The following is a 57,671-nucleotide window of genomic DNA, read 5'->3' on the forward strand; positions in this document are numbered from 1 at the left end:
ATACAAGAAAAGTTTTAGGGGGAGGGGGTGTGGGGGAGGATATCCTTTTACAAAAGGGCCCCTCCCCCACAAAGCTCTTCCAACCTCATAGTGCGCTTATTTCACAGCAAGGCGACCTAACTTTCTATCCTGAAAAAGCGCAGCCGCAGGGCGTTGGTCACCACAGACACGGAGGAGAGGGCCATGGCCGTGCCCGCTATCATGGGCGAAAGCATGGGGCCGCCGAAAACGTGCAGCAAGCCCGCCGCCACTGGCAGCCCAAGGACGTTGTAGCCAAAGGCCCAGAACAGATTTTGCCGGATATTGCGCATGGTGGCGCGCGAAAGCGCCAGGGCCGTCAAAACGGCTTCCATGCCGCCGCGCATGAGCACGATATCCCCGGCTTCGGCGCTGACGTCCACTCCCGTGCCCACGGCCATGCCCACATTGGCCAGGGCGAGGGCGGGCGCGTCGTTGATGCCGTCTCCCACCATACCGACCACATGCCCCTGTTCCTGCAGGCGGCGCACGTAATCGGCCTTTTCTGCGGGCAGAAGCCCGGCGGCCACTTCGTCCACGCCGACCTTGGCCGCGACGGCTCTGGCGGTGCGTTCATTGTCGCCCGTGAGCATGACCACGCGCACGCCCATCTGTTGCAGACGGGCCACCACAGAGGGCGATTCGGGGCGGATGGCGTCCGCCAGGGCCAGAATGCCCGCCAGACGGGCCTCCTCGCCACGGCCAAGGGCCAGCAGCAGGGGCGTCTGACCAGCCTCGGCCAGCACGGCCAGTTTGCCGGAGATATCGTCGGAAACCGCGAGGCCGTATTCCTTCATGAAGGCGCGGTTGCCCACGGCCACGTGACGGAGCACGTCAGCGCAAAAAACGTCGCCCGCTATGCCCATGCCGGGCGCGACAATCACTTCCTCAACGCGGCAGGCGGGCAGCTTGCGGTCGTGCCCGGCCTTGATCAGGGCCTGGGCCAGAGGATGTTCAGAACGGGCCTCAAGAGCGGCCGCAAGGGACAGCAGGCCGTTTTCATCCAGCCCCTGCGCGCCTTCCAGCAGGGTTACGCCCGTGAGCACGGGCTTGCCCGTGGTCAGGGTGCCGGTTTTGTCCACGGCAAGGACATTGATGTGTCCGGCCTGCTCAAGAGCCGCGCCGTTCTTGATAAGCACGCCAAGCTGCGCCCCGCGCCCCGTGCCCACCATGATGGACATGGGCGTCGCCAGCCCCATGGCGCAGGGGCAGGCCATGACCAGTACGGCCACAAAGACGGTGAGCGGCGTGGTGATTGGCTCGGAACTGAACACCAGCCAGGCCAGGGCGGCCAGCACGGCATAGAGCATGACGGCGGGCACGAAGTAGTAGCTGACGCGGTCCGCCAGGCGGGCGATGGGGGCCTTGCTGCCCTGCGCCTCGCGCACCAGACGGATGATGCGGGCAAGCCGCGTGTTGCGGCCCACGGCGTCGGCCCGCAGGGTGAGCGAACCTTCGCCATTGACGCTGCCCGCCACCAGCTTGTCGCCGGGGACGACGGCGACGGGAATGGATTCGCCCGTGAGCAGGGAAAGGTCCACGGCGCTTTTGCCCGTGAGCACTTCGCCGTCCACAGGCACACGCCCGCCGGGCCTGAGCAGCAGATGATCGCCAGCTTTCAGGGCCGACACCGCCACTTCCTGGGGCGGCAGGGCCTCGTTGTCCGGATCGAGCCGCAGGGCCGTTTCCGGCGTGAGGCTCATGAGCGCGCCCATGGCGTCGCCAGCCTTGCGCTTGGCCGTGGCTTCAAGAAACTGGCCCAGCTCTATCATGGTCAGCAGCACTGCCGCCGACTCATAATACAGGTTCATGGCCCGCGTCACAGGGTCAACGCCCATGAGGCCAAGAACGGTGTTCACCAGGCTGTAGATAAAGGCAGCGCCCGTGCCCACGGCCACAAGACTGTCCATGGCCGGAGCCTTGCGCAATAGCGCGCGGATGCCGTCCACATAAAAATGCCGTCCAAGCCAGACAATGGGCAGGCTCAGAAAAAGCTGTATGAGCATGAAGGTGCGCGGCGCGGCGTGCGGGTCCATCCAGTGCGGCAGGGTGAGGCCCATCATGTGCCCCATGGACACCACAAGCAGGGGCGCCGCAAAGCAGACCATGGGCACAAGACGGCCCAGGCGCTGGCGTGCATCCTTGAGCGCTTTGGCCTTGTTTTCGGCAAACTCGGCGGAGGCGTCGTCATCAACGGCAGGGGTGGCGCTGAAGCCCAGCGTGGCCACGCGATCCATGACCTCATGCTGCACAGCATCTTCATGGCCGGGGCTGGCCCACACCTCGGCCTTGGCGGTGGCAAGGTTGACGCTGATTTTCTCCACACCTTCCATACGGCCGACCACACGCTCGATGCGGGACGAGCAGGCCGCGCAGTGCATTCCCCCTATGTCGAATTTCAGGGGGCATGCCTCGTTGGCGGCGTCGTTTTGCGCATTGGCCTCGCTCATGTTTTTCCTCCGGCTTGTCATTTACCAGGGTGGCGCGTAAACTCGCGCTACGGTGAAATTGAAAATGGATTCCCAAGGAGGATACGATGAAAAGCCTGAAAGTCAATGGCATGCGTTGCGGGCACTGCAAGAGCGCGGTGGAAGAAGCCGCCGGCAAGATTCCCGGCGTGAAAAATCCGCTGGTGGATCTGGACGAAAAGGTTCTGCGCTACGAAGAAGACGGCCCGGTGGATATGGACGCCCTGCGCACGGCCATAAGCAACATCGGCTTCGATCCCGAATAGGCAGGCCTGCTCCGCGAGTATCCCGGCCCAGAACATCAGGGCCAACGCCTGGCGATCCAGAGAGAGCCATCGGCGCTGGCCCTTTCTTTATGGAGCCTGCAATGCCCCGGTATCTTGCCGTTTGGGCCCGAATGCCGTAGTGATAGAAGCCAATGTTTCATCTGGCCCGCAGACAACCCCACAGCACTATGCAGGCATATACAACGCTTTTTCTGAACCGCCTCCGGCGCAGGGGCAGACTCCTGGCAGACACGGGCCTTATGGGCCTGTTCCTGGGCTGCGTCCTTTTGTGTCTTGCGGGCACGGCCCTGGCGCAGGAGGGCTTTCCCCTGGATTTTACCGTGATCCGCCTGGGCGAAGGCCCGCGCACCGTGCTGGTGGTGGGGGGCATTCAGGGCGATGAACCGGGGGGCTTTTCCGCCGCCACACTGCTGACCACCCATTACCGCATGGAAAACGGCAGTGTGTGGGTGGTGCCCAATCTGAATTTTCCTAGTATTATCAAACGGTCGCGTGGCCTGCATGGGGATATGAACCGCAAGTTCGCCCGTCTTGACGCAACAGACCCCGAATTTGCCACAGTGCGCCGCATTCAGGATCTCATAGACCACCCCCAGGTGGGCCTTGTGCTCAATCTGCATGACGGCAGCGGCTACTATCGCCACACGTACGAGGACAAACTGCGCAATCCCGCCCGCTGGGGGCAGTCGGTCATCATTGACCAGACGGAACTGCCGGGAGTTTTCATGGGCGCGCTGGAAGCCGAGGCCGACAAAGCCGCGAACGCCGCCAACAAGGCGCTCATGCAGGCGGGGCACCGTCTGCACGTCCATAACACCAATACCGCCGCTGGCGACCACGAGATGGAAAAGAGCCTTTCCTACTACGCCGTGCGCCGGGGCAAGGCCGCCTTCGGCCTTGAGGCCAGCAAGGAATTTCCCGTCGAACTGCGCGCCTATTATCATTTATTGATGATAGAATCCTTTCTGCGGCAGGCGGGCGTGGACTTCAACCGCGCCTTTGCCCTTACGCCAGAAGGGGTACGCGGAGCGCTGCAGGACAACCTTGCCGTCTCTTTTGCCGACAACCGCGTCTTTCTTCCGCTTGAAGACGCCCGCCCGGCCATCAACTATCTGCCCCTGCCCAGAAGCGGCCCGGCCCAGGCCGTGCCCACCAAGCCGATTATGGCGGTGCTGCCCTGCGCCCAGGGCGGCGAAGGACAGCTGTGCGTGCATTACGGCAACCGCATGCTGACGCTCATCCGGCCCGAATGGCGTGAAGTGGACAACAGCCTTGACGCTGTGTCCGTAAAAGCGGACGGCCAGGACAAGACAGTTTCCTTCGGGCAGGTGCTGTATGTTGCCGACTCCTTCAAGGTTCACCCTCTGGACGGCTACAGGGTCAATGCCATTGGCTTTGACAACGGCCAGCCCGACGAGGCTGGCGTGGAACTGCGCCTCAAGGACTTCATGCCGCGCTTTTCTGTGGACAGGCAGGGCAGGCTGTTCCGGGTCGAGGTTTACCGCAAGCAACTTTTCAGCGGCATGTTTCTGGTGTATTTTGATAATGGCAGGCAAAACAGCCCCAACAGGCCACGTATGACCCGTAACGCTGACGCCCTGCCCGACCGGCCCGGCCCGGAATCGTCCATGGGCTTCTGAGAACGAGAATGTCTGAAAAAATTTCCATATGCGTGGCCGGCGGCGGCAGCTGGGGCACGGCCCTGGGGCATCTTCTGGCCCGTGGCGGGCATCATGTCTGCCTCTGGATGCGGAACGCGTCCGTGGCCACGGCCATCAACGAAAGGCACGAAAACCCCCGTTACCTGACGGGCCTGCCCCTTGACGAGCGGCTTGTGGCCACCACAGATCCGGCTGCCCTGGATCGCCCTCTGGTCGTGCTGGCCGTGCCCTGCCAGCAGTTGCGCGGCTGGCTCACGGAGCATGCCCGCCACTTTCAGCCCAGGGCCATACTGGTCAACGCGGCCAAGGGCATTGAAACCGGTTCGCTGGCCACCTGCGCGGAAATGACCGCACAGACCCTCGGCCACCTGAACCCCCGCTACGCGGTGCTGTCCGGCCCCTCCTTTGCGGCGGACGTATTGCGCGACCTGCCCACGGCCGTTGTCATGGCCGCTTACGATGAGGCCCTTGGCTGTTATCTGCGCGACATTTTTTCCGGCCCGGTCTTTCGCTGCTACTCCAGCACGGACGTCATGGGCGTGGAAATGGGCGGCGCGCTCAAAAACGTCATGGCCATTGCCGCAGGCACCTGCGACGGTCTGGGGCTGGGGGCCAACAGCCGCGCAGCCCTCATCACCAGGGGACTGGCTGAAATGAGCCGCCTTGGCGTGGCCCGTGGCGCGCAGGCCCACACCTTCATGGGTCTTTCGGGCCTGGGCGACCTCACCCTTACCTGCACCGACGATCTTTCCCGCAACCGCCAGGTGGGGCTGCGCCTTGGCCGTGGGGAAAAACTCGACCATATTACGCAAAGCCTCGGCATGGTGGCGGAAGGCGTCAAGACCACGGCCGCCATTTATGACATGGCGCAAAAACTTGACGTGGACGCGCCCCTGACAAACGCGGTACACAGCATATTGTATGAAGGGCAAAGCCCGCACGCCGCGTTGCGCGATCTTATGGCCAGAACGCTGCGCGAGGAATAGGCCACGCGCGGCGCCTCCAACGCCGGCATTTTCCTGCTGACGGACGCTCCAGACCGTACTGTGAAAGGGCGTTGGCTGGCTGACCTGCCGGGGGGGCTATACCGGGCCAGCACTGCCCCCTCGCTGTTGCCCCGTGAGACAGTTTGGCAGACTGTTTCGAGCCTGACTGCCCCTGTCAGCTTTCCCGCAGTCCTATAACCGGACTAGCCCAGAGTCCGATAGCCGGACTATCTCGGAGTCCGATAACCGGACTTTCCCAGAGTCCGATAACCGGACTAGCCCGCAGTCCGATAGCCGGACTAGCCCAGAGTCCGATAGCCGGACTAGCCCGGCCACGGTTCAAGGCTCAAACCCACGACTCCCAAGCACAACACCCAGGCCAGGCTCCCAAGTTCAAATCTCCGGCTCCCAGCCCGGTCTCAGGATTTTCCACAACGCCCTATGTGACTCGGCTTTTTCCTCTTGGCACCATGAGCGTCTTTCTGCCTCCTTTCCGCTTCCGCCCCCTCCATACGACGCGGTACAACACCCTGTCCCCGGGCACTGATAGTCCTCTGTTTTTCCAGTGATTAAATAAATCACATGCGCTTGCGGCACAAAAACGTGCAAATTGCCAAAAAAAATTTTAGTAGCACGAATTTTTTTATCAAGCGTGGGTTCTTTGAGTCGCGAAAAATTGCGGGATAGCGGCAAAACTTTTTTGCATTGCCAGATTTTATTGCAGTGTATGGGCTAGACTAATTTTGTTTGATTAAACAGTTAATTACACTGTACAGCAGATTGATTGAACACCCAGCACACAAATTACAGTACTTTAAACTATTGCCGGACCGCTGTGAATTATTACACATATTGCAAGTAGACGCGCAAAATCAGCGCCAAATCTGCGCAAGCTGGCATAACCCTCCAACTTTTTGTGAAATAATCGCCACTTGCACAGAGTGGCGAAGTGGGATAAGGCTGTTAACACTCCTTTTACTATTTTTTTCACGATCTGGTATGGATGTGATACCATATAGAGAAGAGGCGTAAACGGGGCCAAGCACGGTGCTGGCCTGAAAGACCCGCAAACTACGGGGCGAATTATGACGGAATCCTTGTTCTCGGCTGGCGGCCGGCTTGTGCCGCTTCTGGTGGGTATGGCCCTCATGCTGTATGCTGCGGCTCAAGCCGTGCGCCAGCGTAAGGACCCTCGCCGCCTGATCCTCTGGGGCGCCCTGCACGACGCGGGCATTGTCTGCCTGGGGCTCGGCGCGGCTACCGCCATCGGCGCCACCGGCCTGTGGCTCTTCATACTTTTTCAGGTCGCGGCACGCGGCCTGGCATGGACGGCCCTGGGGCGTCTTACCTCGGCATGCCGCACGGGAGCCGCGTGTAGTCAGGGACCCGTCCAGGCATCGCGCCTGAGCGGTTCCGGCCAGCGCCATCCCTGGACGGCTGCCCTGTTCGCTCTGGGCCTTCTGGCATCGGTGGGCGGATCGCCCTTCCTGCTGCCCGAAGCCCGCCTTTTTATCAATGCAGCTGTCCTTGAGGCCATACCAGGCGGGTTCACGGGTCTGCTGGTCATGGCCCTGGCCACCACGGTCTTCATCTGGCTGTACGTCAACACCGTACGCCAGGTGGTGCTGGAAGACGCGCCGGAAGATTCCCCCACTATCCTTGGCCCCATGCGCGGCAAAGCCGGTCTGATGATCGCCCTGGCAGTGGCCGTGGGCGCGATGGGCGTCCTGCGTGGGCCGCTGACCGACCTCATCGGCGGCCAGTACGGCTTTGTGGCCCCGCATCCCCCTGTGCACCCGGCCTACTGGTGCTACTACCTTGGCGCTTTTGCCGTGGGCGGAGCTTTTCTGCTCCGCATGCGTGTCGCCCCCCTTGTGGGAACGGCCTTTGCGGCCCTGGCGCTCGTCACGGTGATCGTGGCGGACGCTCCGGTCACGGCCAGACTGTTCCTGACCATGATCAGCCTGGTGGCGCTTGTGGTCTGCGTTTACTCGCAGGGCTACATCCACGGGCGGCATCAGGGGCGCTACTGGTTCTTCCTGCTGCTCACCTTCGGCTCACTGGCGGGCATAGTTTCCAGTACGGACGCGTCCGGCCTTTATGGCTACTGGGAACTCATGACCTTCGCCTCCTACTTTCTGGTGGTGCATGAAGGGCGGCGCAGCGCTTTTGACGCTGGCCTGAAATACTACGTCATGTGCGCGGGCGGCGCGCTTTTCATGCTGCCCGGCCTGCTTATGCTGGGCGAGGGCTTTGTGCCCGCCCCCGTGGTTCAGGCGGCCTTTGTGCTTTGCCTCATGGGCTTCGGCGTCAAGGCCGGTCTTGTGCCCCTGCACTCCTGGCTGCCTGACGCCCACCCGGCCGCGCCGTCCTCCGTGTCGGCCCCCCTTTCGGGCATCATCACCAAGATGGGCATATTCGGCATTGTGGTCGTGCTGCTCATGCGGCCCATGGTCAGCACCCTGCCCGGCCTGTTCGGCTTTTCGTGGCTCGGCACGGGGCTGGTCTTCACGGGCGCGGCCACCCTGGTTCTTGGTGAAGTCATGGCCCTGCGCCAGGACGACATCAAACGCATGCTGGCCTACTCCACCCTGGGACAGATCGGTGAAATCACGCTTGTGCTCGGCATCGGCACGTGGCTTTCCACCACGGGCGCGCTGTGGCACATGTTCAACCACGCCATCATGAAGGACCTGCTCTTCCTTGGCGCGGGCGCGCTCATCATGCGCAGCGGCAGCCGCAAGCTCAGCGATCTGCGCGGCCTCGGCCGCCAGATGCCCTTTACTGTGGCCTGCATGGGCGTGGGACTCGTGAGCATTATGGGTCTGCCGCCCTTTGGCGCTTTTTACAGCAAATTCCTGATGATACAGGCTGCCACCGAAGCCGGGCAAATCTGGCTGGCCGCGCTCATTCTCGGCGGTTCCCTGGTGGGTCTTGTCTACTATACCCGCATACTCAAAACCCTGATTTTTGAAGAACGTCCCGACTATCTGCCCACGGTCACGGAGGCTCCCGTCACCATGCGCGTGGGCATGGGCGTGCTGGCGGCCCTCTGCGTTCTGCTTGGCCTTGCGCCGCAGCTCGCCATGCAGCTTGTGGCCCCTGTAGCTTCGCTGGCCTTTGCGCCCAACCCGCAGGACGCGGGCGTGATGCTGGCCATGCACGTGAACTGGCCCATATATGTGGTCGTGCCCGTGTTCGGCGCACTGCTGCCCGCCCTCTTCCACAAGAACCGCGTCATGGCGGGCAAGGTCAGCGTGGGCGTGCTGCTCGCAACGGCCCTGCTGGTCGTCCTGTTCGGGCGCGGCCTCGACACGCTTTCTTTCTGCTTTGCCCTCATCGTCCCCCTGCTGGGCGCGGTGAACATGAGCTACGCTCTGGGCTATATGGAACACAGCCACACGCAGTGGCGTTTCTACTGCGCCTTTACCGCCATGTGCGGCGGCCTTGTGGGCATGGCGTCCAGCCAGTACCTGCTGAGCTTCTTCCTGTTCTGGGAAATCATGAGTTCGTGGACGCTCTACCTGGCCATCGCGCACGAAGGCGACAAGGCTTCGCTGCGTGAAGCCTTCAAGTACTTTATCTTCAACGTCTTTGGCGCGGGCTTCATCTTTGTGGGCCTGTGCGTCATCGGACCCTTCACGCCCTTTACCTCGCTGCTGCTGGCCGGCATGGTGCCCAACCTGTCCGCCGGGGCCGCCTGGTTCGGCATGGCCCTGCTGGCCGCAGGCTTTGTGATGAAGGCCGCGCAGCTGCCCTTCCGCATTGACTGGCAGATGCACCCGGCCCTGGCCCCCACGCCCGTGTCCGGCTACATCTCCTCCGTACTGCTGAAGAGCGCCATTCTCGGCCTTATCAAGCTCTTTATGCTGCTGGGCGGCGGCTTTGCCGTGGCGGGCATACTGGGCGGGTTTGAACAAAGCTCCATCAGCGTGACGGTCATGTGGATCGGCGGCGTCACCATCATCATGGCCGCCATTCAGGCCCTGCGCAGCAACGGCCTCAAGCTTATCTTCATCTACTCGACGGTGAGCCAGCTCGGCTACATGGTGCTGGCAGTGGCGGCGGGCGGCGCGCTCGGATACGCGGGCGGCATGCTGCACGTCATCAACCACGTCTTCTTCAAGGACCTGCTCTTCCTCGTGTGCGGCGCTATCATGTTCGCCAGCCACAGGGAGAGCCTCAACGACCTTGGCGGCATCGGGCGCAAGATGCCCTTCACCCTGGCCATGTTCGCCATTGCCGGGCTTTCGGTCATTGGCGTGCCGCCCACCAGCGGCTTTTCGTCCAAGTGGCTCATCTACCATGCCCTCATGGAAGCCGGGCAGCCCTTCCTGGCTCTGCTCTCGCTCATTGGCAGCGTGCTGACCATGGCCTATATCGCCAAGTTCCTGCACGCGGCCTTTTTGGGCCAGCCTGCGCAGGATCTTGACGATATCAAGGAAGTGCCCCGCATCATGCGCGTTCCCATGGCCATTCTGGCAGCAGGCTGCGTGCTGACGGGCATCTTCCCCGGTCTTGCGCTGGGGCCCATCAATTCTGTGCTGCTCGAATACGGCCTCATGCCGCTGCATGTGGGTCTTTCGGGCGTGCTTTCGGGCACTGGAGCCTGGAACGCCACGGGCATGTTCGTGATGATGGCCCTGGCCTTCACCGGCGGCTACTGGTTTGTGAAGCGCTTTACCCGCCTGCGGGAAATTGATGTGCACACCTGCGGCCTGCCGCCTGAAACGGCCACCAGCCGCATGACGCCTTCCAGCATTTACGGCGGTCTCTCGCGCCTGCTCGGCGGCGACGACACGCCCAAGGAGAACCGCTCATGAGCGATACCCTGCTTGCCATACTGCACATGTGCGTCTTCCCCGGCGGGGCCTTTGCCCTGATGGTGGCCATGTTCTTCAAAGGACTGGACCGACGTGTGGAAGCCCGCCTGCAACGCCGCGTGGGGCCGCCGCTGGTGCAGCCCTGGCTGGACATTGCCAAGCTCCTGACCAAGGAGACCCTGATCCCAAGGACAGCCTGCCGCCCGGCCTTTCTGCTGGCTCCTGTCTTCGGCTTTACGGGCATGGCCGTGTGCGCGGCCTTCATCCCCATCTCCGGGGTGTACAACGGACTGTTCAACATGGGCGACCTGCTGGTGATCTTTTACCTTCTGCCCATCCCGGCCATGGCCATCATGCTGGGCGGGTCGGCCTCCAGTTCGCCTTACGGCGCTGTGGGCTTCTCGCGCGAAATGGTACTCATGTTCGCCTACGAAATGCCCCTGCTCATGATTCTGCTGGCCGTGGCCATGCTCACGGGCAAAACCCTGGCTGGCGGCGCATGGGGAGCGGAATTCTCGCTCTTCAAGATCGTGGCCCTGCAGCAGCAGACAGGCTCCTTTGGTTTCAACCCGTCGATGATCCCGGCCTTTCTGGCCTACCTCATCTTCCTGCCCGGCACCATGGGCGTTGTGCCCTTTGATATTCCCGAGGCGGAAACCGAAATCGTCGAAGGCCCGCTGCTTGAATACGGCGGCCCGCTGCTGGCGCTTTTTCAGATCACGTCGGCCCTCAAGACCTTCGTTGTTCTGGGGCTGGGGGTTGCGCTTTTCTTCCCCGGCACCATATCTGAATGGTGGCCGGTCAATCTGGTGTGGTTCTTGTGCAAGTGCCTCGCGCTCATGCTGGTTTCGCTTACCCTGGTCAAGTCGGCCACAGGGCGTTTCCGTATTGACCAGGCGTTTCGCTTTTATGTGACTGTGCCCGCCGCGCTTGCGCTGTGCAGTCTGATCCTGGTCTGGGTGATGTAAGGAGGCCGCCGTGTCGCTGGACAATATGCTCAAAAAACTTTCCGTGCGTTCGCCGTGGCTGTTCCGCATCAACGCCGGTTCCTGCAATGGCTGCGACGTGGAACTGGCCACCACGGCCTGTATTCCGCGTTACGACGTTGAACGCCTGGGGTGTCGCTACTGCGGCAGCCCCCGGCACGCCGATATCGTGCTGATCACCGGCCCGCTTACCACCAGGGTGCGCGACCGCGTGCTGCGGGTGTGGGACGAGATTCCCGAACCCAAGGTGACGGTGGCCGTGGGCATCTGCCCCATATCAGGCGGGGTCTTTCGCGAGGGATATTCCATTGAAGGCCCCATCGATCGCTATTTGCCCGTGGACGTGAACGTGCCCGGCTGCCCGCCCCGGCCCCAGGCCATTCTTGAAGGCGTTGTGCTGGCCCGGTCCATCTGGCTGAAAAAACTGGGCGTGGAGGAATAGTATGGCGGGCTTTCTTAAAGTCTTATTCCGCAACCTGCTTGAAGGCCCCAGCACCGACCCCTTCCCCCTGGGTGAAACCTTTACGCCCGAGCGCCTGCGCGGCAGGGCCGTGGTGGACCCGGAACTGTGCATGGGCTGCGGCATCTGCCGCCACTCCTGCGCGGCGGGGGCCATCCACATCGGGCAGCAGCCCGACGGGTCGGGCTTTACCATCACCATCTGGCAAAATTCGTGCTGTCTGTGCGCCTCATGCCGCCACTACTGCCCCACCGGGGCCATGAGCATCAGCACCGACTGGCATACGGCCCATGTACAGGCCGAAAAATACAACAGGCTTGAGCAGCACACCATCAAGTATGAACCCTGCGTTGCCTGCGGCGCGCTTATGCGGCCCATCCCCAAGGTCCTGGCTGACAAGCTCTATGCCTGGAATACCGAAATTGATCCTGAGCTGACCCGCAAGCTGTGCCCCAAGTGTCGGCAGATTGAAGACGCCAAGCGCAACGCCTGCATACTGCCCACGGCCGCTGACGAGGCCCCGGCGGCAACCGTCACCTCGGCAGTGCCTACCAAAGACTAGCGGCCTTGCCGCGGAGAACATATGCAAGAGACCATTCACGGCAACGCCGCCGTCATTGAGGGCCTTACCGCTCTTTGTGCCGCTGAGGACGATGCCATACATCACAGCACCGACAGCTTCGGCAACGCCTATCACTGGTTCCGTCTGGGAACGCCGCGCATGCTCACGCAGGGCGCGGAAATCCTCCGTCAGGCCGACGCCCGTCTGGCCATGGTCACGGCCTATAACCGTCGCCAGCTCAGCGAACCCATGCAGGAAGTCTGTTATCACTTTGAAATTAAAGGTGTTATTTACAACATGACTGTCACCCTCAACGGAGAGTGGCCCACAGTGCCCTCCATCACGCCGCTGTTCGCCAACGCGGACTGGCATGAAAGGGAAATGATGGAGCTTTACGGCATCCAGGTCATGGGGCATCCCAACCCGCGCCGCCTCTTCCTTGACGAGGAACTGGACGCGGGCATTCTCAACGAAGCCGTGCCTCTTTCCATCATGATGAACGGGGCCTGCACCACCGACCTGTGGGAACGCATCCTCGGGGACAAGGAGAAGCGGTCATGACCAAAACCTTTACCATGCCCCTCGGCCCCGTGCATGTGGCCCTTGAGGAACCGGTATACTTCAATCTGACTGTGGACGGCGAAATAGTGCGGCATGTGGATCTGACCTCGGGCCATGTGCATCGTGGCATGGAGGCCATGGCCACCCAGCGCAACCTGATCAAGAACGTCACGCTCACGGAACGCGTGTGCTCATTGTGCTCCAACAGCCATTCCTTCACCTACAGTATGGCTGTGGAAAACGTGCTGGGCATCACCATTCCCGACCGCGCGCGCTACCTGCGCGTGCTGGCGGAAGAAATCAAGCGCGTTGCCTCGCATTTGTTCAACACCGCCATCCAGGCCCACATCATCGGCTTCAAGTCGCTGTTCATGCACGTCATGGAAGTGCGCGAAATGATGCAGGACCTGAAGGAAACGGTCTACGGCAACCGCATGAACCTGGCCGCCAACTGCATCGGCGGCGTCAAGTACAATGTGAACGCCGAACTCTTGGACTACATGCGCAACATGCTGGACAAGGTCGAACCGCAGGTGGACGAAATCCGCGAGATTTACGACTCCAACAGCATGGTTCTGGCCCGTACCCGCGGCCTTGGCCTGCTGCCCAAGGAAGACGCCATCCGCCTCGGCGTGGTTGGCCCGGTGGCGCGCGGTTCGGGGCTGCACCTTGATGTGCGCAAGGACTCGCCCTATGCGGCCTATCCTGATGTGGACTTCAAAACCATTGTGGAACAGGGATGCTGCATCCACGCCCGCACCATGGTGCGCCTGCACGAGATCTTCGAATCCTTCGGCATTATCCGCCAGTGCATCGCGCGCGTGCCCGATGGCGAGGTGACGGCCCCCATGCGGCAGATCCGCACGGCCGAGGCCTGCGCCCGCTCCGAAGCGCCGCGCGGCGAGGTGTTTTACTACATCCGCACCAACGGAACGGATATGCCCGCACGGCTCAAGTGGCGCGTGCCTTCCTACATGAACTGGGAGGCCCTGGGCGTGATGATGCGTGACTGCAACGTGTCCGACGTTGCCCTGATCACCAACAGCATTGACCCCTGCGTATCCTGCACGGAACGCTAGAGTTTTGTTGCGTGTCAGGGTTTCAGGGTTGAAGCGGCAAAGGGTGTGACGCATGCATGAAGCGAGTCTGGTTCAGGGGCTGCTGGACATTTGTCTGAAAGCTCTGGACGAGCATAATGCGGCCCACCCGGAAAACCGGGTGGAGCGCATAAGCAAGGTGGAATGCCAGCTTGGACTCATCGCCTGTGTGGAAGCGCAAACCCTTGTGGCCTGCTTTGAACTCTTTGCGGAAGGCACCCCGGCCGAGGGAGCGCAACTGCTGTTGCAGACAGCGCCCCTGCCTTGTCGCTGTACCGAGTGCAGCCATGAATTCAGCCTGACGCAACGGCATTTCGTCTGCCCCAGTTGCGGCGGCGAAAACATCCACTTCAACGGGGGCCACGGACTTACCCTGATGGCCCTGCACGTTGCACCCGAGGAAACGGACCATGACTGAACATATCCAGGTCGTACCCGACAAATGCCGCGCCTGTCGCCGCTGTGAAGTGGCATGTATCGCTGCTCACCACGGCATGAGCTTCAAGGAAGCCATGAAGCACCGCGACGAACTGGTGTCGCGCGTGCAGGTGGTAAAGGCCGACGGCTTCAAGACAACGGTGCGCTGCCACCAGTGCCCGCACGCGCCCTGCGTGAACGTATGCCCCACAGGGGCGCTCCAGCAGGACGAAAAAGGGCGCATCATCATGCGCGTCCAGTATTGCGTGGCCTGCAAGATGTGTATGGCCGCCTGCCCCTACGGCACCATAACGATGGAAACCATCGGCATGCCGTCGGTGGACAGTGAGGACGGCGAAACCCTGGCCCAGCGGGCGCGCCGTGAAGTGGCCGTGCGTTGCGATATGTGCCGCGCCTGGCGTATGGAAAACGGCAAGCGCATCACCGCCTGCATGGAAGCCTGCCCGGCCCACGCCCTTTCGCTGGTGCTGGCCGACGGCACTGTAGTGGAAGTGCCCAAGCCGGAAAAGAAGGCTGTGGAGTCTGCCTCCGGCGGCGAGGCTGGCGCTGATGCGCCCAAGGCTGAAGTTGCTGCGGCTGTGGTTGAAACGGCTGCGCCTGAAATAGCTGCTCCTGAAGCGCCCAAGGTTGAAGCGGCCCCGGCGGTTGCACCCGAAGCGCCGAAGGTTGAAGCTGCTGCGGCAATGGTCGCCCCTGAAACGCCAAAGGTCGAAGTGGCTCCTGAAGCACCCAAGGCTGAAACGGCTCCTGAAGCACCCAAGGCTGAAACGGCTGCGCCAGAAACGACTGTGCCAGAAGAGCCCAAGGTTGAGGCTGTTGCGGCTGTGGTTGCTCCTGAAACACCCAAGGCTGACGTTGTAGCCGAAGCTGTGGAACCCGCTGCAAAAGCCGCTTCTGATACCCAGGCCACACAACCTGCCGTTTCTGAAGCCAAGGCCGAAGCCAAGGACGTTTCAAAGGATGAGGCCCAGGAATCAGCCCCTGCCGAAAGCGCATCCAAGGCCGAAGCCCCTGCGGCCAATAAGCCTGCGGCTCCCGCTGACAAAAAGCCTGCGGCCAAGAAATCTGCTCCCAAGGCTGGCAAAAAAACCAGCAAAAAGGGCGGCAAGAAATAAGACGCCGAGTTGCATAATTATAGATCAGGCCCGTCCGTACGTAAGTATGGGCGGGCCTGTTTTTTTCATGATCCCCACTCCAAATGTCTCGTTGAAATGCGCTGTGCCCTGCGGGGCGCGCGGCTGGGGGCTTTGCTGCTGCTTTAGAAAGAATAAAGCAGGGCCTGTCCTTTGAGAGGCGGCTTTTGCGCCCTGCGGGCATGGCGGCTTTTCTTTTTATGTTGTTTGGGCCGCCTGCGCGGCGGGCGGCAGATGGGGGCCTGTTAGGGGCTGCCGCCCCTCCGAGGCCCCCTCTGCACTCCCCCCGGACGACCCCGCTGGAGCTTTCCCGTTTCCATGAATTCACGAGGGCTGCGCGGCTGTTGCTTCGGGAGCTTCCTCGCTGCGCTCGGCGATCTCCCTCCGCGCCGCGCAATGCCAGCACACGGTTTCGCCCTGGATGAGAAATCAGGGGACATCTGATTGACTGTAAACGGTTTCGCCTGAATGCGAAATCGGGAAGTGTCTGATTGACTATAAGAAGTATCAGAGATGGCGTCTGGTTGTTGGGAAAAGCACGAAATGGCGAAGAATTGCGCCGTGCGGCTAAATGCGACGGAAGGTTTGGCACGGTTCAATTTTTAAATTGCTGTTGCACTGGCTGTGCACTCAAGCCTGTGTGGTCTCTCAGGCAAGGCGCAGACTGTCGCCGGGGGCGGCGTCATAAAGAACCGAAGCCGACACGTCGGCGAGGTTCGTGCATAGCCGCCCCCGAAAAAGAAAATTGTTGGTCAGGGTAGAACAGCGGGGTGCTTCGGGGGGGATGCAAGGGGGGCCGAGAAGGGGGCGCAGCCCCATAACCGGCCCCGCCTTGCCGCCCGCCGCGCAGGCGGCCAAAGCAAAAAAAGGAAAAGCCCCCGTGCCCGCAGGGCACACATACTTCAATCAAGTGACAGGCCAAAACAAAAGAGCAGCCAGAGCCGTCGCCCGCCGCGCAGGCTCTCCCGCGCAGGCACCCCGGACAGACAGCCCAGATAAGGACAAGCCCTGCTTTACTCTTTTTGAAGCTCCCACTACGCAAGTACCGCCGATATTACGAGCCTTTTTCCAACAGTGATACGCAGTTTCTGAGGCTGCCCCACAGTCAAAGAGACGCCTCCCCGACTTTCATTCAGGGCGAAACCCTACGCTGGCATTGCGCGGCGCGGAGGGAGATCACCGAGCGAAGCGAGGAAGCTCCCGCAGCAATAGCCGCGCAGCCTTCGTGGAGTGACGGAAACGGGAAAGCTCTTAGGGGTTAACCCGTGGGAACGGAGATATACGACAAGCCCAGCGGGGTAGTCCGGGGGGAGTGCAGAGGGGGCCTCGGAGGGGCGGCAGCCCCTAACAGGCCCCCATCTGCCGCCCGCCGCGCAGGCGGCCCAAACAACACAAAAAGAAAAGCCGCCGTGCCCGCAGGGCACAAAAACCACCTCTCAAAGGACAAGCCCTGTTTTTTTATCTTGAAACGCCGTCTGCGAAGACTTCCCGCCCGCCGCGCAGGCACCCCGGACAGACAGTCCAGATAAAGAAAAAGAGACCTTCCCCCCACACGCAAGGAGGCCCGCATTTTCCAATGCGGACCTCCCTCATTCAAACAGACAACCTAAAACTGCATTGCCGCTTTTTTATTGAGGCTTTTTCTCTTTTTTCACTGGTTTGCTCGGCGCCGGAGCCTTACGCACAGGCTGGGGCTTATTATTCTGCGCACGCACAACAGCCTTGGCGTCAGGATCGCCATTCTTGGCGGCCAGATTATACCAACGGTTCGCCTCACTCAGATTGCGCGGCACGCCCGTGCCCTGATCATACATGAGGCCAAGACTGTACTGGGCGGCGGGCTCGTTCTGTTCGGCAGCCTTGCGGTACCAGTCCACGGCCTTGGTATAGTCCTGCGGCACGCCCCGGCCCTGCTCGTACATGAAGCCAAGGTTATACTGCGCTTCAGCGTAGCCCTGTTCAGCCGAACGGGTATACCATTGCAGGGCCTTTTCCGGGTCCTGCGCATAGCCCCGCCCCTCGGCGTACATATAGGCAAGATTGTTTTGCGCCTTGGCGTGATCCTGTTCGGCGGCCTTTTCAAACCAGTGCGCGGCCTTGGTGTCGCTCTGGTTTTCACCGCTGCCGTTCAGATACGTCCAGCCAAGGGAATACTGGGCAGAAGCCAGGCCCTGATTGGCGGCGCGGCTGTACCAGTCGATGGCGGCGCTTTCGTCCTTATTGACGCCACGCCCGTAGGCGTAGAGATAGCCGAGATTGTACTGGGCCATGGCAAGGCCCTGATCGGCCGCCTTGCGGAACCAGCGGGCAGCCTCTCGATAGTTGCGCGGCACGCCGTCACCGGAGGCAAGGGCCGTGGCCCATGAATTCATGGCGCTCACGTCGCCCTTTTCCGCCGCCAGACGAAAGAACTCCGCCGCACGGGTGCGGTTTTTCTTCACGCCCTTGCCGTCCAGGATGAGGCGGCCCATGACGTAGAGGGCTTCGGCATTGCCGCTGTCCACAAGGGGTTTAAGCAGCTTTACTGCCTCGTCAAAATCGCTCTTATTCAAGGCGGCCTGCACCTGGCGCAGGCTTTCACCGTCATCGGCGCAAGCCGCGCCCTGCGGCAACAACAGAAACGAAAAACTCAGGGCCACCAGTAAAACCAGGGCAGATACACGAATTTGCATGTGTTATAGACTCTTCAGCGTTTGGATCCAGTAATGGTTCTCGTTGCCCTTGACCGTCAAGGCCTGAAGGGCGCAAAAAGCGCGGCGGGCGTCCTGCACGGCTGTGCGGCTCCACCATGCGCGCGGGTCTTCCCAAACTTCCGCAACCTTGGCGGCGGCTTCTTCCGGCGTGGCAAACAGTATGCCTGCGCGGGTCAGCACGTCCAGCAGGGCGTCACTTTGCGGAGTCACAGGCCAGACGTCCCGCCTCCAGTACAGAATGGTGGGCACATTGGCCACCAGGGCCTCAAGGGTGGTTGTACAGTTGTGGTCAACCACCAGCAGGCGGCAGGAAAGCAGTTGGGGCTGCAAAGGCCCGGTGGACAACCGCACCTGGGGGATGCGCTCCAGCAGCCAGTCCGCGTCGCGCAGGGAACCCGGCAGCGCGAAATAGGGCCGGTACTGCGAACAGTTTTGCAATGTCCGCCCCAAGGCCTCAAAGAAACGCAGCTTGTCGCGCCGGTATTCCACCAGTTGCATGGGGGTCGGGTGGGCATCAAGCCTGTAGCCGTAGCCCGGCATTTCCGTGCCCACCAGCAAGAGCGTATGCCCGTCCTGCCCGTGCCAGCGCTTCTTGAGGCGCGCCAGTTGCGGATAGGGCACGGGAATGAAATTTCCCCGGCTGCTGCCGTGCTCGCTCCAGCCCCAGGTGGCAAAGGCATGCTGCGCGTATTCCACCATGGCCGTATCGCAGGCGCAGCGCACCTGACCGTAATTGCCGCCGTGCTGCACATACATGAGCCTGTGCCCGCGCCCGCGCCAGACGGCCAGCTTTTGCCGGTATTCGGCATCTTCATACGCCAGCACGCTGGGCACGCGCAACCGGGGCCCAAGCGGACTGACGCTCAGACTTTCGGGATGACGCAGCGCACGCAGCGACTCGGGCATACCCGCCCGATACAGGGCCATAAGATCGAGGCATTCCGGCAGGCCCGCGTCCATGCCCGTGGCGGCTTTGCCATACGAGGACAAGGGCTGGGACTGATCCTGCCCCCGGCTCTTGTGCAGCAGCGACAGAGAAAAGCGCAGGCTTTGCTCCCAGCTCAGTCCTTTGAGCCTGGGGAAAGGCAGGCACAGCATGGCCTTGCGGGCCATATTGAGCAAGCGGGCCTTGCCGCTGGGGAGTTGTTCCGCTCCGTACTCACGCCGCACGGGCGGCAGATATTCCCATGTCCATTTTTCGGGCCAGCCGTCGTGAAAGTACGCTTCAAAAAGACGCGAAAACAACCAGTGATTGAAGGAGTGCCCAAGAGCGCCGTGCAGCGTGAAGTCCGGCTCCGTCCAGAAGACGAAATGGCTGTCCTGCGGCAGCAGGGGAACGTGCATGGCTTCCCCGCCCCAGGCTTCGGCCATGGCCTTGACGCGGCCCCAGCGCTCGACGATCTGCGAGGCCATGTTAATGGCCCAGGGAGCCAGCAGGGTTTCCCAGTAGGCGGCGGGCAGGTCTTCACTGTGGGAGCAGAGCTCCGCAGCCAGCGGAACGATGCTGTCCGCGCACAGGGCCTGAGCGCACTTGCAGGCGTGTTCCACGGCATGCACATCCGTCAGCGGCTCCGGCGGAAAGGCGAAACGCTTGTCCCAGGCGGGAAAAAACTCCTCCTGCTCCACAAAACACCACACCCCGGCGGGCCGGTGCGTCTCCGGTTCCGCGCCACGGGGCATGCGCCCGAGAACAAGTATGCTGCTTTCCTGACTCATGAACAGGCCCTGTCGCCGCTGTCCAGATCAGACCAGTGCAGCACAGTGTCTTCGTCCAGATCATGACGCGCGCGCATGCCGATGACCTCGTCATAGTTGCGTGGCGAAATGCCGTGGGCAGGGCGCTTCCAGGTAAGGTCGGCAGCGCTGATGACCGTGCCGGCGGGCACGGCGCGGGCCGTGACCAGAGAGCGGCGGGCGTGGAGACGGGCGGGTTCTTCTTCCGGCAGGGCACGCAGGGTCATTTCGCCCACGCTGGCGAGGGTGCCCGCAAGGCGCTCAAAAAAGTGCCGCAGGTCGTGCTTGTCCATGGCATGGTAGTGGTCGTTGCCGGGCAGGGTCTTGTCATGGGTAAAATGCTTTTCCAGCACGCGCGCGCCGAGCAGGGTGGCGGTTTCAAGAGTATGCATGTCCTTGGGCAGCGTGTGGTCGGAATACCCTATGGCGTGCTGCGGAAAATGCCGCTTGAGGGCCGGAATCATGCCCAGGGCCGCGTTTTCGTCCGCCGTGGGGTAGTTGAGCACGCAGTGCAGCAGGGCCAGCTTGTTGCCCTTTTCTTCAATCCACTCCACCGCCTCGGCAATTTCATGCAGATGCGCGGCGCCGGTGGAAAGCAGGATGGGCTTGCCAAAATCGCACAGGGTGCGGATAAAGGGCTTGTTGGTGATGTCTGAAGAGGAAATTTTGAACACGTCCATAAGATCATTGAGAAAATGGGCTGATTCAACGTCAAAGGGCGTGGACATGAAGGCTATGCCCACCGCGTCGCAGTGCTTCTTCAGGGCTTCAAACTCGTTCTTCCAGAAGGAGTCGTGCTTTTTGAAGAGTTCGTACTGGCTGCTGGTGGGTTCCTTGCTGGTGTCCCAATAGGCCGGGGAATCCTTGGAGGCCAGGGTGCCCGCCTTGTACGTCTGAAACTTGATGGCCTGCGCGCCGCCTTCTGCGGCCTCGTCAACAAGCCTGCGGGCGATTTCCATGCTGCCCTCGTGGTTCACCCCTGCTTCGGCGATGACATAGGGCACGGGAATGCGCGTTTCGGGGGCAGGAACAGCAAATATGTCTATGAGTTTCATGCTCATTTCCTCACTAATGAAGTTTAAGTCATAATGATACCCCCTTGTTGCGCAAAAGGAAAGTGCCGTAAGGGACAAGCTCTGTAACAATGAGTAATAATTATAAATTTTTTTATCTCCACACCGCATGACAAAGGCCCGTCTGCTGATGGACAAAGCCCGAGGCCCTTTGCCTTTGCCGGGCACATACATTATACTGCCCTGCTGTGGTGCATCGCTGCCGCCGCCACCTCTACCGGGACCCCTGGCCCGGCCATGGACAGATTCATGCAAAAAACCGTAACGGGCTATTCCTGCGCTCTTCTCGCCGTTGTCATCTGGTCTGGCAATTTTGTGGTGGCCAGAGCCGTTGCCGGGCTCATCCCCCCCTGGCAATGCAATTTCTGGCGCTGGTTCATCGCCCTGATTATTTTGCTGCCTTTCGCCAAAAGGCACTGGCGCACGGACTGGCCCGCCATCAAGAAAAACTGGCGCAGTCTTTCTTTGCTGGGCATTCTTGGCGTGACGCTGCTCAACACCCTCATCTACAAGGCCGGGCAGACCACAGAAAGCATCAATATGGCTTTGCTGGTTCCCACGGCTCCCATAGTCATTCTCCTGCTCTCGCGCATTCTTTACGCCGAACCCATCTCGCCGCGCCGTATGGCGGGCGTTCTGGTGGTGCTGGTCGGCGTGGGCATTTTGGTCACACGGGGCGACTGGGACAGGCTGGCCCACCTGCGCTTTAACGAGGGCGACCTCTGGGCCCTCGGAGGCGTGCTGTGCTTTGGCCTCTACTCCCTGTTCATCCGGCAGCGCAGCGCCGACATTTCGCCCATAGGTTTCAGCCTGGCCACGTTTGCCCTGGGACTGCTGTACTCACTGCCGTTTACGGTCATAGAGGCGGTCATGCTGCCCACGCCCCACCTGTCCACGCCGCTGGTCATCAGCGTGCTGTACACGGGTATCGGCTGCTCGGCCCTGTCTTTCTGGCTGTGGACAGTGGCCATTGACCAGATCGGGCCAGTGCGCGCGGGCATGGTCTATTACAGCCTGCCCGTTTTCTCGGGCATAGCCGCCAAGCTCATCCTCGACGAAACAGTGACGCCCGCGCAAATGGTGGGCGGCGCGCTGGTCATCATTGGCATCATTGTGGCTACCGTGGTCATGCCCCACCGCCGCAAGACAGACACCCTGCAACAGCGGCCCTGACCGCCAAGGAGCGTACCCATGAGCAATAAACCCGTGCAAATCGTGCTGGCCACCCATAATGCGGGCAAGGTGCGCGAACTGGCCGATCCCCTGGCGCAGTTCGGCGTTGAGGTTCTTGGTCTGGAGTTCTTTCCCGGCATTGGCGAGATTGATGAGACAGGAACCACCTTTGAAGAAAACGCCTGCATCAAGGCCCGTGAAGTGGCGCGCCTGACGGGGCTTATCAGCATTGCCGATGATTCGGGGCTGGAAGTGGACGCTCTTGACGGCAGGCCGGGCGTCTATTCGGCCCGCTACTCGGACGATTGGGAAAGCCTGCCCGGCGAAAGCCGCGACGCGCGCAACATCCGCAAACTGCTGCACGAACTGGCGGACGTGCCGGAAGAAAAAAGAGGGTGCCGCTTTGTGAGCAGCATGGCCTGCGTGCGCCCTGACGGCGCGGAAATGGTGGTGCGCGGCATTTGGGACGGCCGCCTGCTTACCGCGCCGCGCGGTGAGAACGGCTTTGGCTATGACCCTGTTTTTTTTGACGCCGTCGTCGGCAAAACCGCCGCCGAACTTACCAGGGATGAAAAAAACGCCCGCAGCCATCGCGGCAACGCCCTGCGCGCCCTGCTGGCAAAATGGCAGGACTTCATGGGCGCGTAAGCGGCCCCGGCAGTTTGCCCACCCTTTTGCAGACGTAACATCATGAGTACAGACGCCATGCCGTTTCACACAGCCCAGCAGTCAAACTTGCAGCAGAGCCAACCGCACGTCCTGGCAGACACCCCCCTGCTCCGCCTGGACGACCTCTCCATCACCTTTCAGACGGACGACGGCCCCCTGCCCGCTGTGAGAAATGTGAGCTTCAGCCTGCCCCACGGGCACACCACCTGCCTTGTGGGCGAATCCGGCTGCGGCAAAAGCCTCACCGCCAGAGCCATCTTGCGCCTCACGCCGGACAACGCCCGTCTGGACGGCAGCATCATGCTGGACGGTCAGGACATCTTGCGCCTGCCCCCGCGCGCGCTGCGGAGCATCCGTGGGCGGCGGGCCGGCATGGTCTTTCAGGAGCCCATGACCTCGCTGAACCCTGTGCTCAGGGTTGGCGAACAGGTGGCGGAACCCCTGCGCCTGCACATGGGGATGCACCGCGCCCAGGCGCGCGAGGAGGCCATATCCCTGCTGGCGGAGGTGGGCATTCCCTCGCCGGAAAGCCGCTATGACGACTACCCTCACCAGCTTTCGGGCGGCATGCGGCAAAGGGTCATGATCGCCATGGCCCTGGCCTGCCGACCCGACCTGCTGCTTGCCGACGAACCCACCACAGCGCTGGACGCGACCATTCAGGGGCAAATTCTGCGCCTCATGCGCGCCCGCAGCCGGGAGCGCGGCATGGCCGTGCTGCTTATCACCCATGATCTGGGCGTTGCCGAACAAATGGCCGACACCATTGGCGTCATGTACGCCGGGCGACTGGTGGAATACGCCCCGGCCCGCGATCTTTTCGCGCATCCGCTGCATCCCTACACGCAGGGCCTGCTCCGCGCCGCGCCCAATGCCCGCTCCAGAGAACTCCACCGCCTGCCGACCATTCCAGGCAGCGTGCCTTCGCTGCGCTCTATGCCCGGCGGCTGCCCCTTTCACCCCCGCTGCGACCAGGCCATGCCCCTTTGCCGTGAAAAAACGCCTCCGACCGTTACCGCGCGCCAGCAGCACAACACTGCCTGCTGGCTGCACCAGAACCCCGCGTGAGCACTGTCCGGGGCTGGCGGCAGGAGGTGGCGAGCATTGAAATACTTTGTGGGGGAGGGACCCTTTTGTAAAAGGGTCGCCTCCCCCACGCCCCCTCCTCCTAAAATCTTTATTGCAATATGGCATGATACAAAGTGAACCCTGATTTGAAACGGGAATGTTAGGTGCAGTGCCTTCCGGCGCCGCATCATCCTCAAAGGCAATCTGCACCAGAGCGGCGGGCCCTTGAGAGCATATGTTCTCAAGGGCCCGCCGCTTTCGATCTGGAACTTTTACCCTTTTATAAAGCCAACATGATTCCCGGCGCACAACAGCAGACGCCGCGCCCGCCACGAATGGCAAAGCCAAGCACATCGTCCTCAAGGCAGCGCCACAACATGAAACTGCCTACAGGGTGACCACAGGCTTGATAAGGTCGCGCGGTTTGTCCTTCATGAGCATCAGGGCCTCTTCCATCTTGTCAAAACCGTGGAAGCGGTGCGTGATCAGCGGCGCGACGTCAAGACGACCCACCGCGAGCATGCTGGCCAGTTTTTGCATGCGCAATCGCCCGCCGGGCATGAGCCCCCCGGCGACAGTCTTGTGCCCCATGCCGCAGCCCCACGCCGCGCGCGGAATCCTCACCGACTCCCCCGCGCCCAGATAGTTGACGTTGCCGATGCGGCCGCCTGGCTTGAGCACCTTGATCACGTCGGCAAAAGTATCCACATCGCCGCCCGCGATAATGGCCTTGTCCACTCCCTGGCCGCGCGTGAGACTTGCCACCTGCGGCCCCAAATCTCCCTGCCGGTAATCGATGATTTCTGTGGCCCCGTATTTTCTGGCGGCCGCAACGCATACGGCCCGAGAACCCACCGCGTATATCCTGCCCGCACCGCGCAGGGCCGCCCCCGCCACCGCCATGAGCCCCACGGGGCCTATGCCCACGACCAGCACGGAATCCCCGTACTGCACGTCCGCCAGTTCAGCGCCATGCAGACCGGTGGGCACCATGTCGCTCAACATGACAGCCTCGGCGGGATCCATGTCTGAAGGCAGAAGGGCAAGGTTGCCATCAGCATCATTGACGTGAAAAAGTTCGGCAAAAACGCCGTCCTTGAAATTGGAAAACTTCCACCCTGCCAGCATGCCGCCAGAGTGCATGGAATAGCCGCTCTGGGCTTCCAGCGAATTCCAGTCAGGCGTGATAGCGGGCACAATGACCCTGTCGCCGGGTTTGAAGTCGCGAACCAGCGAGCCCACTTCCACGACCTCGCCCACGGCTTCATGCCCAAGTATGAGATCACGCCTGTCGCCCAGGGCCCCCTCCCATACAGTATGCACGTCAGACGTACAGGGAGCCACCGCCAGGGGCTGAACCAGCGCGTCCAGAGGACCGCACCTGGGGGCGTGTTTCTCAATCCAGCCAACAGCGTTCAACCGAAGCATCGCTAACCCTTTCATTATAGACTCCTTTAATAGAGACCACGGAATTTCAATTGATTGCGTGTTCAATTTACCTGCCTTGGATGACAATTCCAAGTTATTTTTTTCACATATAATTTTTAGCCAATTATTCAGGCAAGATATATAAACATACCTTTACACTATGCAAAAGGTGATTAATTGAGTAAACAAGGAGCCGCAAAGGCTACCACACGCCCATTAAGAGCGGAGCAAGCATTCGCCTTCAGGGTGAGGCAGTATCCGTCTGGAATTTTCGAAATATCCGGCGGAGCGAAATATCGTCTGGCCTTTTTTTGCCCTTAGTTGGTATTGATAACTAACAGCACTGAATAATTGCACCTTTTGCCAGAACAAAAGCAACAACCGTAGAGCGCAATCATCGTTATTCTATATTATATAGAATAACACTATGCAATTGTTGTTTTGCTCAAAGCAAGTTTCATATACTACTATTCAAGTGTTCTGTTCATTGCTGTTTACAGATACCAACATTTTGCTTCAATGCCGGACTATCACAAAATATATGAAAATATGTAAAGGTGGACACATCAATGAAACTCAGCAGTAAAATGATCCTGTCCTTTTGCGGGGTCATTCTCATCATGCTCGCCCTTTCCGGGGTCTCCATGAAAAACCTGTCTGACATCAATAGCACTATTGAAGAAGTGGATAAATCATGGTTGCCTTCTGTCATCGCCATTCAGAGCATGAACCAGCAACTTTACGCCGTGCGCGCCGATCTTTTGACCATGATGCTGCACGATCAGCCCGACGAAATAACGTATTACAAGGATCGCATTGCCGCGACCCTGAAGGGCCTGAGAGAAAACGGCGACAAATATAAAGACCTGCTCGCCACGCACGCCAGCGCTACCGACAACAAGGACAGGCAGCTTTTTGAAGAGATCATTGCTTCCCTGAATACCATAACCGGCATTCGCGGCAGAATCGTCGATATGGTGGACAAGCGCGACCCTGGGCAGGCCCTTGCCATTTATGACAATGAGTACCGCCCCCTTTTCAGAAAGCTCATGGGCCTGTTTGACGAAATCGTGATCCTGAACGTCAAGGGCAGCAGCGACGCGAGCCACCATGCCTTCAACATTGTCGAAGCCGCGCGGACTACGACAATTCTTCTGGCCCTGGCCGGCATTGTCATCAGCGTTTTTCTGATCTTTTTCCTCACGCGCTCGGTCAACAGGCAATTGGGCAAGGACCCCGGCGAACTGAACATCCTCGCCAGGCGCGTTGCTGACGGCGACTACAATGTGGACGACGGCAAGCCCAAGACAGGCGTGTTCGCCTCGCTCGTGGCCATGGTAGACGCCCTGAAGCAGCATATTGAAAACGCCAGGCTTGAATCCGCCAATGCCCAGGAGCAATCCAAAAAAGCCATGGAGGCTATGGAAAAGGCCGAAGCCGCCAGCACGGAGGCCAGGCAGAAAACCCAGGCCATGCTTCAGGCAGCCGAAAGACTTGAAGAGGTCGCCCAGGTGGTGAGCACGGCTTCGACCCAGCTTTCAGCCCAGATCGAGCAGTCTGACCGTGGAACCGCCGAAACCTCGCAACGCTTGTCGGAAGCCGCCACTGCCATGAACGAGATGAACGCCACCGTGCAGGAAGTGGCCCGCAATGCCGCGCAGGCGTCCACCGCCTCGGCCGAAACACGGCAAAAAGCCCAGGATGGCGCGGCCATAGTGAGCCGCTCGCTGGACAGCATCAACCATGTGCATCAGTCCTCCCTGCGTCTCAAGGAAGACATGGCCCTGCTGGGCTCGCACGCGCAGGACATAAGCCGCATCATGGGCGTCATCTCGGACATTGCGGACCAGACAAACCTGCTGGCCCTCAATGCCGCCATCGAGGCCGCCAGGGCGGGCGACGCCGGGCGCGGATTCGCCGTGGTGGCTGACGAAGTGCGTAAACTGGCTGAAAAAACCATGGCCTCGACGCAGGACGTGGGGGCGGTCATAAGCGCCATCCAGCACAGCACCGCCGCCAGTATGGAGTCTGTGGACAAGGCCGTGCAGGAGGTTGACCGCGCCGCCGAGTTCGCCAACCAGTCGGGCACGGCGCTTGAGGTCATCGTATCCACGGTGGACGCCACCGCCGACCAGGTCAACGCCATTGCCGCGGCCAGCGAAGAGCAGTCCGCAGCCAGCGAAGAAATCAACCATACCATTACCCAGATCAACACCATGTCGCTCCAGACGGCGCAGGCAATGGAAGAGGCTTCCAAAGCCGTGGCCGACCTGGCCGCGCAGGCCCATGGCCTGAGCAGCCTCATCAGCGACATGAAAGCATAACCGCAGGCGCACTGTCGCCCAAAGAAAAACGGCATGAAGCTCTTCATGCCGTTTTTCTTTGTCGTCACGGTTCACGCCCGCGCCACTCGTGCCTCAGGGACGGATGATCTTGTCCGCCAGATCCATGCTTGTCACAATGTCCAGCATGTTGGACGTCTCGCCCACGGCCTTGGCTTCCAGAAGGCCGTAGTGCCCGAGGCAGGCGCCGCACACAAGAACGGACACGCCCTGTTGCGCGAGCTTTTGCAGCGAATCCAGCGCCGGACCAGGGCGTGCCGTCAGCTTGACGCCGCCGTTGACAAGCACCAGCCGCCACAGCCGTGAGCCCAGTTCCGGCAGCGTGGCCAGAAAGTTCTCCATAAGCTTTGTGCCCAGGGTCTCGTCGCCACGGCCCAGGGTTTCAGTGGTGATGAGCACAAGCGTGCGCAAATCCTGCTCTTGCCCGTCCCGCGCTTCAGGCGCGGCCGACACGCCAGCCGCGGCATTGGCGGCAGCCCCGGCATCAACGGTAGCGCCAATGCGCCACTGCTGCGGCCCTTCCTGGCTTGCGCTCACCGTATACCCTCTGCCCTGAAGAAACCGCTGCACGTTTTCCAGTGCGGGCTCATTGTCAACCAGCACTTCCAGGCGTTCCACCCCTTTGTCCACAGCTGAACGACAAAGGATGACAGGCTGCGGACAAGCAAGCCCCAGACAATCAAGAAACTGCATAATATCAACCCCTTTGGTTTTTATTGGTTTTATTTACTTTTTCTGCCATTAAGCGTAATTATAAAGAGGACGATAGGCAAGTAAACCAAGGCAGGTAACAATGGGAATCTTGCTGCAAATCATCATCCTGTGCACCCTCATCGGCCTGGCCATTGCAAACGGCAACAAAGACATGCAATGGGTTCTTCTGGCCGTGGCGGCTCTGTGCGCGCTGGCTGACGCAGCCCTTTGGCTTGCCAACAGGGCCAGATCCCAAAAACTGCGCCAACGCACTGATGCTCTTTTTGCTGAAGACAATCCCGCGCGTCAAGGCGACGAGATACAGCGGGCCGAATACTGTTTGACCCATTTGCGCGACGCTGAAAACAGCCTGACTGAAGACGCCTCTGTCATTGAAGAACTGCGGGCCGAAGTGGAAAGGCTGCACGCAAAGCTCAATGATGTGGAAGAAGAAAAAAAGGCCCTGCGCAGCAAGTCTGACCGTGGGGCCATGGTGTTGCACAAGGCGCACACCGTATGCAAAAACCTGTCTTCGGAAGTGCGCGAACTGGCAAGCCTTGTGAACGATGTCAGCAAGGGCGTTCAGGTGCAGCGCGACCACCTCACCGAGACCAGCGGTTCCATGTCAAAGGTTGCGCAAACCGCCCAGGAATCCTCACACAGGGTGCACGAACTTTCAGAAAACGCGCAAAGCTCCAGCGCCAGCGCCGCCACAGGCGAACGTGAAGTGGAGGGCGCATTGTCCTCCATTGAAAAGCTCAAAGACACCATTGTCCATCTCAAGCAGGCCATGGCCGACCTTGGCACAAAGGCCAGCAACATCGGCCAGGTCATGTCGGTCATCAACGAAGTCGCCGACCAGACCAACCTGCTGGCGCTCAACGCCGCCATTGAGGCCGCCCGCGCGGGCGACGCCGGACGCGGTTTTGCCGTGGTGGCCGATGAAGTACGCAAACTGGCCGAAAAAACCATGGGAGCCACTAAGGAAGTGGAAGATGCCGTGCACGCCATCCAGGAAGAGACGCGGCGCAACGTGCTTACCGTGGACAAGGCCGCCCAGCTCAGCGTGGACGGGGCCGAACAGGCTTCGCGCGCGGGCAATGTCATGCGCGACATTCTCCAGTCCATCAACGATACTGCCGAGCATCTTCTGATCGTGGCCAGGAGCGCGCAAGAACAGTCGCAGCACAGCGCCGACACCACCAGCGCGCTGGGTGAAATCCACCACGTGGCCGAGCAGACCGCCCAAAGTATGGAAACCTTCACAGCCGCCCTGCTCGGCGTTCAGAGCGGCATGGAAGAGCTGGACATGATTGTCAATGCCCTGGTTTCCGGCGACTACGAGCAGGCGACCTCCGACCAGTTCGTGCAGTGGACGCCCAAGCTTGACCTGCATGTGCCCATGGTTGACAAGCAGCACAGGCTGCTGGTGGACTATATCAACGAACTGTACACGGCCATGGCCCATAACCGCACGGCAGAAGAAATGCAGGTCATCCTGCGCAAGCTGCGCGACTATACGGCCACACACTTTGCGGACGAGGAAAAGATGTTCACCGCCACAGCCTATCTGGGCGCGGCCGAACATATGAAAATCCACAGAAAGTTCGTGGCCAAGCTGGACGAAGTTGAGGAACAGCTCAAATCCGGCACAGCCACCGTGAGCATGGACCTGCTCACCTTCCTCAAAGACTGGCTTGTGCAGCATATCATGGGCACTGACCCCACCTATGTTCCCTATCTCAAAAAGCAGGATCTGGAGCCCGAACAGTCCCAGTAGCGCGCCTTCACCTTGAGAACACGCTGGCGTTGCGCAAAGACGCCGCCGCTGCACAGGCAGACGCCCGCCATTGCGCAGTAATTCAAATCACCGCAGGCCGTCCTGACACAATGTCGGGGCGGCCTGCGGCTTTACCTGGGGATGAGAGGAGGGTCTGGAGATCTGAAATTTTTAGGGAAACGCTGATTTATTCCGTTTGGCGGCGTTGCTTTACTTTTTTTGAAACAGTCGAGGACGGAAGAGTCCACTCCTGCTTGAAAAAAGATCGCGCCTTGCCAAACGAAATAACTGCGCGTTTCCGAGAAGCTCTTTAATCAATGTGTCCTTAGAGCAAATTCACTTTAAAAAAGTTCATCTGCTCCCGTCTGCGGCGCATGCGCCGTGTTTTTGCGCGATCGCGCACCGCACCGGGCGCGCCATAGCCCTCGCAAAAACGTTTACGGCGGCCTGCGCCCTGAAACTCCGTAACAAGCCTTGCCCGGCGGCGAGGGCGCGGGAGGGGGCAGACCCTCCTGTTTGAGCGTCTATATGCTGCACCCGCCACTACGCAAGGCGGCCATTCCGTCTTCGCCAAGAAAGCGGCGCAACTGTTTTTCCGGCGCGTTAAGCAGGTCCACAACCAGAAGCGCGTCCAGGGTGCCAAAGGCCCTGTCTTCGTGAAAGGCCGCTATGCGCCCTCCCAACTGCAAATAGTGCTTAAAGAGAATGGGCAGGCCGCGTCCGCCTTCCATCTGGCGTACCACGGTGTTGACCCCGTTATACTCCAGCTGCCGGGCAAAGGGCAGTTCACTGCGCAGATGACGGGGTTTGCGCCCCCGCACCAGGCCCGCCAGGGGCGCATGCCAGTGGCGCAGCCGCAAATGCCGCCACAAAAGGTCTACTGACTGGGGACGGTAGTTCAGCCCTATGCTGGCCGGGCCAAAAAGCGTGCGCGCGCCCTTTTGCAAGGCCAGTTGGGCAATGCCCTTCCAGAGCAACATCAGCGGCGCGTATTCCTTTTGATATTCAAGGCAGACAAAAGCCCTGCCAAGTTCAAGCGCCTTGCCGCACTGGCGGAAAAATTCCGGGTCGTATCGAAAGAGCGAGGCCGTATAGAGGCCGTTGCGTCCGCAGCTGGCGGCATCGTCGGGCCGCACCAGACGCGCCCTGTATGAACCGGCCAGGCACTGGGCCTCTTCATCCACCAGCAAGAGGTGTTCATACTGGGGGTCATAGCGGTCGATGTCCCTGGCCTTGCCCGTGCCCTCGCCCAGAGCGCGAAAGCTCTCCTCGCGGCGGCGCGTCACCTCGTCCAGCAGAAGGGGGCACGCACTGCCGTGCAGCGCGTACACGCTGTACCTGCCTTCCCTGGCTAGAACGCTGCTCTCGGGCAAAGCCGCCAGAGCCGCCATAAAATCCTGCTGATCCGCGCTTTCGGCCAGCGGAGTCTGCCGCCTTTCGCCAGCGATTTTTTGAGCAATGGCTCTTTTGCGTGCGGGAACCAGCGCCTCACGGTACATGCGCAAACAATGGGTGCGCTGCACGTGGTCAAGGCCAGCCAGGCTCTGTTCTTTCAAGGCTTCTCCCACCCGCAGCGTCGCGCGGCTTCCGCGCTGTCGCCAGAGAACGCGCGGCAGCAGGGCCGTGGCAAGGCCTTCGTGCAGGAAGGCGGCGGAAAGAAAGAAGGGATCGGCGCTGGCCTGGACGTGCAGGGGAACGTATTGGACGCAGGGCGCTTCCTCCCCGCTGTCCTCTTTTTGCCGCCATTGGCCAAGGCGGCTCAAAAGCTCCGTCCAGGGCTGCTCTTCCAGCCCCGCTCCGGCGCGCCAGCGGGCCACCTTGCCAGCGGGGAAAATCCCAAGCGCTCCGCCCCGGCGCAAATGCCTGACGGCACTACGCAGAGACGCGCCGTTGGCAGTCCTGTCTTCGCCCGAAAGGTCCAGAGGCAGCAGCATGGGCGTCAGTGGCGTCAAATGGGTCAGTTGCAGCAGCTTGGAGCTGGCAAGTATTTTCAGATCAGGACGCGCCCTGCCGCACAACGCGGCCATTATAAGACCGTCCAGAGCGCCTGTGGGATGGTTGGAATAAAAAATGACCGGCCCTTGGGCAGGTATGCGGGCCATATCTTCCCCGGAGCAGCACACCTCAACGTCCAGTTGCGTCAGGCTGGCGGCGGCCCAGCTGTGCGGGGCATCGCAGACAGGCAGACGCAGCGCTGCCTGTTCCAGAGGGGCCAAACCAGACAGACTGCGACCAAAGGCCCGCATCTGACGGTTAAAGTCGTCGGCCAGCCGCCGCAGGGGCGAACGGCCTGGGCCGCCTCTGCCTGAAGGTTCCAGCCCCGATGCCAGGGGTAGCAGGTCTGTGGTTCCTTGCATATGGATCTCCTGATTGTTTGCCGTATTCAGCAAAACCGGGCCTCGGGCGTGACGCCTGCGTCAAATCCCGACAAAGGCCCCGACGCGGATCCCGATGCTGGCCCTGACGCCGACCACGACGCGGGCCAGACCGCTGGTGCGCTTTCAGGCTGCCCCGTCAGAGGAAAGGCCATACTTTCCATCTGCTGCTGGCAGTAGAGGCAGCGCGTGGTGCCCGGAGCCGCCATCAGGCGCTCAAGCGGGATGTCGTCGCCGCAGTCAACGCACTGACGGGGGCCGTTGTGCTGTAAAAGATGCAAAAGACTCTGAAGGTCGCGGATGCGCTGGGCGCTGCGGCGTGCGCTGCACTGCGCCAGATGGGCAGCCTCCAGATGGCTGGCCGCGTCCACCTCGTCGGCAAAATGCTGTGCCTGAAATACGGTGCGCAGCTGGCCCATACGCTGCAATTCGTCGGCCAGTTCTTCCTGAAGACGCCTGAGCATGAATGTGGTTTCCATCACTGCCTCCCCGGAATTTCCGGTGGTTGAACTCGAGCATTTTCGCATTGAGAATATCTATTCTCGCGGTAGCCGTTGCTCGCTCCGGCGCGTAACCACGCAAATAAATTGCGCTTACGCCTCCGCGGCGGGCGTATGCTCCCGCATACGCCAGAGCACTTTCAAAATGAAATTGCTCTATTGTTCTTGAGGCAGTGTGCATCTCCATTTTGGCAGCAAGGTGTCGCCCATGTTAAATCGTGCGGCACATTGACGGCAAATTGAGGAAAAAATCCACGTGAGAGAAAATAAAAAGGGGGGAACGCCAGACGACGTTCCCCCCGTTCAAAACAGGAAGGCTATTGTTTTCAGACGGCTGTTAACCGTGCATATTCAGAAAGTAGCTGTGCAGGCGGGTATCCGGCGTCAGTTCCGGATGAAAGGACGTGGCCAGAATATTGTTCTGGCGCACGGCCACGGCCTGCCCCTTGACTTGGGCCAGCACCCTGACCTCCGGTCCCACGCTGATGATCACCGGAGCGCGGATGAACACCGCCGGAACGGGCTCGGCGCCGACCTCGGGCATGCTGAGTTCGGTCTCAAAGCTGTCCACCTGACGGCCAAAGGCATTGCGCCGCACAGTGGCGTCCAGCACGCCAAGGCGCGGCTGATCCGAGTTTTCAATGGTGCGGCACAGCAGGATGAGCCCGGCGCAACTGCCGTAGACGGGCATGCCCTGCTCGATGCGTTCGCGCAAAGGCTCCAGCATGTGCCACTCGTTGAGCAGCTTGCCCATGGTGGTGCTTTCGCCGCCGGGAATGATCATGGCGTCGATGCCGTCCATATCTTTGAGCTGGCGCACTTCGCGAGCCGCCACGCCCAGCCTGGACACAGCGGCCACATGTTCACGAAAGGCTCCCTGAAGAGCCAGAACGCCCACGCAACGTACGGCCATCTTACCAGCCCCGCTCCTGCATACGCTCACCGGAAGGAATGGTGGAAATTTCAATGCCCACCATAGGTTCGCCCAGATCGCGGGATATTTCGGCCAGCATGGCGAAGTCCTTGTAGTTGGTCACGGCCTGCACAATGGCCTTGGCGCGCTTGGCGGGGTCGCCGGACTTGAAGATGCCGGAGCCCACAAAAACGCCGTCGCAGCCAAGGTGCATCATCAGGGCCGCGTCGGCCGGGGTGGCGATGCCGCCAGCGGCAAAGTTGACCACGGGCAGGCGGCCTTCTTTGCGCACGAGCAGACACACTTCAAGAGGCGCGCCGATTTCCTTGGCAAAATTGGCCACTTCGGCTTCGGGCAGGCCGCAGAGAACGCGCACTTCGTTCATGACCTGGCGGCAATGGCGCACGGCTTCGACCACGTTGCCGGTGCCGGGTTCGCCCTTGGTGCGGATCATGGCCGCGCCTTCGGCGATGCGGCGCAGGGCTTCGCCCAGATTGCGGCAACCGCAGACAAAGGGCACGGTGAAGTCGCGCTTGTCGATATGATATTTGTCGTCAGCGGGAGTAAGCACTTCGCTTTCGTCAATGTAGTCCACGCCCATGGCTTCAAGGATGCGGGCTTCCACAAAATGGCCGATGCGGGCTTTGGCCATAACCGGAATGGTGGCCACTTCCATAATTTTTTTGACAATGGTGGGATCGGCCATGCGGGCCACGCCGCCAGCGGCGCGAATGTCCGCAGGCACGCGTTCCAGCGCCATCACAGCGCAAGCCCCGGCCTCTTCAGCAATCTTGGCCTGTTCTGGAGTGGTGACGTCCATAATCACGCCGCCTTTCAGCATTTCCGCAAGGCCTGTCTTCAGGCGGATGGTGCCCTGTTCCATGTTTCTACTCCTTCTGAGCCGGGTCCGCCGGCGAGGTATTGGCAGTCTACCGCTCACGCTGCGGCGTTGCTGGGGTGCTATATATGTCATAAGCGTTCATCTGACAATACATCACAACCGCGACGCTGCCCGGCTTGCGCTCCGGCCCGGCTCTGGATATGCTGGTGTCGTCCAAAGGAACTATAATGACCACACCTACCCCCTGTGTACGGCTGCCTTTTTTGCGCGGCCCTCTGTCTGTCTCCGGCCCGGAGGATGCCGACGCCGCAGCCGTGCCTGCCGCGCAGCCCGGCGCTGCAGCGGCTCTGCTGCTGTGGCCGGGCCTCCCGCAAGCTCCGCAGGAGGGCGCGTATTGCCCTGCGGACTACCCTTTCAGCCAACGCCAAGCCGCCGCCTGCCTTGAAGACCTGCGGCTGATGGGCGACGCCGCGCTTTCGGGCCTTCCCGTGGGCGCCACAGCAACGGCCAATCCCCGCGCCGCGCGCCGAGCTTCCGAAATGGCGCTTTTGCGCGGCCTCGACGGCGCGGACACTGAGGCCGCCCTCAAGGCTGAAGCCGCCCGCAAGCTGCGCATCGAGCTCGAGCAGGCCCAAAAGGCGCTGCTCTGGGCATGGCTGCAGGAAGAACGCATGGGCGAACTGGCCGACATGGCCCGCGTCCTTGCGCAGAAATCCGGCATGTTCACGCGCTCGCTCGGCGTGGAGGATGAAGACGCCGACGCGCTGGCCACTTCCGGCGGCTATGCGGGCACGGGCATTCTGGGCGCGCCCGTTTCGCTGGATCTCGGCCTCATGCCGCCCTGGCGGCTGGTCGTGGCCAATGCCATGTATTTTCTGCCGCCGGACATGCCCGTTCTGGCCGAAGGTCCCATGGCGGAAGACCTGCAGGAAACCCTGGATTTTGCCCCCGCCAGCCCGGCACACGCCCCCCTGGCGCAGGCAGGCCTGCTCTGCGCCCGCGCTCCGGCATGGCGCGCCATGGGCCGAAGCCGCCCCACAGGCGCGCAGCCTCTGGATGCGGAACGCCAGTGGCTTGTGAGGGCCGCGTCATGAGCCGTCTTTTCACCAACGGCCTTGCTGGGGTCATCTTTGACTGCGACGGCGTTATCGTGGATTCGCGTGAATCCAACACTGTTTTCTACAACCGTGTGCTTGAGCACTTCAACCTGCCGCCCATGACGCCGGAGCAGGAACAATTCTGCTTTATGGCCACTGCCATGCAGGCCCTGCTGCACATTGTGCCGCCGCATTTGCATAAGCAGATAGGCTATGTGACCAGTGAAGTGGTCAACTATCATCGCGACATTATGCCCATGCTGCGCCTGCAACCAGGGTTTGTTGATTTCATTGACTATCTGCGCGACAAACAGGTGCGCATGGCCGTGCATACCAACCGCAGGCTCGAGGGAATACAAACGGTTCTGGACATTTTCGGCCTGCCCTCCTATTTTGATCCTGTGGTCGCAGCTGATACAGCAGCGCCCAAACCATCTCCCGAAGGCACATTGCGCATCTGCGCCGCATGGCAGACCCCGCCGGAAACCGTGCTTTTTGTGGGTGACAGCGAACATGACAAAGAAACGGCCCAGGGGGCGGGCGTGGTATTTGCCGCATTTAACGGCGGCGCTTTGCGGGGGCAGATAACGGCAAGCGATTACGCAGGCCTGCGCGTGGCCCTGGATGACGCGTTGCCGCAAAGCAGCGCCAGGACATAAGGCCCGGCCCCGCCGGGACTTTTAAGAAGTTTTACCAAAGTTGACACCAAGACCGCCACGCTGGAGGGCGCATGATCATTCTGGCCAATACCATGAGCGCCGTTGCCATGATACTGGGTTCACTGCTGAGCCTGTATTTCTGGATAGTCATTATTGCCGCCGTACTCACCTGGGTGCGGCCGGATCCGTATAATCCCATAGTGCGCACCTTGCGCGCCCTCACGGAACCCGTGTTCTATCGCGTGCGCAAATGGCTGCCCTTTACCTACACCAGCGGCATGGATTTTTCGCCTGTGGTGGTGCTGCTGTGCATTGAGCTTTTCAACCGCATTGTGGTTGCCTCATTGGCGCAGTATGCCCTCACCATGCAATAACACCGGTTTCACTCGCGGGATTCCGCGTCCGAACATCTAACAATGGAGATTTCTTATGGATCAGCATGAACTAGAAATCCTAACTAAGTATGCGGCCACTGATCCGGAGCTGAAATCCCTTTGGGAAGATCACGTGCTCTATGAAAAGCAGGTGGAAAAGCTTGAAGGCAAGGCCTTCCGCACCCCTACTGAAGAACAGACCTTGAAGCAGCTGAAAAAGCAAAAGCTTGAAGGAAAAACCCAGCTCATGGCAATCCTGGATCGTCTGAAAAAACAGGATTAGCATGGCTGCGAAGGAGCCGGTCATGGAATGTACAGGTGCGCAGATTCTCCTTGAGTCCCTGAAGAGAGAAGGCGTTGACGTGCTGTTCGGGTATCCCGGCGGCGCTGTGATTGACATTTACGACGAACTGCCGCGACATCAGGAAATCCGTCACGTGCTGGTACGACACGAGCAAGGGGCTGTGCACGCGGCTGACGGCTATGCCCGCGCCTCCGGCAAGGTGGGCGCATGCCTGGTAACTTCAGGCCCCGGCGCCACCAACACGGTGACGGGCATCGCCACAGCCTATTCCGACTCCATTCCTCTAGTGATTATTACGGGGCAGGTGCCCACGCAACTGATCGGCAATGACGCCTTTCAGGAAGTGGACATTGTGGGCATCACCCGCCCCTGCACCAAACATAACTTCCTGGTAAAGGACATCAACAAGCTGGCCCTTACCATCCGGCAGGCCTTTTATCTGGCGCGCACGGGCCGCCCCGGGCCCGTGCTCGTCGACCTGCCCAAGGACATCATGCAGGCCAGGGCCGAGTTCATCTGGCCTGAAGACGTCTATATGCGCAGCTACAACCCCACCTACAAGCCCAACCTCAACCAGTTGCGGCGCTCGGTGGAAGAGCTCGCCAGGGCCGAACGTCCAGTGATCCTGGCTGGCGGCGGCGTTATCATGTCCAATGCGGCCGAAGCGCTTACAAGCCTTGCGCGCAAGCTGCAGATCCCGGTGACGTGTTCGCTCATGGGCCTCGGGGCCTTTCCGGCCACAGACCCTCTGTGGCTCGGCATGGTGGGCATGCACGGCACCTATGCCGCCAACCTGGCCATCAACAACGCCGACGTGCTGGTCTGCGTGGGCGCGCGCTTTGACGACCGCGTGACGGGCAAACTGACGGGCTTCGCGCCCAAGGCCCGCATAGTGCACATCGACATAGACCCCACCTCCATTCGCAAGAATGTGGAGGTGCAGGTTCCCGTGGTGGGCGACTGCCGCCTGGCCCTTGAGGGCATGTCCGAGATTTGCGACGCCAAGCTTGAAGGCAAGGACTGGGCCAGCGAGCATGCCGCCTGGCTTGAGGCCGTGGGCGAATGGAAAAAGAGCAAGCCGCTCTGCTACCAGAAAAACCACAACATCAAGCCGCAGGAAGTTATTGAAACCCTGTACGAACTTACCAACGGCGACGCCATCATCGCCACAGAAGTGGGCCAGCACCAGATGTGGGTTGCCCAGTTCTACTCCTTCACCAAACCCCGCACCCTGCTGACCAGCGGCGGCCTCGGCACCATGGGATACGGCTTTCCCGCGTCCATCGGCGCGCAGTTCGCCTTTCCCGACAAAAAGGTCATTACCGTGGCGGGCGACGGCTCGCTGCAGATGAACATTCAGGAACTGGGCACCGTGGTGGCCAACAAGCTGCCCATCAAGGTGGTCATCCTGAACAACCGCCACCTCGGCATGGTTCGCCAGTGGCAGGAACTCTTTTACAACCAGAACTACAGCTCCACCAACATGGAAGCGCAGCCGGACTTTGTGAAGCTGGCCGAAGCCTACGGCGCAGAGGGCTATCGCATAGAAAAGGGCGAAGACCTGCGCGCCACGCTTGAAAAGGCCCTGGCCTCGCCCAATCCGGCCTTTATTGACGTTATGGTGGAGCGTGAGGAAAATGTGTACCCCATCGTGCCCGCCGGTGCGGCGCTCGATGAAATGTTGCTGGTGTAAGGGAGGGGCTATGAGCAAAAGACATGTGCTTTCCGTGCTGGTGGAAAACGAACCCGGCGTCCTTTCCCGCGTGGCGGGGCTGTTCAGCGGGCGCGGCTTTAACATCCACTCGCTCAATGTGGCCCCGGCCCTGGAAGAAGGCGTTTCACACATGACCATCACCACTGAGGGCGACAGCCTGATTTTGGAGCAGATAATGAAACAGCTGCACAAAATCGTCTCTGTCATCAAGGTGGTGGACTTCGCGGATATAGCCGCCGTGGAACGCGAAATGATGTTCGTCAAAGTGCAGGCGGAAGGCCCCATGCGGGGTGAAATTCTGCGCACCGTCGAAATATTCCGCTGTAAGGTGGTGGACGTGAGCCCCAATGAAATGACCATTGAGGCCACCGGCAACCAGGACAAGCTGGACGCCATCATCAACCTGCTGCAGCGGTTTGGCATCAAGGAACTGGCGCGCACAGGCTCTGTGGCCATTCGCCGTTCCAAAAAGACGGACTAGGCCCGAAGCCCCGGACTCTGCCCGCTTTCGCGTTCGACGGCCCACAAGGCCCTCTCCGGCGCGCGAGCGACGCAGGCGGTACGCCCTTTATCCCCAAGGGCTCCCCTGCGCGCAGGCATGACCGGTTCCGTCCGTCGCGCCTCAAGGCCGCAGCACTGCCGCAAGGCAGCAATGCCGTCGGGGCATACGTCAAGGCCCCCTATGTTTTCTTCGGGTGAAGAGAACTGCAATTTTAGCTAACACGAGAGATCTCAAAGGAATTTCAGATGAAAGTCTATTACGATCAGGATGCCGACCTTAATCTCCTGAAAGATAAGACCGTGGCCATCATCGGCTACGGCAGTCAGGGACACGCCCACGCCCAGAACCTGCGCGATTCCGGCGTCAAGGTTGTGGTGGGACAGCGCCCCGGCAGCGCCAACTACGAACTGGCCAAGGAACATGGCTTCACCCCTGTTTCCGCAGCCGAAGCCGCTGCCCAGGCTGACCTGATTATGATCCTTTTGCCCGACGAAGTGCAGTCATCTGTTTACGAGAACGACATCAAGCCCCACCTGACCAAGGGTAAGGCCCTGTTGTTCGCTCATGGCTTCAACATCCACTTCTGCCAGGTTCAGCCGCCCAAGGATGTGGACGTGTTCCTCATCGCCCCCAAGGGCCCCGGCCATCTGGTGCGCCGCACCTACACCGAAGGCGGCGGCGTGCCCTGCCTTGTGGCCATTCACCAGGACGCCACGGGCAACGCCCTCAAGGTGGCCCTGGCCTATGCCAAGGGCATCGGCGGCGCGCGCTCCGGCGTCATCGAAACCTCCTTCCGTGAAGAAACCGAAACCGACCTTTTCGGCGAACAGGCCGTGCTCTGCGGCGGCGTTTCCGCCCTGATCAAGGCCGGCTTCGAAACCCTGGTGGAAGCCGGATACCAGCCTGAAATGGCGTACTTCGAATGCCTGCACGAAATGAAGCTCATCGTTGACCTCATGTACGAGGGCGGCCTTTCGCGCATGCGCTACTCCATCAGCAATACCGCTGAATACGGCGACTACGTCAGCGGCCCCCGCCTGATCACCGAAGAGGTGAAAAAAGAAATGAAGGGCGTGCTCAAGGATATTCAGAGCGGCGTGTTCGCCCGCAACTTCATCCTTGAGGCCCGCGCCAAGTATCCCATGTTCCTGACCACCCGCCGTAACGAGTCTGAACACCAGATCGAAACCGTGGGCAAGGAACTGCGCAGCATGATGTCCTGGCTCAAGAAGGACAAAAAAGACTAAGGCGGATTGCCTTTGAGGATGCACATCCTCAACGCTGATCTGCGCAGGTGAAACGACGCTGCAACCGCTTTGCGTTTTGCCTCCCAGCCTTTGGGCCGGCCGTCCTCTGTGGACGGCCGGCTTTTTTCAGGGCGCAGACCAGCGGCAGGGGACGCCAGAGCAAATTATCTCTGAGGCCGGCCCTGCGCAAAGCCTGATGCCGCCCGCCTGGGCGCACTCCTGCACAGAGGAACGGCACACATGGAGCCCATGCGTGCCGTTATGGCGCGCGCCTGCCCGCGCAGTCCACAGGGCAAGCCCTGAATGCACATGCCCGGGAAGTCGCGCAACAGAGAGATTTGCGTCTTTCTTCATAACCTGATACGAAAAACCGTGGCTTTGCACGTATTTTGCTTCTGCGGCACGGCCAGCAACCGTCATACCGCATACAGGCGAAAATCCCGCCCCCTTCCGGCCCTGAAGCCAATGTTCCTAAACACATGAGGTCGCGCATGGCTGCCCAAGACACCCATGAAAACACTGAAGAAATCATCGACCTGACCGAGCTTATCGAAAAAGGCGCCGTTCCGGAGGCGGATACCGACGCCTCAAGCCCGGCCGCTGCCCAGGATGACGACCTGCACACCCACATGCGCAGCCTGAATGACAGCGGCCAGAATGTCGCTGCGGACGCTGAAATTGACGACCTGCTGGCGCAGATGGAATATAAAGATGAAGGCGGCGCGGACGCCGAGGCTACCCCTGCCGCCCAGGCCAACGCCGGGGACGGCAGCGCGGAGAGCGGCATGGAGAGCGGCATGGAGCAGACGGATTCGGACTCCCCCGCTCCGTCTGATTTCGCGCCCGTGCGCATGCCTGACGGCCATATCGTGGACCCCCACGAAGAACTGCACATGCCCGGCATAGGGGATGTGGACAGTCTCTTGAATTCGTTGGATATTCCACCGCAGCCCCGCCCGCATGAAAAAGCTGCGCCCTCGCCGGAAGACACCGACAATGCCGTGGATCAGATGCTCGGCAATCTGAACGGCGCGTCCCGACCTTCGGCAGAAAATTCCTCCAAGGGCGCGGGCAAGGCCCCCCATGAGGATACGACGGATCTGGACGAACTGCTGGCCGCCGGAACCATGCCAGAGCCTGTCATTTCCGACGAACTTGAGTCTCTGCTGCGCGAGTCGGCTCCGTCCGCGAACCAGCCAGACGCCAAGCAGCCGCAGTCCAAGGACAAAGACCAGGCTACCCCTGCGGCCGAACCTGTGGCCGAACCTGCGCCCGGATCCGCGGCTGCCCAGCCGCAAACTCCGGCACAGCCAGTGGCCCCGGCCGCTGCAAACCCCGCGCAGGACGCCCCTCCGCATGACCTCAATGACGATCTGGACGCCCTGCTGCAATCCATAATGGCCGACAAGCCGGGGCATGACGCGGACAAGGACGTGCCCCAGAACGCGCCCCAAACTCAGGACGCAGCCCAGGCGCAGCCCGCTCCGGCCAGTGCGTCCGCCGCCAGTGCCGATGATCTTTCTGCGGATCTTGACCAGTTGCTGTCCTCCGTCAAACCGGCGGCGCCCCAGCAGCCAGATCCGGCCCCAACGGCTGACGGTGGCGCAAACCAGCCTGCGGATTCCGGCCCGGCAAAGGCCAACGACAAACTTGAATTTGATCTGGACGCCCTTCTGGCGGCAGCCGATGCCGAAGAACGGGATCGCGCCAACCCCGTGACTACGCCAGAGGCTCCTGCCGCAGAGCAGCCGTCCAGCAGCCTGCTGCCCGATGTGGATCTGGACGACATTCTGGCAGGAAACATGGTCACCGCGCCGTCTGCCATGGCGGGCCAGGCTGCCAAGGCGAGCCAGACAGGCAGCGCCGCCACGCCAGCCACGCCACCAGCCAGCGCCTCCCGAGACGCCGCAGGGCAGGCCGCAGTCGCGGCGGATCTGACGGAAATTATGGCGCGCCTTGACCAGTACGCGGAAAAACTGCAGCAGGCAGACGACCGTGTGCAGGCTCTGGAAGCGGCGGTTGCCGAGGCCAGGGCCGAAGCCGACCAGGCCCGCGCCGAAGCCGATGCGGCAAAAACGGCGGCACAGCAGATACAGTCTGATCTGGATGAAAAGCTGACAGCGGCGCAGACCTCTCACGAAAGTCTGGCGCAGACCGCAGCCGAAGCCCTCCATACGGCCCAAAACGCAGCGCAGGCAGCGGCCAGCGCCACTGCACAGCAGCAGGATCAGCCCGACAGTACGCCGCCCCTTGAAGCTCTTTTTGACACAGACCATCCCCTGCACCAGCGCCTTATGGACTGCGTAAGCACGGCGGCGGCGGAAGCGGCGGCCACGGCGGCCCGGCAGGCCGCTGAAGAGGCGGTTGCGGCGGCCCAAAGCGCCATGGCCCAAGCCAACGACGCTCCCGCCGCACATGAAGACCCCGCCCTGCTGGAAAGCCTGCTGGATGACCGCATGCACGCGGTCAACCTGACCATGCACGGCGCTTCCGCGCGGCTGGACGCGATTGAAAGCAGGCTGGATGAACTGGAACCGCGTTTTAACGATCGGGTGGAAAAAGCCGCGGCCTCTGCGGCGGCCCGCATTCTGCGCGAAGAAATTGGCCGCCTGCTGGAAAACGAATAGCCGTCGGGCTGCCTCGGGCAGCCGCCAGGCCATGTCGGGCACGGCAACGCGCAACCAGCGGGGATCTGCCCAAGGCGGCGCCCGGCGCGACACGGTCAGCCGCATACGGCAAAGTGCAGCCTGCAAAGCTTATTGTTGCGATTGTACGGCACGGCAGGCGCAAGAGAGAACGCACGCGCTGGATGGCGGAGACATAGTACTTCCGGCCCTTGCTTTGGCCTTTCGCAGCTGCGGGCGCGCCATCAGACCTTTGCGCCTCTCAAAGCCGTGCAGGCAGGGCCTCCGAGCTTGCCAAGCGGCAGCGGAACGCATATGCTGTTGCGCGATTTCAGAAGTATGGGAGCATCAGCCCGCTGATCCATGCCGCGTGGTTTCCCTTTGAAACCGGATTACGGCGTCATGGCGTTTTTCTGTTGCCACTGGCCGCGTTTCAGCAAAAAGAGCACAGGTCATGACCGTACGCCGCAGCCTGCGAAACCGGAGCGCTCCCCGGAGCAAACCACCTTTGCGAACGGCATTCCCAAAGGGTACGGAACGCCCCGTTGCAGCGCCTGTCGCAGCCCCGCCGCAGGCATGGCCGCACTGACAAACGGCGCTCACGTCCTGGCGACGGGCATGTGCGCGCACAGCCGCCAGAGCAGTTTCAAAGTAAAAATGCTCTGACACATATATAAAAATGGGCGGGGGCTTGAGTTTCCGTTCGTTTCCCGTCCAGGCAATACCCGCTGTGGGTCAAGGCCATTCCCCTACGGGCGGGTTTTTTTTCGTCAGCCAGCAAGTGCAAACGTCTGGCTGCTGGCCACAAGCGGCAGTAACAAGGCACGAGGACCGTATGGACAAGGATCGCAAGGAAGCCCTGCAGGTGGCCAAGGAACTGACCGCCAAATTCATTGAAACGCGCACGGTTTCCCCCGGTAACTTTGCCGAGGTTTTTCCTTCGGTCTACCGGGTGGTTTGCGCCGCCATCGGCGTTGATGCGGATCAGGACAACAAGGGAAAATAAGTGGATTCTTCTCGGCATTTTCGGCAGGAAGACGGGCACGCCCCGGCCGCCGCGCCGCAACAGGCTCCCCGGCCTGCCCATGACGTGGCCGTGGCCGGCATGTTTGGCCGTATTGTACGCTTTTACGACCTGCTGAACCGCGTTCTCAGCCTGGGCCTTGACCAGTACTGGCGCAAGGTGCTGGCCCGCAACGTTCGCCTGGGCGATACGGGCGTTGTGCTGGATCTGGCCGCTGGCACGCTGGATGTTTCCCTGGCCATACGCCGCCAGCACCCCACGGCCCTCGTGCCCGCGCTGGATTTCTGCCCGCCCATGCTGGTGCAGGGCAGCCGCAAGCTCAAGGGAGAAAACGCCCGGCGCATCCTGCCTGTGGCGGCTGACGCCAAGCGCCTGCCCCTGCCCGACGCTTCGGTGGATTGCCTGACCATAGCCTTTGGCATCCGCAACATCATCCCGCGCGAAGCGGCCTTTGCCGAAATGCTGCGCGTGCTGCGCCCCGGCGGACGGGCCTGCATTCTTGAATTCGGCTCCGGGCGGGAGCGCATCTGGGGCGGGCTGTACAACCTGTACCTGAATTTTCTGCTGCCCCGCGTTGGCCGCCTGTTTTCCAAAGACCCTGCGGCCTACGGCTACCTGGCCGACACCATCCGCGCCTTTCCTTCGGCTGTCGAGCTGGAAAAGGAGCTGCGCAAGGCCGGGTTTTCCAAAGCGTGGCACCAGAAGCTCACGTCGGGCATCGTATGCCTGCATGTGGGAGAAAAGGCGCGCTAGCTGCCGCCAACGCGGTCGCCAAAGAGGCTGGGCGGTTGCCAGCGCGGCTGCCCCGCTACGTGGCAAGCCGTACAAGCAGCAGGCCCAGAGCCAGAGCCGCCAGTCCCACCACGCGCAGGCGGCTTTCGGGCAAAGGCAGCAATTGCAGCAAAGCGCGGCGCATGCCGCCGGGAAACAAGGTCCAGCACAGGCCCTCGAGCACAATGGCAAGACCCAGGGCGCGTAAAAAGAGTCCAATATTAAAGTCCATGCTTTTCTTGGTGACGAAAAAAGCTTGTTTTGTAAAGGAATGAAATTATGGTGACATTCGAGGCTCTGCAGCAAGGCAAGGAAACGCTGGCCGTGGTTGGCCTGGGCTATGTGGGGCTGCCCCTGGCCGTTGCCCTTTCGCGCCACATGAAGGTGCTGGGATTTGACATCAGCGCCCAGCGCGTCAAGGAACTGCAGGACGGTCATGACCGCACCCGCGAGGTGGACGATGGCAAACTGCAGGCCGCCGACGTGCGCTACACCTGCGACCCCGCCGAACTCAAGCAGGCTGCCGTCATCATTGTGGCCGTGCCCACGCCCATTGACGGCCACCGCTCCCCTGACCTCACCCCCGTGGTAGGCGCCAGCAAAACCGTTGGCCAGAACATGAGCAGGGGCTGCGTCGTGGTGTACGAGTCCACCGTCTACCCCGGCCTTACCGAAGAAATCTGCGTGCCCATCCTTGAGCGCGAATCCGGGCTTGCCTTTGGCAAGGACTTCACCATCGGCTATTCGCCGGAACGCATCAATCCCGGCGACAAGGTGCATACCCTCGAAACCATCACCAAGGTCGTTTCCGGCTCCGACGGCCCCACCGCCGACCTGCTGGTCAAGGTGTACGGCTCCGTCGTCACGGCGGGCATTCACCGCGCCTCCAGCATCAAGGTGGCCGAGGCCGCCAAGGTTATCGAAAACACCCAGCGCGACCTCAATATCGCCCTCATGAACGAGCTTGCCATCATCTTCGGCCGCCTGGGCATCGACACCCTTGAAGTGCTGGAAGCCGCAGGCAGCAAGTGGAACTTCCTGCCCTTCCGTCCCGGCCTCGTGGGCGGACACTGCATCGGCGTGGACCCCTACTACCTCACCTACAAGGCCGAGGAACTGGGCTATCACCCCGAAGTCATACTGGCGGGCCGCCGCATCAACGACAATATGGGCAAATACGTGGCCGAATGCACGGTCAAGCGCCTTATCAAGAGCGGCCGCGTCATCAGCGGCGCGCGCGTGGGCATCTTTGGCTTCACCTTCAAGGAAAACGTGCCCGACCTGCGCAACACCCGCGTGGTGGACGTCATCCGTGAGCTTGAAGACTACGGGGTGCAGGTGCTGGTCAGCGACGCCGAGGCCGATCCCGCCGAAGCCCTGCACGAATACGGCCAGATTCTGCTGCCGCAGAAAGACCTGCGCAATCTGGACGCCGTGATCCTGGCCGTGGGGCACAGCGCCTACAAGGCCCTGACCCCCGAAGCAATCAAGAGTCTCTTTGCCCAGCCGGACAAGGCCGTGGTGCTGGACGTGAAAAGCTTCTTCGACCCCGCCGCCATGAGCGGCGCGGGCATAGACTACTGGAGGCTGTGAGCCGCGTGAGCCTGCTTGTCTGCGCCGCCACCGGCCCGGAACTGGCGGGCCTTTTGCCGGACTTTGCGCCGCCTCTGACGGCTGACGCCAAATCCGGCAGCGCAGCTGCCGCCCAATCTGGAGGGAACAGCGCAGCTGCCGCCCCCACGGACTGGCCCGAAATGCAACTGTGGCCGGTACGGCTCAAGGCAGTGAGCGCCCTGTGCTGCATCACGGGCATCGGCCCCATCAACGCGGCCCTGGCCATGGGCCATGTCCTGAGCCGCGCAGAAGCGGAAGGCACCCCCGTAAGCGCGGTGCTGAACGCGGGTCTGGCAGGCGCATTTGACCTTGAAGTGCGGCCCCTGCTTTCGCACTGCCTTGTTCGGGAAGAAATCTGGCCCGAATACGGCCTGCATGACGGCCAAAGCGTCACAGCCGGGGCCTTTGGCTTTCCGCAGTGGCAGCCCCCGCAGGGCGAAGCCGTGCGCGACCGTCTGACGCTGTCCGGCGTGGAGGCTCTGGCCCCCTTTGGCGGCAAATGCGCCAAAGACGCTCTGTCTGACTGCCGTTCGCTCACCGTGGCGGGCGTCAGCGCCAGTTTTGCCAGAGCGGCGGATCTGCGGAGCAGGTATCAGGCCGATCTTGAAAATATGGAAGGCTTTGCCGTGGCATATGCCTGCGCACGCCAGGGGATTCCCTGTGTGGAAGTACGCAGCGTGTCCAACAAGGTGGGGCCGCGCGCCAGGGAAGAAAAAGATTTTCCCGGCGCCCTGCGCGCACTGGCACAGGTGCTGCCCGCCCTTAACCTCATCTGAGTAGCGACATGATTCAACTCAAAGCACGCCTCGCCCTGGAACTGCCAGCCATCAACCGCGCTCTGGACAAGGCCGTGGACACATTGCCCGAACCCGTCCGCCCCATAACCCGCCATATTTTTCAGGCTGGCGGCAAGCGTTTGCGGCCCCTGCTCACCGTGCTCACGGCGCGATTGCTGGGCAACGGCAATGAAGATATCGTGGATTTGGCCGTCACCCTTGAAATGCTGCACGCCGCCACCCTGCTGCACGACGATGTGCTGGACAATGCCGTAAGCCGCCGGGGCAAACCTGCGGCCCACACGCTCTACAACGTCTCCAGCGTCATTCTGGCGGGCGACGCCTTGCTTGCCGGGGCCAACGCCCTGGTGGCCCAACGAGGCGACCCGCGCCTTTCGCGCTGTTTTTCCGAGGCCACAAGCCGCACGGCGGCGGGCGAGATTCTCGAAATCGCGGCCCAGGGCCGGGTGGACACCAGCGCCGATCAGTATGAGGAAATGGTGCGCGGCAAGACGGCATGGCTTATCCGCGCCGCCTGTGAGATGGGCGCGCTGGCTGCCGGGGCCGATGTTGCCGCCGTGGCCGCTGCCGCCACCTATGGCGAAAACCTGGGCATGGCCTTTCAGATGGTGGACGACGCGCTGGACTTCGCCCCAGAAAGCGCCACGGGCAAGCCCACGGGCGGCGACGTGCGCGAGGGCAAGCTGACCCCGCCCCTGCGCCTCTACCGCGAAAGCCTGAACGCGGCCGACCGCAAGAGCTTTGACGCGGCCTTTAGCAGCCTGAGCATGACCGAGGCCGACGCCGAGGCCATTGCCCTGCGCATACGCGAAGCGGGTTTTGACGCCGCCGTGCGCAAACAGGCCGACACATTTCTTGACGCGGCAAGGCGTGCTCTTGACAGCCTGCCCGACAAGCCGGAGCGCAAGGTCATGTACTACATGGCCGACTATGTGCGCGACAGAAAGAAATAAGCTGTAACCTCACGAGGAAGCACCAATGCTCTACCGGGTGGAAACCGGCCTGCACGCCGGACTGGACGATACGCAGGGTCGCAAGACGGCCCAGCACCTGCTCAAAGCCCTTAACCTTTCCACGGGTTCCGTGCGTCAGATCAAGGTCTTTACGGCCGAGGGCCTCAGCGAGGCCCAGGTCAGACGGCTGCTGGATGAAGGCATCTGGCATGACCCCATCCTGCAGGCTGCCTCTCTTGAGCCTCTGCCCGCTGGCCAGCCCGAACCGGACTGGTATGTGGAAGTGGGCTTTCGCCCCGGCGTGACGGACAACGAGGCCCGCACCGCGCGCGACACCGCCGCCATGGTGCTGGACATCCCGCGTGACAGCCTGCGCGTCTACACCGCCGTGCAGCACCGCATCGTCAATGATCCCGCCGCTCCCCTGACCCGCGAGCAGGTGGACATGCTGGCCCGCGACCTACTCTGCAACACGCTCATCCAGCGCTACCGCATCAAGAGCCGTGAAGAATGGCAGGCCAGCCCCGGCTTTGAAGCGCAAGCCGCGCAGGTCACCGGCGAAGCCAATGACACGGTGGACACCATCACCCTGTCCGGCATGAGCGACGACGACCTCACCCAGGCCAGCCGCGCCAATACCTGGGCGCTGAACCTCAAGGAAATGCACAGCATCCGCGAGCAGTTCACCGCCCCCGACGAAGTGGCGCGCCGCAAGGCCCTGGGCCTGCCCGGCGACCCCACTGACGTGGAAATGGAAGTGCTGGCCCAGACCTGGTCCGAGCACTGCAAACACAAGATTTTCGCCTCGCGCATTGACTATGTCGATGCGGATACGGGCCGCCGCGAAGTGGTGGACAACCTGTACAAAACCTGCATCCGCGACGCCACGGCCATCTTGCGCGAGCGCATGGGCGTAAATGACTACTGCAAGTCCGTGTTCAAGGACAATGCGGGCGTCATCGCCTTTATCAACGGCTACGACGCCTGCATCAAGGTGGAAACGCACAACAGCCCTTCGGCCCTTGACCCCTACGGCGGCGCGCTTACGGGCATTGTGGGCGTCAACCGCGACCCCATGGGCACGGGCATGGGCGCGGAACTTGTCTGCAACACGGACGTGTTCTGCTTTGCCTCGCCCTTTTACGACAAAGCCCTGCCCCCGCGCCTGCTGCACCCCCGCCGCGTGCTGGAAGGCGTGCGCGAAGGCGTGGAGCACGGCGGCAACAAGTCCGGCATTCCCACGGTCAACGGCTCACTGGTTTTTGACGAGCGCTATCTGGGCAAGCCGCTGGTCTACTGCGGCACGGTGGGCGTGATTCCGGCCGAAATCCACGGCCGCCCCGGCTGGTTCAAAAAGGCCGAAACCGGCGACTTCATCGTCATGACCGGCGGGCGCATCGGCAAGGACGGCATCCACGGGGCCACCTTCTCTTCCGAAGAGCTGCATGAAGGCTCCCCTGCCACTGCCGTGCAGATCGGCGACCCCATCACCCAGCGCAAGATGTACGACTTCATCATGCGCGCCCGCGACCTTGGCCTCTACCACGCCATTACCGACAACGGCGCTGGCGGTCTGTCCTCTTCCGTGGGCGAAATGGCCGAAGACACGGGCGGCTGCGTGCTGGACATCGCCAAGGCCCCCCTCAAGTACGACGGACTGCGCCCCTGGGAAATCCTGCTCTCCGAAGCGCAGGAACGCATGACCCTGGCCGTGCCGCCCGAAAAGCTGGACGAATTCATGGAACTGGCCGCCCGTATGGACGTGGAAGCCACGGCCCTCGGCACGTTCACCGAATCCGGCTACTTCGAGGTGCGCTACAATGACCGCATCGTGGCCTCCATGCCCATGCAGTTCATGCACGAGGGCGTGCCCCAGCTTGAACTGGAAGCCGAGTGGAAGGCTCCTGAAATCAAGGAAATCAGCGTGGATGTGGCCGACGCGGATCAGGGCGCTTTTCTCAAGCGCATGCTGAGCCGCCTCAACATCTGCTCCAAGGAATACATCATCCGCCAGTACGACCACGAAGTGCGCGGCGGCAGCGTCATCAAGCCTCTGGTGGGCGTCAAGCGCGACGGCCCGGCTGACGCGGGCGTGCTGCGCCCCCTGCTGGAATCCGACGCCGGGCTTGTGATTTCCCACGGCATCTGCCCCAAGTTCAGCGATTACGACACCTACTGGATGATGGCCAACGCCATGGACGAGGCCATACGCAATGCCGTGGCCGTGGGTGCGGACCCCGACGCCCTGGCCGGGGTGGACAACTTCTGCTGGTGCGACCCTGTGGTCAGCCCCTCCAATCCTGACGGCCGCTACAAGCTGGCCCAGCTTGTGCGCGCCTGCCGCGCCCTGCGCCAGTTCAGCCTTGCCTTCGGCGTGCCCTGCATTTCCGGCAAGGACTCTATGAAGAACGACTACACCGGCGGCGGCGAGCGTATTTCCATCCCGCCCACGGTGCTGTTCTCTGTTCTTGGCGTCATCCGCAACGTCACCGCCACCCAGACGTCGGACTTCAAGAAAGCCGGCGACTACATCTACCTGATGGGCGGCACCTGGAACGAAATGGCGGGCAGCGAGGCCGCTGACGAACTGGGCCTCAAGGGCGGCCATGTGCCCCATGTGGACGCCGCCTCCGCCATGGCGCGCTACCGCGCGGTTTCCGCCCTTATGGGCCAGCGGGCCATCTCGGCCTGCCACGACTGCTCGGACGGCGGCCTGGCCGTGGCCCTGGCTGAAATGTGCATCGGCGGCCGCCTGGGCGCGGAACTCGACCTGGACGCCGTACACGCCATGCAGTGCATGAACACGACGGAACTGCTGTACAGCGAGAGCGCCAGCCGCCTGCTTGTGAGCGTCAAGCCCGAACTGGCCATGATCTTTGACGCCTTTGGGCAGTGGCAGCTCTGCTCTCGCGTGGGCGTGGTCACCGCCGACAGCCGCCTGACCATCAAGTCCGGCGACAGCGTCATCGCCAACGAAGACGTGGAAGATCTTGCGCGCGCCTTCAAGGTCACGCTGGACTGGTAGCACAACCCCAAACTGCGCGAATATGGAAATGCCGCTGGCTGTGACCAGCGGCATTTCCTGTATAATAAATATCCCCCGGCATAGCCGGGGGTTTTTCATATGCGCCTGTAAGGCTCTCTTACCAGCTGCGCCCTAGCAGGCGCATGCACGATCTGACATTTGCATTTCTGTTACTTGCGGCCCGTAAACGGGCTTCCAGGGTATGGAAGGCTCAACTGATCACCGAGCTTATCTCTGTCAGTTGTTTCTTTATATAGTCTTGAATTTTTGCAGTATTTTTACCCACGGTATCTACATAAAACCCACGACACCAAAACTCACGGCTGCGGTATTTAAACTTGAGATCGCCAAATTGCTCATAGAGCATTAAACTACTTTTACCTTTTAAGTACCCCATAAAACTCGACACACTTATTTTCGGGGGTATCTCAAGTAGCATGTGGATATGGTCAGGGCAGCATTCTGCTTCTAATATTTTTACATCTTTCCACTCACACAGCTTACGCAAAATATCACCTACCGCTCGCCTTTTCTCTCCATAAAATACTTGTCTGCGATATTTGGGGGCAAAGACGATGTGATATTTACAGTTCCACTTTGTGTGAGCTAAACTTTTTGCGTCACCCATTGTGACCTCCTTTTGATTTGTTTCTTTTGCAGTTGCCAGACCGCAAGTTGTTGTAACAAATCAAAAGGAGTTTTGCTGACGTGCTTAAAGCTTTAAGCTTTACGGAACCCCCCGCCTAGCGGGGGGTTTTCTACATACAATAAATATCCCCCGGCATAGCCGGGGGTTTTTCATATGCGCCTGTAAGGCTCTCTTACCAGCTGCGCCCTAGCAGGCGCATGCACGATCTGACATTTGCATTTCTGTTACTTGCGGCCCGTAAACGGGCTTCCAGGGTATGGAAGGCTCAACTGATCACCGAGCTTATCTCTGTCAGTTGTTTCTTTATATAGTCTTGAATTTTTGCAGTATTTTTACCCACGGTATCTACATAAAACCCACGACACCAAAACTCACGGCTGCGGTATTTAAACTTGAGATCGCCAAATTGCTCATAGAGCATTAAACTACTTTTACCTTTTAAGTACCCCATAAAACTCGACACACTTATTTTCGGGGGTATCTCAAGTAGCATGTGGATATGGTCAGGGCAGCATTCTGCTTCTAATATTTTTACATCTTTCCACTCACACAGCTTACGCAAAATATCACCTACCGCTCGCCTTTTCTCTCCATAAAATACTTGTCTGCGATATTTGGGGGCAAAGACGATGTGATATTTACAGTTCCACTTTGTGTGAGCTAAACTTTTTGCGTCACCCATTGTGACCTCCTTTTGATTTGTTTCTTTTGCAGTTGCCAGACCGCAAGTTGTTGTAACAAATCAAAAGGAGTTTTGCTGACGTGCTTAAAGCTTTAAGCTTTACGGAACCCCCCGCCTAGCGGGGGGTTTTCTACATACAATAAATATCCCCCGGCATAGCCGGGGGTTTTTCATATGCGCCTGTAAGGCTCTCTTACCAGCTGCGCCCTAGCAGGCGCATGCACGATCTGACATTTGCATTTCTGTTACTTGCGGCCCGTAAACGGGCTTCCAGGGTATGGAAGGCTCAACTGATCACCGAGCTTATCTCTGTCAGTTGTTTCTTTATATAGTCTTGAATTTTTGCAGTATTTTTACCCACGGTATCTACATAAAACCCACGACACCAAAACTCACGGCTGCGGTATTTAAACTTGAGATCGCCAAATTGCTCATAGAGCATTAAACTACTTTTACCTTTTAAGTACCCCATAAAACTCGACACACTTATTTTCGGGGGTATCTCAAGTAGCATGTGGATATGGTCAGGGCAGCATTCTGCTTCTAATATTTTTACATCTTTCCACTCACACAGCTTACGCAAAATATCACCTACCGCTCGCCTTTTCTCTCCATAAAATACTTGTCTGCGATATTTGGGGGCAAAGACGATGTGATATTTACAGTTCCACTTTGTGTGAGCTAAACTTTTTGCGTCACCCATTGTGACCTCCTTTTGATTTGTTTCTTTTGCAGTTGCCAGACCGCAAGTTGTTGTAACAAATCAAAAGGAGTTTTGCTGACGTGCTTAAAGCTTTAAGCTTTACGGAACCCCCCGCCTAGCGGGGGGTTTTCTACATACAAAAAGCCCCGCAGGCATGTTGCCTGCGGGGCTTGATATTGCTGCCAAACCATGCGTTTACGGGGGGTCTTCAGGGTGTGCAGCCGCGAAGAGATTGCCTGTGAGCCGCATGCGGCTGGCGGAAAGCGCGTCAGTCGTCAGGGCCCTGTACCTTTGCGAAACTACATTCTCAAAGTTTACGGCACGCCCACATTGGCCGCTCAAGAACGAAAAAATCGCGCCTGCGCCACGCCAGTGGACGTCTGCTTACGCAGCCGCCTGAACAATCTCGCCTGAAATGCTCCAGACCAGATCACTTTTGAAATGCGTCGCATCTCAAAAGTAAAATGCTCTAGTTGGTAACCTCGCCATCAGGACGCTGCGGGGCCCTCTGCGGGGCTCGCTGCTGCGCCTCAGGACGCTTGCCGTTGGGACGCGCCACCTTGGCGCCCTTGGGCTGCTTGCCGTTGGGGCCGGCCATCTGGTCGTTGCGCGGCCCCTTGTTGCCGGGGCGCCCAACCTGGGGAGCCTTGCCGTTCTTTGCGCCGGCATGCTGGCCATAGGCGCTGCCCTTGGCGGCTTTTTTGGGCGCGGGCTTGACGTTGTGCCCGGCCTTGGGAGCCTTGGGCGCCTTGGTGGCCTTGAGGCCCTTGGCGTCCTTCTTGTGCGGGGCGGGGGCGTTCATGCCCTGGCCGCCGTTGTACTGCTGGTCATTGCGGGCCACAAGCATGACGCCCGGAGCATTGCCGGAAACGTCCGCGTTTGCCTGAACCGGAGCCCCGATCCACAGGGCCGCGGCAAGGGTGCACAACCCCAAAGGCCGCCAGAGATTTTGCATGGTCATAATGGTATCCTCCTTAAAGGGCACACAGCCCTGAGTTTCCATATGCCTATGCGTTCCCGGACGCAAGAGGTCTTTGCGAATTACCCGTCTTCAGACTGAAACTATTACTCTTTTTTTAATATTTTTTTTAAAATTCCGAGCTGTTTTCGGTGTCGGCGGCCAGGCGCAACGCGGGGGCCCCAAGACCATCCGCATGCGCGGCCCGCCCCAGGGCGTCGGCTTCGGGACGCACATATCCGCGTCCCTCGACCACATACAGCTTGGCTGGCATATCCCGCCCCGCCACTCTGACCGTCACGGCCCTGCGCGGCAGCACCAGACGCTCCATACGCTGACAGCGCAGCCCCAGGGTATGGGTGTGCCGCACCACGGCACGGCTTACGGCGTCTTCATCCCCCACAAGGCACAGCACGCGCAGCAAGCCTGAAGGACGGTTTTTCTTGCCCGTTCCCGGCAGCCACAGGACATCCAGCACTTCGGGCATGTCGGCCAGAGCCGTGAGGGCCTGACCAAGCTCTTCGCCGGTAAGGTGGTCAATATGGGTTTCAAGCTGGCTGACCAGTTCGCGCCCGCCACGGCCATGATCTGCCTGGGGGGCCGCCTCCAGCAGCCAGACCCGCAGGCCCGAGGCGGCCGGACGTGAGCCATAGCCCGTGCCCATGGCCCTGAGGGTGCCGCTGGGGGCTCCGGTAAATTCGTCCGTCAGGGCATGCAGCAACGCCGCCCCGGTGGGGGTGATCAGTTCTTCGCGCGCATCGGTGGCGTACACGGGCTTGTCGCGCAAAAGCCAGGCCGTGGCGGGCGCGGGCAGGGGAATACGCCCGTGCGCGCAGTCAATGCTGCCCGAAAACCAGGGCAGGGACGAGGCCGTGATCCGGCGCGCGCCCAGTTGCGCAAGGCCATAGCACACGCCAAGGATGTCCACCAGGGTGTCCACTGCACCCACTTCATGAAAATGCACCTTTTCAGGAGCTATCTGGTGGGCGTGAGCCTCGGCCAGGGTCAGGGCGTCCAGTACGGACAGGGCGCGCTGGCGCACAGCGGCGGGCAGTTCCACGGCATTGAAGATGGCGGCGATGTCCGCCGGGTGACGCAGGGGCTGCCCTTCATGCCGCCAGCGCACGTCAACGCAACGGCCAGGGCCGGCCGCCCTGACTTCTTCGCGCACCTCAAGCTCACAGGGCACGCCCGCCTTTTCTAGAGCCGCCGTGAGGGGGCCAAAATCCACGCCAAGATGGGCCAGGGCCGCCAGGGTCATGTCGCCGCTGATGCCGCCGCCGCAATCCAGATATACTTCCATACGCACCTGATATCCGCCGCCGGGCGCGCCGGAAATACCCTGGCGCGCACTTGTGCAGCATCCGTTTGTTGTTGTATAAACAGAAAAAGGCCGCTGTACACGGCGGCCGCAGAACCATCAAACCGCATCGAAAAGCCGGAGGGTAGCATGCCTGTTCAGAACTGGATGACCACCGATGTTGTCAGCGTCACCCCGGAGACGTCTCTGCTCAAGGTCGGCAAACTTATGAAGGACCATCACGTCCGCCGTTTGCCCGTTCTTGATGATGCGGGACGTGTCGTTGGCATTATCTCTGACCGTGACGTGCGTGACGCCTCTCCCTCCAAGGCCACCACGCTCGACATGTATGAAATGCACTACCTGCTGGCCGAGCTGAAAGCCAAAAACATTATGACTGCTAACCCCCTTACCGTCAAACCTTCCGACACGGTGGAGCAGGCCGCCCTGCTCATGCTTGACCACAAGGTCGGCGGACTGCCGGTGGTGGAAGAAAACGGAACGCTGGTAGGCATCATTTCTGACCACGACGTTTTCAAGGCTCTGGTGGACATCACCGGCGCACGCCTTGGCGGTCTTCAGTTCGCCATCGAACTGCCGGATCAGCCGGGCACGGCGCGCCCTATCTTTGACGTGCTGCGCGCTCACAACGCGCGCCTGCTGTCGGTACTTACCAAAAGCAATGACGATGGCAATCGTCACCTTTTCATACGAGTGCGTGATCTCAGCAATAAAGCCGCTGAAGACAGCCTTATGGAAGAAGTTGCAAAGCTTGGCCGAGTGCTGTATTGCATCCGTCAAGATGGTTGAGTCAAGAGATCGGGATTCGATTATTGTATTGAGATGACTAAGAAAAAAATTTGACTAGATCGGTGGGGCAGACCAAAAAAACGAGCCAGGGCTTGCCATCAAAATTTTTTTATGGCATAAAGGCATTCGTTGTGATTGCATTACGCTTTCGCGCCCCATCGGAGGAATTCGGCCGGGTACCCCCCGGTTGGCTGCGCCTGGAGCATCTTGCTCCGGCGAGGTGAGTACTATCTGTCCAAGGAGGACACACGCATGGCTGAGATCACCTATAAAGGTAAAAGCTTTGAAGTTGACGAAGACGGTTTCCTTCTGCGTTTTGACGACTGGTGCCCCGAATGGATGGATTATGTGAAAGAATCCGAAGGCATCTCTGAAATCACTGCCGACCACCAGAAGATTCTTGACTTCCTGCAGGATTACTACAAGAAGAACGGCATCGCTCCCATGGTCCGCATTCTGTCCAAGAACACCGGGTACAAGCTGAAGGAAGTTTACGAACTGTTCCCCTCCGGCCCCGGCAAAGGCGCATGCAAGATGGCCGGCCTGCCCAAGCCCACCGGCTGCGTGTAGTCCGAGCCGTTACATTTCGGAAAAAAAGCGGAAGGGAAACCTTCCGCTTTTTATTTTCCACACGGCCCCCCCTTTTTGTTGAGATTTGAAGTTGAAAGTTGAAAGCTGAGAATATATTTTCCCATAAGGTTCGCCACGCTCATTGCCATCTGCCCGTTACGGCGCGCAGACGCACGGATAACTGCTCCGCCCTTCGGCGAGATCCAGATGGCGCACCGAAGCAGCTTCAAAAAAACACGCTCTACAATCCAGCATATTTGCAACATACAATTGTTTGTTTGTAAAATGTCTTCTCATCCACCATTTCAGGCGTACAGCCCCCGTCCGCATACTTCGCAGCCCGCCGCACCCGGCGCTTTGGACGCGCACTTTACGCCGAAGCAAAAAAACGGTATCGCCCTGCCATGAAAATTCGTCTGTCATGGAAAAAAATCACTCTCTGGCTGATTGGCATTATACTGATTTGCGGCCTCCTTGGCGGAAGCGGCGTGGTCATGCTCTTTTACTGGGCCTCGCGCGACCTTCCGGACAT

At 60.6% G+C, this 57,671-nt stretch carries 46 protein-coding genes and 3 pseudogenes (1 of these 49 cut by a window edge); 33 read left to right on the top strand and 16 right to left on the bottom strand.

The features are described 5' to 3' along the window. Positions 1 to 116: 116 nt before the first annotated feature. Positions 117 to 2,468 carry a heavy metal translocating P-type ATPase gene (locus tag DESU86_RS04010; protein WP_179979871.1) on the bottom strand — a complete coding sequence of 784 codons (2,352 nt, stop codon included), beginning with the start codon at positions 2,466 to 2,468 and terminating at the stop codon, positions 117 to 119. A gap of 86 nt (positions 2,469 to 2,554) precedes the next feature. Here DESU86_RS04010 and DESU86_RS04015 point away from each other — a divergent pair, with 86 nt between their 5' ends. From DESU86_RS04015 to DESU86_RS14485, 11 genes are all read left to right on the top strand, one after another. After that, positions 2,555 to 2,752 carry a heavy-metal-associated domain-containing protein gene (locus DESU86_RS04015; protein WP_179979872.1) on the top strand — a complete coding sequence of 66 codons (198 nt, stop codon included), beginning with the start codon at positions 2,555 to 2,557 and terminating at the stop codon, positions 2,750 to 2,752. Positions 2,753 to 2,940: 188 nt separating this feature from the next. Further along, complete coding sequence (locus DESU86_RS04020; protein WP_179979873.1) at positions 2,941 to 4,413, top strand: M14 family metallopeptidase; 1,473 nt, start codon at positions 2,941 to 2,943, stop codon at positions 4,411 to 4,413. An 8-nt stretch (positions 4,414 to 4,421) separates the two neighbouring features. Beyond that, entirely contained in the window at positions 4,422 to 5,420 is a 999-nt protein-coding gene (locus tag DESU86_RS04025) for an NAD(P)H-dependent glycerol-3-phosphate dehydrogenase (RefSeq protein ID WP_179979874.1), read from the top strand. 1,085 nt (positions 5,421 to 6,505) lie between these two features. Further along, positions 6,506 to 10,243: a complex I subunit 5 family protein gene (locus DESU86_RS04030; RefSeq protein ID WP_179979875.1), complete on the top strand. Its 3,738-nt coding sequence runs from the start codon at positions 6,506 to 6,508 to the stop codon at positions 10,241 to 10,243. Then, positions 10,240 to 11,211, top strand: coding sequence for a respiratory chain complex I subunit 1 family protein (locus tag DESU86_RS04035; RefSeq protein WP_179979876.1), 972 nt, complete (start codon positions 10,240 to 10,242; stop codon positions 11,209 to 11,211). Before DESU86_RS04030 ends, DESU86_RS04035 begins: the two co-directional genes overlap by 4 nt. 25 nt (positions 11,212 to 11,236) lie before the next feature. Further along, a complete protein-coding gene (locus DESU86_RS04040; protein WP_041724975.1) occupies positions 11,237 to 11,671 on the top strand; it encodes an NADH-quinone oxidoreductase subunit B family protein in 435 nt (144 codons plus the stop codon). A 1-nt stretch (position 11,672) separates the two neighbouring features. Next, positions 11,673 to 12,251 (top strand): 4Fe-4S binding protein, encoded by a 579-nt coding sequence (locus tag DESU86_RS04045; protein WP_179979877.1) that lies wholly within the window; start codon positions 11,673 to 11,675, stop codon positions 12,249 to 12,251. A gap of 21 nt (positions 12,252 to 12,272) precedes the next feature. After that, positions 12,273 to 12,812 carry an NADH-quinone oxidoreductase subunit C gene (locus tag DESU86_RS04050; RefSeq protein ID WP_179979878.1) on the top strand — a complete coding sequence of 180 codons (540 nt, stop codon included), beginning with the start codon at positions 12,273 to 12,275 and terminating at the stop codon, positions 12,810 to 12,812. Next, positions 12,809 to 13,891 (top strand): hydrogenase large subunit, encoded by a 1,083-nt coding sequence (locus tag DESU86_RS04055; protein WP_179979879.1) that lies wholly within the window; start codon positions 12,809 to 12,811, stop codon positions 13,889 to 13,891. Before DESU86_RS04050 ends, DESU86_RS04055 begins: the two co-directional genes overlap by 4 nt. Before the next feature lie 52 nt (positions 13,892 to 13,943). After that, a complete protein-coding gene (locus DESU86_RS04060) occupies positions 13,944 to 14,327 on the top strand; it encodes a hydrogenase maturation nickel metallochaperone HypA/HybF (protein ID WP_179979880.1) in 384 nt (127 codons plus the stop codon). After that, on the top strand, positions 14,320 to 15,462 hold the full coding sequence (locus DESU86_RS14485) for a 4Fe-4S dicluster domain-containing protein (protein ID WP_232088251.1): 1,143 nt from the start codon (positions 14,320 to 14,322) through the stop codon (positions 15,460 to 15,462). Before DESU86_RS04060 ends, DESU86_RS14485 begins: the two co-directional genes overlap by 8 nt. A 1,646-nt stretch (positions 15,463 to 17,108) precedes the next feature. Here DESU86_RS14485 and DESU86_RS04070 read toward each other — a convergent pair. From DESU86_RS04070 to DESU86_RS04080, 3 genes are read right to left on the bottom strand one after another with little or no spacing between them, the layout of a single operon-like run. Then, a complete protein-coding gene (locus DESU86_RS04070; RefSeq protein WP_179979881.1) occupies positions 17,109 to 18,152 on the bottom strand; it encodes an SEL1-like repeat protein in 1,044 nt (347 codons plus the stop codon). A gap of 3 nt (positions 18,153 to 18,155) precedes the next feature. After that, entirely contained in the window at positions 18,156 to 19,889 is a 1,734-nt protein-coding gene (locus DESU86_RS04075) for an LIC12162 family transferase (protein ID WP_179979882.1), read from the bottom strand. After that, positions 19,886 to 20,962, bottom strand: coding sequence for an N-acetylneuraminate synthase family protein (locus DESU86_RS04080; RefSeq protein ID WP_179979883.1), 1,077 nt, complete (start codon positions 20,960 to 20,962; stop codon positions 19,886 to 19,888). Before DESU86_RS04080 ends, DESU86_RS04075 begins: the two co-directional genes overlap by 4 nt. 267 nt (positions 20,963 to 21,229) lie before the next feature. On the opposite strand from DESU86_RS04080, the gene DESU86_RS04085 reads away from it, so the two are divergent. From DESU86_RS04085 to DESU86_RS04095, 3 genes are all read left to right on the top strand, one after another. Continuing rightward, complete coding sequence (locus tag DESU86_RS04085) at positions 21,230 to 22,153, top strand: DMT family transporter (RefSeq protein ID WP_179979884.1); 924 nt, start codon at positions 21,230 to 21,232, stop codon at positions 22,151 to 22,153. A gap of 18 nt (positions 22,154 to 22,171) precedes the next feature. Then, the gene (gene rdgB / locus DESU86_RS04090; protein ID WP_179979885.1) at positions 22,172 to 22,801 is read left to right on the top strand and encodes an RdgB/HAM1 family non-canonical purine NTP pyrophosphatase; all 630 of its coding nucleotides are present in this window, start codon (positions 22,172 to 22,174) and stop codon (positions 22,799 to 22,801) included. Positions 22,802 to 22,888: 87 nt separating this feature from the next. After that, positions 22,889 to 23,890: an ABC transporter ATP-binding protein gene (locus DESU86_RS04095; protein ID WP_232088252.1), complete on the top strand. Its 1,002-nt coding sequence runs from the start codon at positions 22,889 to 22,891 to the stop codon at positions 23,888 to 23,890. Between the two features lie 387 nt (positions 23,891 to 24,277). On the opposite strand, the gene DESU86_RS04100 is transcribed toward DESU86_RS04095, so the two are convergent. Then, the gene (locus tag DESU86_RS04100) at positions 24,278 to 25,333 is read right to left on the bottom strand and encodes an NAD(P)-dependent alcohol dehydrogenase (RefSeq protein ID WP_179979887.1); all 1,056 of its coding nucleotides are present in this window, start codon (positions 25,331 to 25,333) and stop codon (positions 24,278 to 24,280) included. A gap of 554 nt (positions 25,334 to 25,887) precedes the next feature. Between DESU86_RS04100 and DESU86_RS04105 the strand changes: the two genes are divergently transcribed. Next, the gene (locus DESU86_RS04105) at positions 25,888 to 27,642 is read left to right on the top strand and encodes a methyl-accepting chemotaxis protein (protein ID WP_179979888.1); all 1,755 of its coding nucleotides are present in this window, start codon (positions 25,888 to 25,890) and stop codon (positions 27,640 to 27,642) included. Positions 27,643 to 27,735: 93 nt separating this feature from the next. Here the strand turns inward: DESU86_RS04105 and yedF are convergent, their stop codons facing one another. Then, the gene (yedF, locus tag DESU86_RS04110) at positions 27,736 to 28,353 is read right to left on the bottom strand and encodes a sulfurtransferase-like selenium metabolism protein YedF (protein ID WP_179979889.1); all 618 of its coding nucleotides are present in this window, start codon (positions 28,351 to 28,353) and stop codon (positions 27,736 to 27,738) included. Between the two features lie 100 nt (positions 28,354 to 28,453). On the opposite strand from yedF, the gene DESU86_RS04115 reads away from it, so the two are divergent. Then, positions 28,454 to 30,133, top strand: a complete 1,680-nt coding sequence (locus DESU86_RS04115; protein WP_179979890.1) for a bacteriohemerythrin — start codon at positions 28,454 to 28,456, stop codon at positions 30,131 to 30,133. Positions 30,134 to 30,657: 524 nt separating this feature from the next. On the opposite strand, the gene DESU86_RS04120 is transcribed toward DESU86_RS04115, so the two are convergent. The 4 genes from DESU86_RS04120 to pdxS form a co-directional block, all read right to left on the bottom strand. Then, positions 30,658 to 32,490 (bottom strand): lysophospholipid acyltransferase family protein, encoded by a 1,833-nt coding sequence (locus tag DESU86_RS04120; RefSeq protein WP_179979891.1) that lies wholly within the window; start codon positions 32,488 to 32,490, stop codon positions 30,658 to 30,660. A gap of 26 nt (positions 32,491 to 32,516) precedes the next feature. Further along, positions 32,517 to 32,987, bottom strand: a complete 471-nt coding sequence (locus tag DESU86_RS04125) for a TraR/DksA C4-type zinc finger protein (RefSeq protein ID WP_179979892.1) — start codon at positions 32,985 to 32,987, stop codon at positions 32,517 to 32,519. Between the two features lie 358 nt (positions 32,988 to 33,345). Then, the gene (pdxT, locus tag DESU86_RS04130; RefSeq protein ID WP_179979893.1) at positions 33,346 to 33,921 is read right to left on the bottom strand and encodes a pyridoxal 5'-phosphate synthase glutaminase subunit PdxT; all 576 of its coding nucleotides are present in this window, start codon (positions 33,919 to 33,921) and stop codon (positions 33,346 to 33,348) included. Between the two features lies 1 nt (position 33,922). Continuing rightward, entirely contained in the window at positions 33,923 to 34,804 is an 882-nt protein-coding gene (pdxS, locus tag DESU86_RS04135) for a pyridoxal 5'-phosphate synthase lyase subunit PdxS (RefSeq protein ID WP_179979894.1), read from the bottom strand. A gap of 185 nt (positions 34,805 to 34,989) precedes the next feature. Here pdxS and DESU86_RS04140 point away from each other — a divergent pair, with 185 nt between their 5' ends. From DESU86_RS04140 to DESU86_RS04185, 10 genes are all read left to right on the top strand, one after another. Continuing rightward, positions 34,990 to 35,856 carry a hypothetical protein gene (locus DESU86_RS04140; RefSeq protein ID WP_179979895.1) on the top strand — a complete coding sequence of 289 codons (867 nt, stop codon included), beginning with the start codon at positions 34,990 to 34,992 and terminating at the stop codon, positions 35,854 to 35,856. Continuing rightward, complete coding sequence (locus tag DESU86_RS04145; RefSeq protein WP_179979896.1) at positions 35,853 to 36,518, top strand: HAD family hydrolase; 666 nt, start codon at positions 35,853 to 35,855, stop codon at positions 36,516 to 36,518. Before DESU86_RS04140 ends, DESU86_RS04145 begins: the two co-directional genes overlap by 4 nt. Positions 36,519 to 36,589: 71 nt before the next feature. Further along, on the top strand, positions 36,590 to 36,892 hold the full coding sequence (locus DESU86_RS04150; RefSeq protein WP_179979897.1) for a YggT family protein: 303 nt from the start codon (positions 36,590 to 36,592) through the stop codon (positions 36,890 to 36,892). 55 nt (positions 36,893 to 36,947) lie between these two features. Further along, a complete protein-coding gene (locus DESU86_RS04155; protein ID WP_179979898.1) occupies positions 36,948 to 37,175 on the top strand; it encodes a DUF465 domain-containing protein in 228 nt (75 codons plus the stop codon). A gap of 22 nt (positions 37,176 to 37,197) precedes the next feature. Next, positions 37,198 to 38,889 (top strand): biosynthetic-type acetolactate synthase large subunit, encoded by a 1,692-nt coding sequence (gene ilvB, locus DESU86_RS04160; RefSeq protein ID WP_179979899.1) that lies wholly within the window; start codon positions 37,198 to 37,200, stop codon positions 38,887 to 38,889. Between the two features lie 10 nt (positions 38,890 to 38,899). Then, positions 38,900 to 39,391, top strand: coding sequence for an acetolactate synthase small subunit (gene ilvN, locus DESU86_RS04165; RefSeq protein WP_179979900.1), 492 nt, complete (start codon positions 38,900 to 38,902; stop codon positions 39,389 to 39,391). 266 nt (positions 39,392 to 39,657) lie between these two features. After that, on the top strand, positions 39,658 to 40,659 hold the full coding sequence (gene ilvC / locus DESU86_RS04170) for a ketol-acid reductoisomerase (RefSeq protein ID WP_179979901.1): 1,002 nt from the start codon (positions 39,658 to 39,660) through the stop codon (positions 40,657 to 40,659). Positions 40,660 to 41,150: 491 nt separating this feature from the next. Continuing rightward, on the top strand, positions 41,151 to 43,286 hold the full coding sequence (locus DESU86_RS04175) for a hypothetical protein (protein WP_179979902.1): 2,136 nt from the start codon (positions 41,151 to 41,153) through the stop codon (positions 43,284 to 43,286). Positions 43,287 to 44,118: 832 nt separating this feature from the next. Continuing rightward, the gene (locus DESU86_RS04180; protein WP_179979903.1) at positions 44,119 to 44,289 is read left to right on the top strand and encodes a hypothetical protein; all 171 of its coding nucleotides are present in this window, start codon (positions 44,119 to 44,121) and stop codon (positions 44,287 to 44,289) included. An 84-nt stretch (positions 44,290 to 44,373) separates the two neighbouring features. Further along, positions 44,374 to 45,060 carry a ubiquinone/menaquinone biosynthesis methyltransferase gene (locus DESU86_RS04185; RefSeq protein WP_179981706.1) on the top strand — a complete coding sequence of 229 codons (687 nt, stop codon included), beginning with the start codon at positions 44,374 to 44,376 and terminating at the stop codon, positions 45,058 to 45,060. 55 nt (positions 45,061 to 45,115) lie between these two features. Here the strand turns inward: DESU86_RS04185 and DESU86_RS04190 are convergent, their stop codons facing one another. Then, entirely contained in the window at positions 45,116 to 45,310 is a 195-nt protein-coding gene (locus DESU86_RS04190; RefSeq protein WP_179979904.1) for a DUF2065 domain-containing protein, read from the bottom strand. Positions 45,311 to 45,357: 47 nt separating this feature from the next. On the opposite strand from DESU86_RS04190, the gene DESU86_RS04195 reads away from it, so the two are divergent. The 4 genes from DESU86_RS04195 to DESU86_RS04210 are packed head-to-tail and all read left to right on the top strand — an operon-like array spanning position 45,358 to position 51,467. Further along, positions 45,358 to 46,671 carry a nucleotide sugar dehydrogenase gene (locus DESU86_RS04195; RefSeq protein ID WP_179979905.1) on the top strand — a complete coding sequence of 438 codons (1,314 nt, stop codon included), beginning with the start codon at positions 45,358 to 45,360 and terminating at the stop codon, positions 46,669 to 46,671. Next, a complete protein-coding gene (mqnB, locus tag DESU86_RS04200; RefSeq protein ID WP_232088253.1) occupies positions 46,668 to 47,468 on the top strand; it encodes a futalosine hydrolase in 801 nt (266 codons plus the stop codon). Before DESU86_RS04195 ends, mqnB begins: the two co-directional genes overlap by 4 nt. An 8-nt stretch (positions 47,469 to 47,476) precedes the next feature. Continuing rightward, on the top strand, positions 47,477 to 48,442 hold the full coding sequence (locus DESU86_RS04205) for a polyprenyl synthetase family protein (protein ID WP_179979906.1): 966 nt from the start codon (positions 47,477 to 47,479) through the stop codon (positions 48,440 to 48,442). Positions 48,443 to 48,467: 25 nt separating this feature from the next. Continuing rightward, positions 48,468 to 51,467, top strand: coding sequence for an AIR synthase-related protein (locus DESU86_RS04210; protein ID WP_179979907.1), 3,000 nt, complete (start codon positions 48,468 to 48,470; stop codon positions 51,465 to 51,467). Between the two features lie 170 nt (positions 51,468 to 51,637). On the opposite strand, the pseudogene tnpA (DESU86_RS04215) reads toward DESU86_RS04210, so the two are convergent. The 5 genes and pseudogenes from tnpA (DESU86_RS04215) to DESU86_RS04235 all read right to left on the bottom strand — a co-directional run bounded on the left by tnpA (DESU86_RS04215) (position 51,638) and on the right by DESU86_RS04235 (position 55,762). Next, positions 51,638 to 52,095, bottom strand: a pseudogene (tnpA, locus tag DESU86_RS04215) (IS200/IS605 family transposase). 245 nt (positions 52,096 to 52,340) lie between these two features. Then, positions 52,341 to 52,798 (bottom strand): annotated as a pseudogene (tnpA, locus tag DESU86_RS04220) (IS200/IS605 family transposase). A 245-nt stretch (positions 52,799 to 53,043) separates the two neighbouring features. Further along, positions 53,044 to 53,501, bottom strand: a pseudogene (tnpA, locus tag DESU86_RS04225) (IS200/IS605 family transposase). Between the two features lie 469 nt (positions 53,502 to 53,970). After that, entirely contained in the window at positions 53,971 to 54,462 is a 492-nt protein-coding gene (locus DESU86_RS04230; protein ID WP_179979908.1) for a hypothetical protein, read from the bottom strand. 127 nt (positions 54,463 to 54,589) lie between these two features. Then, positions 54,590 to 55,762: a LarC family nickel insertion protein gene (locus DESU86_RS04235; protein ID WP_179981708.1), complete on the bottom strand. Its 1,173-nt coding sequence runs from the start codon at positions 55,760 to 55,762 to the stop codon at positions 54,590 to 54,592. 147 nt (positions 55,763 to 55,909) lie between these two features. Here DESU86_RS04235 and DESU86_RS04240 point away from each other — a divergent pair, with 147 nt between their 5' ends. The 3 genes from DESU86_RS04240 to DESU86_RS04250 form a co-directional block, all read left to right on the top strand. Next, positions 55,910 to 56,569, top strand: coding sequence for a CBS and ACT domain-containing protein (locus tag DESU86_RS04240; protein ID WP_179979909.1), 660 nt, complete (start codon positions 55,910 to 55,912; stop codon positions 56,567 to 56,569). 252 nt (positions 56,570 to 56,821) lie between these two features. Next, on the top strand, positions 56,822 to 57,139 hold the full coding sequence (locus tag DESU86_RS04245; RefSeq protein WP_012625537.1) for a TusE/DsrC/DsvC family sulfur relay protein: 318 nt from the start codon (positions 56,822 to 56,824) through the stop codon (positions 57,137 to 57,139). Positions 57,140 to 57,543: 404 nt separating this feature from the next. Continuing rightward, positions 57,544 to 57,671, top strand: partial view of a penicillin-binding protein 1A gene (locus DESU86_RS04250; protein WP_179979910.1) — the 5' portion only. Its footprint extends 2,311 nt past the window's final position; 128 of the gene's 2,439 nt are visible here — the first part of the coding sequence; its start codon is at positions 57,544 to 57,546; its stop codon lies off the right edge, out of view.

It is taken from the genome of Desulfovibrio sp. 86 (genome assembly GCF_902702915.1).
GTDB lineage: Bacteria > Desulfobacterota > Desulfovibrionia > Desulfovibrionales > Desulfovibrionaceae > Desulfovibrio.

Coding starts and splice junctions, on each gene's coding strand:
- DESU86_RS04010 (WP_179979871.1), bottom strand. CDS start 2,468: ATGAGCGAGGCCAATGCGCAAAACGACGCCGCCAACGAGGCATGCCCC.
- DESU86_RS04015 (WP_179979872.1), top strand. CDS start 2,555: ATGAAAAGCCTGAAAGTCAATGGCATGCGTTGCGGGCACTGCAAGAGC.
- DESU86_RS04020 (WP_179979873.1), top strand. CDS start 2,941: ATGCAGGCATATACAACGCTTTTTCTGAACCGCCTCCGGCGCAGGGGC.
- DESU86_RS04025 (WP_179979874.1), top strand. CDS start 4,422: ATGTCTGAAAAAATTTCCATATGCGTGGCCGGCGGCGGCAGCTGGGGC.
- DESU86_RS04030 (WP_179979875.1), top strand. CDS start 6,506: ATGACGGAATCCTTGTTCTCGGCTGGCGGCCGGCTTGTGCCGCTTCTG.
- DESU86_RS04035 (WP_179979876.1), top strand. CDS start 10,240: ATGAGCGATACCCTGCTTGCCATACTGCACATGTGCGTCTTCCCCGGC.
- DESU86_RS04040 (WP_041724975.1), top strand. CDS start 11,237: ATGCTCAAAAAACTTTCCGTGCGTTCGCCGTGGCTGTTCCGCATCAAC.
- DESU86_RS04045 (WP_179979877.1), top strand. CDS start 11,673: ATGGCGGGCTTTCTTAAAGTCTTATTCCGCAACCTGCTTGAAGGCCCC.
- DESU86_RS04050 (WP_179979878.1), top strand. CDS start 12,273: ATGCAAGAGACCATTCACGGCAACGCCGCCGTCATTGAGGGCCTTACC.
- DESU86_RS04055 (WP_179979879.1), top strand. CDS start 12,809: ATGACCAAAACCTTTACCATGCCCCTCGGCCCCGTGCATGTGGCCCTT.
- DESU86_RS04060 (WP_179979880.1), top strand. CDS start 13,944: ATGCATGAAGCGAGTCTGGTTCAGGGGCTGCTGGACATTTGTCTGAAA.
- DESU86_RS14485 (WP_232088251.1), top strand. CDS start 14,320: ATGACTGAACATATCCAGGTCGTACCCGACAAATGCCGCGCCTGTCGC.
- DESU86_RS04070 (WP_179979881.1), bottom strand. CDS start 18,152: ATGCAAATTCGTGTATCTGCCCTGGTTTTACTGGTGGCCCTGAGTTTT.
- DESU86_RS04075 (WP_179979882.1), bottom strand. CDS start 19,889: ATGAGTCAGGAAAGCAGCATACTTGTTCTCGGGCGCATGCCCCGTGGC.
- DESU86_RS04080 (WP_179979883.1), bottom strand. CDS start 20,962: ATGAAACTCATAGACATATTTGCTGTTCCTGCCCCCGAAACGCGCATT.
- DESU86_RS04085 (WP_179979884.1), top strand. CDS start 21,230: ATGCAAAAAACCGTAACGGGCTATTCCTGCGCTCTTCTCGCCGTTGTC.
- rdgB (WP_179979885.1), top strand. CDS start 22,172: ATGAGCAATAAACCCGTGCAAATCGTGCTGGCCACCCATAATGCGGGC.
- DESU86_RS04100 (WP_179979887.1), bottom strand. CDS start 25,333: ATGAAAGGGTTAGCGATGCTTCGGTTGAACGCTGTTGGCTGGATTGAG.
- DESU86_RS04105 (WP_179979888.1), top strand. CDS start 25,888: ATGAAACTCAGCAGTAAAATGATCCTGTCCTTTTGCGGGGTCATTCTC.
- yedF (WP_179979889.1), bottom strand. CDS start 28,353: ATGCAGTTTCTTGATTGTCTGGGGCTTGCTTGTCCGCAGCCTGTCATC.
- DESU86_RS04115 (WP_179979890.1), top strand. CDS start 28,454: ATGGGAATCTTGCTGCAAATCATCATCCTGTGCACCCTCATCGGCCTG.
- DESU86_RS04120 (WP_179979891.1), bottom strand. CDS start 32,490: ATGCAAGGAACCACAGACCTGCTACCCCTGGCATCGGGGCTGGAACCT.
- DESU86_RS04125 (WP_179979892.1), bottom strand. CDS start 32,987: ATGGAAACCACATTCATGCTCAGGCGTCTTCAGGAAGAACTGGCCGAC.
- pdxT (WP_179979893.1), bottom strand. CDS start 33,921: ATGGCCGTACGTTGCGTGGGCGTTCTGGCTCTTCAGGGAGCCTTTCGT.
- pdxS (WP_179979894.1), bottom strand. CDS start 34,804: ATGGAACAGGGCACCATCCGCCTGAAGACAGGCCTTGCGGAAATGCTG.
- DESU86_RS04140 (WP_179979895.1), top strand. CDS start 34,990: ATGACCACACCTACCCCCTGTGTACGGCTGCCTTTTTTGCGCGGCCCT.
- DESU86_RS04145 (WP_179979896.1), top strand. CDS start 35,853: ATGAGCCGTCTTTTCACCAACGGCCTTGCTGGGGTCATCTTTGACTGC.
- DESU86_RS04150 (WP_179979897.1), top strand. CDS start 36,590: ATGATCATTCTGGCCAATACCATGAGCGCCGTTGCCATGATACTGGGT.
- DESU86_RS04155 (WP_179979898.1), top strand. CDS start 36,948: ATGGATCAGCATGAACTAGAAATCCTAACTAAGTATGCGGCCACTGAT.
- ilvB (WP_179979899.1), top strand. CDS start 37,198: ATGGAATGTACAGGTGCGCAGATTCTCCTTGAGTCCCTGAAGAGAGAA.
- ilvN (WP_179979900.1), top strand. CDS start 38,900: ATGAGCAAAAGACATGTGCTTTCCGTGCTGGTGGAAAACGAACCCGGC.
- ilvC (WP_179979901.1), top strand. CDS start 39,658: ATGAAAGTCTATTACGATCAGGATGCCGACCTTAATCTCCTGAAAGAT.
- DESU86_RS04175 (WP_179979902.1), top strand. CDS start 41,151: ATGGCTGCCCAAGACACCCATGAAAACACTGAAGAAATCATCGACCTG.
- DESU86_RS04180 (WP_179979903.1), top strand. CDS start 44,119: ATGGACAAGGATCGCAAGGAAGCCCTGCAGGTGGCCAAGGAACTGACC.
- DESU86_RS04190 (WP_179979904.1), bottom strand. CDS start 45,310: ATGGACTTTAATATTGGACTCTTTTTACGCGCCCTGGGTCTTGCCATT.
- DESU86_RS04195 (WP_179979905.1), top strand. CDS start 45,358: ATGGTGACATTCGAGGCTCTGCAGCAAGGCAAGGAAACGCTGGCCGTG.
- DESU86_RS04205 (WP_179979906.1), top strand. CDS start 47,477: ATGATTCAACTCAAAGCACGCCTCGCCCTGGAACTGCCAGCCATCAAC.
- DESU86_RS04210 (WP_179979907.1), top strand. CDS start 48,468: ATGCTCTACCGGGTGGAAACCGGCCTGCACGCCGGACTGGACGATACG.
- DESU86_RS04230 (WP_179979908.1), bottom strand. CDS start 54,462: ATGACCATGCAAAATCTCTGGCGGCCTTTGGGGTTGTGCACCCTTGCC.
- DESU86_RS04235 (WP_179981708.1), bottom strand. CDS start 55,762: ATGGAAGTATATCTGGATTGCGGCGGCGGCATCAGCGGCGACATGACC.
- DESU86_RS04240 (WP_179979909.1), top strand. CDS start 55,910: ATGCCTGTTCAGAACTGGATGACCACCGATGTTGTCAGCGTCACCCCG.
- DESU86_RS04245 (WP_012625537.1), top strand. CDS start 56,822: ATGGCTGAGATCACCTATAAAGGTAAAAGCTTTGAAGTTGACGAAGAC.